Raw genomic sequence first — 47999 nt, forward strand, 5'->3', positions numbered from 1 at the left:
AACACAGAAGTTAAGCTCACTTGTGCCGAAGATAGTTGGCTGGACACGGCCTGTGAAAATAGGTAGATGCCGGCTTCTCTACAAAACCCCTGAGGATAAATCCTCGGGGGTTTTCTCTTGTAATTTTTCCGCACGGAAGAAGCAACGAAAAAGAAATAAAAGGACAAATTCGGGCACAAATCCCGTAGTGCTTGAACATAACACGACTTGAACCACATGAAAAACTTGAAATAAATTCCGAAATACAATTTATATGTTTCACACAGGAAAGAGATTGACTTAAAATTTTTATTCTGCTATCTTGAGATCAGGCCGCCGGCGGCTCCTTATCATGAAATGAAAAGGAGCACTTAAAATGATTCATTTGCAACTACAAGGCAACCATGATCAAACGGGAGAGCAGTGGGGTTCTCTGCTGCGGGAGTCCGGAGTAAAAATTCTGGATCACATCCCGTTTCCGATCACAGGGGAGCGGATGGAATATGCAGAAGCCTGCCTTCCTGTGTATCGCCAATATTATCCCGCTCTTTTGGAAGAACTGCAGGGCCTGGCCGCAGGACAGGACTGCGATGTGCAGCTTTTGCAGGCGGCGTTGTTCAGTATGTACGCCATTCCGCCGGCTTGTCACTGCTCCTGTTTTGCTGTGGCAGAAGGAGATGAAATTCTCTTTGGCAGGAACAGCGATTTTCTGCCGGTGCTGGAAGAGCACAACACCAACGTGATTGTTCATCGAATCGATGGTGCCTGTTCTTTCACAGGAAATACCACATCTTTCCTTCAGATGGAGGATGGCGTCAATCAGAAAGGGCTGGCGGTTGGACTGACCTCGGTGAGCCCGACAAAAATCAAACCGGGCTTTAATGCCGGTTTGCTGGTGCGCTATCTCCTGGAGACCTGCGGGACAGTTTCGGAGGCGTTGGAAAAGCTGAAAACGCTTCCTATTGGTTCCGCCCAGACGCTGACTCTGGCCGATACGAAAGGGGATTTGGCTGTGGTGGAGTGCAATGCGGAGCGGGTCGAAATTGCGAGACCTGCCGATCCGGAAAGTCCCTTTGTCTGTGCCACCAATGCTTTCCACTTACCTTCGATGCGCAGCTATAACCGCACAACCGAGGACGACTGGTTTGCAGAGCGGCGCTATCGGACGATGACAGAGGCGCTGAGAAGAAAGGAACTCAGAAAAGACCTTTCCTTTGCACGGGGCTTGCTCTCGGGCCGGTACGGCTTTCTGTGCCAGTACGACCGCAGCACAGGAAAAGACACCGTGTGGTCGGTGGTGTATGATTTAAAGCGCCATGCAATCTATCGCAGCGAATCCAACCCGTGCCGGAGCGGTTATCAGGAGGATATGCGGTTCACTTTGTAAAGAAAAGCGCAATAGGAGATAAAACAAGAGAGCCCCCTGTACGGCAGAGCGTGCGGAGGGCTCTTTTCTGTTGTTCAGCCCCGCCGCATGATATAGCGGGTACGGCTCACATTCTGGGTGGTGCACTGGATTTGAAAGCCCATCCTTTGATAGAGAGCGATGGCACTGGTGTTCTTTTGAAAGACATACAACATAATAGGCTGACTTGTTTCAGCGCAACACTTTTGAATCACGGCAGTGCCTATGCCGTGGCCCCGGAAGGCAGGGAACAGATACAGGTCGTCCAATTCCATGGTGTTGGAGTCCATGGGAGAAAAATGGTAATAGCCGGCCTTATGGCCTTCCGCAAAGATGCAGGTATATTCCTGGATGTGTTGTTCCAGTTTTTGGCGGACCCAAGCCAGAACCTTTTGGTATGGGATTTGGCTCAGGTCCTCGTACTGGTCGATCAGTTTCTTGTTAAAGGCAAAGAGGGCCTCTAGATCGGATACGTCGGCGGGTTGGTAGGTGAGCAGCATGGGGACCTCCTGTTTATGGGTGGTGACGCTCTTCAGGCCGCAGCGGGGAAGGGGAAAGCCAGCTTTTACCGAGAAGGAAAAGCGGCGCACAAATAGAGCGAAGAGGTGTGTCAGAGGGCGTCGGCCTGATAGACTGGCTGGCCCGCCAGATAGGTGGCCCGGATGGGGATGGCGTGCAGCTCCTGAGGAGCCGCCGCAAACGGATTCTCTCCCAGAATCACAAAGTCCGCCAGATAGCCCGGTGCAATGCGGCCCTTGCAGATTTCTTCAAAGCTGGCCTTTGCACCCGCGATGGTAAAGCTGTCCAGCGCCTCCTGAACGGAAAAACACTGGTCGGGCAGGTAAGGGCCCAGATGATCCCGCAGCGTGGTGCGGGTGACGGCACACTGGATGCCGGCCATCACATCCGGCTGCTCCACCGGACAGTCGGAACCGTTGCTGACCGTCACTCCATGATCCATCAGGGTTTTCCAGTGATAGCTGGAGGCCGCCAGCCGGCGGCCGGCCCGGGCCTCCACGATATGAATGTCATAGTCCAGGAAAATACTCTGGGCATACACATGGAGGTTCAGACGGCGGATTCGCTCCAGCTGGTCGGGGCGGGTGATTTGGCAATGAACGATGCCGTGCCGGTGGTCGGCCCTGGGATGGGCTGTAAGGGCTTTTTCCAGGGCATCCAGCACCCAGTCCAGGCAGGCGTCCCCGATGGCGTGGGTGGCCGTTTGCAGCCCGTGGGCGTGGGCCGGCCCGATCATCTCCTCCAGGGTTTTGCGGTCGTATACGGGCAGGCCGCAGGTGGACGGATCATCCGCATAAGGCTGACTCAAAAGGGCGGTACGGGCCCCCAGAGCGCCGTCTCCGATGATCTTGACCGGACCGGTCCGGAACAGGGCGTCTCCCTTGCCGGTTTGTCCGCCGGCGGCAATGAAGCCCTGCAGGTCCGAAAGGGTGGCGAAATTGCACTGTTCGTTGACCCGCACCGTCAGCTGGCCGGCCGCTTTCAGCTCCTGATAGGCCTGATCCACCTGCTGCCAGGGAATGGCCCGGAAGACGCAGTAGTCGTCGGTCTGGCTGCTGGTGATACCGCGGGCGTTCAGCTCCCGGCAGGCCAGCCGAATCATCTCTTTCAGAGATTCGATGTCAGGCACAGGAATGGCCGCGTAGACCGGCTCCATGGCGTTGTCAAAGAAACGGCCGTCCGGTTCGCCGTCTGCGAGGCCGATTCGGCCGCCGGCCGGCTGGGGTGTCTGGGCGGAAATTCCCAGCAGGTCCAGGGCACGGCTGTTCACCACCAGACAGTGGCCGCAGGCCCGGGTGATGCAGATGGGGACCTCGGTGGACACCTGGTCCAGGTCGTGCCGGTCGGGCATCCGGTGGACGTCGGAGAAGAAATCTTCGTTCCAGCCCCGGCCCATCAGCCAGGCGCCGTTCTGCCGTGGATGCTGCTTCAAAAAGTCCCGCAGGCAATCCAGAAGGTCGGCCAGACGGCCGGTGTGCTGGGCCAGGGGCGCCATTTGGAGGGTGTAGCCCAGCTCCAGCAGGTGCATATGGCTGTCGTTGAAGCCGCTGCACACGAACTGACCCGCCAGGTCTACCAGCCGGTCGCCGTCTTGCTGATGTTCCAAAGCCTGCCGGCTGGTGCCGGCAAAGACAAAGCGGCCGTTCTTCTCGATGAAGGCTTCCGTCAGGGGAAGCGCGCCGGTATAAACGGCGCCATTATAATAAATGGTTTTCATGGCTGTATCCTCGATATGATGTATCTGCTGTGATTATAGTGGGGCCCGGGCCGAAAGTCAATCGCACAGGATGGAACGGTCCACGCAGATTTCACCCGCCCTTCACAAAACGGAAACCTGGGGGAAACATTGTTTTGCTATACTGCATACAATGGAGAATCGTCCACGAAAGGAGCGCAAAGCAATGAAAATCATCTTCAATGCCATTGCCGCCGTGATCGCCCTGGCGGCGGGATTTTTGGTGGTCCGGATGTACAAGGACCGCTGAAAAACCACTCTGGAAAGAAATTTCCCCTTGACAAATGACCTTTGTATCTGTATACTGAACGATGTTCAGATTGAGGTGATGAGATGAACACAGTGGTCACATCCAAAGAAGAAATCCTCCGCACCAGCCGGGAACTGATCCGGCAGCAGGGGATTGCGGCGCTGAATGTGCGCTCGGTGGCAGCCGCCTGCGGCGTGTCGGTGGGGTCGATCTACAACTATTTCAGCTCCAAGTCCGAGCTGGTGGGGTCTGCCGTAGAGAGCATTTGGTGCGAGATTTTCCATCAGCCGGAGGACGACGCCGTTTTTCAGGACACCCAGGCCTGTATTACCTGGATGTATGAGCGGATGGCCTATGGATATCGGGAGTACCCCGGCTTTTTCACCCTCCACTCGCTGGGTTTTATGCAGGAGGAGAAGCCGGACGGAAAGCGGAGAATGCAGCAGACCTGGCAGCACATTCTGGATGGTTTGTGCTTTGTGCTTCGGAGAGATCCCCACATTCGCCCCGATGCCTTTAACGACCATTTTACCCCCGAGATTTTTGCGGATGTCCTCTTTTCGCTGATGCTGTCGGCTCTGCTGCGGCGGGACTACGACCCCTCCGCGGTGCTGGAGATTGTCCGCAGAACCCTCTATTGAAATTCCCGCCCCGGGTGGGAATTTTTTACGGCTCAAACTGAACAATGTTCATTTGAAGGGAAGGATGGTATGAAAGTCAAGCGGGAAACCCTCCTGCTGCTGGCCTGCCTGGTGTGGAGCGCCGCAGGGGTAAATATTCTGCGGATTGGTCTGCAGTCTTACAAAGGATATGCCACCGGCTTGAATCTGCTGCTGTCGGCGGCGGTGTTCGCTGTGTTCCAGGTGTTTGTCTTTGGCCGTCTGGTGGGCAAACACACCAGACGCATCCAGGGCTATGGGGAGGAGCGGCAGTTTTTCCTTAAGTTCTTTGACGCCAAGGCCTTCGCCATGATGGCGGTCATGATGGGCGGCGGCATCGGGATTCGGGTGTCGGGCCTGGCGCCCGAGCGGTTCATTGCGGTGTTCTATTCGGGGCTGGGGGCGTCGCTGCTCCTGGCCGGGCTCTTGTTTGGACGCAACTACGGCCGGGCTATATTGGACCGGGCCGCGGTGCAAAATAGATCTGCAACAACAAAAGGAGAATGAGTTTATGCAGGCAATCATGGAAACGCTTTTTGACGTGGTCTATCTGACCACCGTCATCACGGTAGGTATTTTGATGATCCGGGGCTGCAAGGGCAATGCCCAGTTCCGGCTGTTCGGCTGGATGGCCGTGGTGCTGGGGGCAGGGGACTCCTTCCATCTGGTGCCCCGGGCTGTGGCCCTCTGCACCACCGGCCTGGAGAATTACACCGTCCCCCTGGGCCTGGGCAAAGCCATCACCTCGGTGACCATGACGGTGTTTTATGTCTTGCTCTACTACGTCTGGCGCAAGCGCTATCAGGTCACCGGCCGCAGGGAACTGACGGCCGCCGTGTACCTGCTGGCCGGGGTGCGGGTGCTGCTCTGTCTGATGCCTCAGAACCAGTGGCTGAGTGCCAACGCTCCTCTGTCCTGGGGGATCTACCGCAACATCCCCTTTGCGCTGCTGGGCCTGCTGGTGATTGTTCTGTTCTATCAGAGCGCCAAGAGCCATCAGGACCGGGCCTTCCGCTGGATGTGGCTGACCATCGTTCTGAGCTTCGGGTTCTATATCCCGGTGGTTCTGTGGGCCGATACGGTGCCTCTGGTGGGCATGCTGATGATCCCCAAGACCTGCGCCTATGTCTGGACCATTTTCATCGGCTATTTCGCCATGCGGCGGGAGAATTCGGCAGCCTGAGGCCCCAAATGGGGTCAAAATAAGCTGTAAAGATATTGTACTTTGCAGAAAAACACATCATACTGTCGATCAAAAACAAAAAGGACGCATCTTTCACGCCCGGTGGGCCAAAGATGCGTCCTTTTGCTTTGTCGGAGGGAAGGACTCAGAGAATGTCGATGTATTCGCCGTTCAGGGCCTTGTTCATGCTGCGCACCGCGCAGAATTTGCCGCACATGGAGCAGCTGTCCTCCTGCTCGGGGGCGCGGTCGGCACGGATCTGCTTGGCGGTCTCCGGGTCGATGGAGCACTCCCACTGCTTCTCCCAGTCAAAGGTCCGGCGGGCGTCGGCCATGGCGTCGTCCAGGTCCCGGGCATGGGGGACCTTCTTGGCGATGTCGGCGGCGTGGGCCGCAATGCGGGAGGCGATGATGCCCTGCTTGACGTCCTCCACGTTGGGGAGCGCCAGGTGCTCGGCGGGGGTGACGTAGCACAGGAAAGCCGCCCCGGCGGATGCGGCAATGGCGCCGCCGATGGCCGCGGTAATGTGATCGTAGCCGGGGGCAATATCAGTGACGATGGGGCCCAGAACGTAGAAGGGAGCGCCCATGCAGAGGGTCTGCTGCATCTTCATGTTGGCCTCGATCTGGTCCATGGGCATGTGGCCGGGGCCCTCCACCATCACCTGGACGTCCTTGGCCCAGGCGCGCTTGGTCAGCTCGCCCAGCCGGACCAGCTCCTCAATCTGGCACACGTCGCTGCCGTCGGCCAGACAGCCGGGACGGCAGGCGTCGCCCAGAGAGATGGTGACGTCGTACTCCCGGCAGATATCCAGGATCTCGTCGAAGTACTCGTAGAAGGGGTTCTCCTGGCCGGTCATGCTCATCCAGGCAAAGACCAGAGAGCCGCCCCGGGAGACAATGTTCATCTTCCGCTTGTGCTTCTTGATCTGCTCGATGGTTTTGCGGGTGATGCCGCAGTGGAGGGTGACAAAGTCCACGCCATCCTCTGCGTGGAGCCGGACCACGTCGATGAAGTCCTTGGCGGTCAGGGTGGCCAGGTCGCGCTGGTAGTGGATGACGCTGTCGTACACCGGAACGGTGCCGATCATGGCGGGGCACTCGCTGGTGAGCTTCCGGCGGAAGGGCTGGGTGTTGCCGTGGGAGGACAGGTCCATGATGGCCTCCGCGCCCATGTGGACGGCGGTCATTACTTTCTGCATTTCCACGTCGTAGTCTTTGCAGTCCCGGGAGACGCCCAGGTTGACGTTGATCTTGGTGCGCAGCATCGAGCCCACGCCGTTGGGGTCGATGCAGGTGTGAAGCTTGTTGGCGCAGATGACCACCTGGCCCTTGGCGACCAGATCCCGGATTTCCTCCTCGGTGCGGTATTCCTTGGCGGCGACGGCTTTCATTTCAGGGGTGATGATGCCGCGCCGGGCGGCGTCCATCTGGGTGGTGTAATTTCTCATGGGTTGCCTTCCTTTCAGACATTCAGAGTGTTCTTATTCCATGCTTTCTGCAAACGTTCCCCGCAGGTCAAACCCGTGGTGCAGCGGGCCGCTGCCCTTGCCCAGATCCAGCATGGCGGCCAGCGCGCCGGACAGGTAATCCTTGGCCCGGCGGATGGAATCCTCCAGGGAATAGCCCTTGGCCAGATTGGAGGCGATGGCAGAGGAGAGGGTGCAGCCGGTGCCGTGGGTATTGGGGTTGGCGATGCGCTTGCCCTGGAACCAGACCGCCCCGCTGCCGCTGTACAGCAGATCGTTGGCGTCGTTGATGCTGTGGCCGCCCTTCACCAGGACGGCGCAGCCAAAGGCCTCATACAGGGCTTTGCCGGCCTGCTCCATCCCGGCCTCATCCTGGATGGAAAGGCCCGACAGGGCCTCCGCTTCGGGGATGTTGGGGGTGATGACGGTGGCCATGGGCAGCAGAAGCTTCTTGAGGGTGGCGACGGCGTCGTTTTCCATCAGGGCCGAGCCGCTGGTGGCCACCATCACCGGGTCCACCACCAGGTTTTGGGCCTGGTAATGGCTCAGCCGCTGGGCGATCACCTGGATCAGGGCCGCAGAGGATACCATCCCGATCTTGACGGCGTCCGGCCGGATGTCGTCAAAGACCATGTCGATCTGCTGCTGCAAAAACGCCGGCGTCACCTCTGAGATCCCCGTCACACCGGTGGTGTTCTGGGCGGTCAGGGCGGTGATGGCGCTCATCCCATAGACTCCGTTCATGGTCATGGTTTTGAGATCAGCCTGAATGCCGGCGCCTCCGCTGCAGTCGCTGCCTGCAATGGTCAATGCTGTCTTGAGTTTCATGATGTGGTTCTCCTTTCGGTTTCAGCATTGTTTTCTAAAGCGGCAAAAGGTGGTGCCCCCAATGTGCCGCTGTGAATCCCCCGGCGGGGCCGGGAGCGATTCGTCCAAATGGGCTGGGCCTTATTGTCCGTTCACCATCCGGCGGGACAACTCCACCAGACGGGCGGTGGCCTGACCGGGGTCAGGTGCGCCAAAGATGGCCGAGACCACCGCGACGCCGTCCACCCCGCTGCCGCTCAGCTGCAGGATGTTGGCAGGGGAGATGCCGCCGATGGCCACGGTGGGCACGTCCACCGCATCGCAAATGGCCTTGAGGGTGTCAAAGGACATGGCCCCGGCGTCGGTCTTGGTGGAGGTGGAGAAAACCGCCCCCAGGCCCAGGTAGTCGGCTCCGTTGCGGACGGCCTCCAGCGCTTCATCCACCGTGTGGGCCGACACACCGATCATCATGTCGTTGCCCACACGCTTGCGGACGTCCGAGGCGGCCATGTCATCCTGGCCTACATGGACGCCGTCGGCGTGGCAGGCGATGGCAATATCCACGTTGTCGTTGACGATGAAGGGGACGTGATAGCGATGGCACAGGTCGGCCATCTCCCGGGCCTCCTGCAGAAAGGCGGCCTCATCCAGGTCCTTTTCCCGCAGCTGGATGCAGGTGGCGCCGTTTTGGAGGGCGGCCTCCACCTGTTGGGCCAGGGTCATTTGGCCGACCCAGGCCCGGTCGGTCGCTGCGTAGACCAGCATGGTGTGTTTATCGCATTTCATAGCGTGCTCCTTGTTCCAGTGCTTCCGGCGTCAGGTTGTACATGGCGTCGATGATGTAGGTTCGATAGCTGGCGTTGCCGTCCAGCGGGGACAGACGGGCGTGGGCGATTTCGCCGCACAGGCCCATGGCGCAGACAGCCGCCGCTGCGGCCGTCAGGGGATCGTCGGGGTTGGCGGCCAGATAGGCCGCCGTCACGGCGGACAGCTGACAGCCAGTGCCGGTGACCCGGCTCATGTCGGGGTGTCCGTTGTAGATGCAGAAAACCCGGTCGGGGTCGGCCACCAGATCGATGGCTCCGGTGATGGCCAGAACGGCGCCGCACCGGGCCGAAAATTCCCGGGCAAAGGCGGCCATCTGGTCCAGATTCTCCGGGGTGACCCGGTCGGCCAGGTCGGCGTCAACCCCTTTGGTGCTGCCGCTGCCCAGAGCCAGGGTTTTGATCTCAGAGATGTTGCCCCGGACCACTGTGGGCTTGACCTCCTCCAGCAGCCGGAGGGCGGTGGAGGTCCGCAGAGCGGACGCGCCGGCTCCCACCGGGTCCAGCACCACCGGATGGCCCAGCTCTTTGGCCCGCCGCCCGGCGGCCAGCATGGCGGGGATGGTGCGCTGGTTGAGGGTGCCGATGTTGAGGTTTAACCCGCTGCACAGGGCGGTGATCTCCTCTGCTTCGCCGATGTCATCGGCCATGATGGGGCTGCCGCCGCAGGCCAGCAGAATGTTGGCGCAGTCGTTGACGGTGACATAGTTGGTGATGTTGTGGATTAGGGGCGTTTTGGCCCGCACGTTGGCTGCGATTTCCTGAAACATGAAGGTTTCCTCCTGTTATGCTTTGCCCCGCAGGGTGGCCTGTACCTGAGCCCAGACGCCGGTATCCCGCAGCGCATAGAGGATGATGCCCGAGAGGATGGCGCCGCCGGCGGTGGACACCAGGAAGGGAATGATGTAGGCGTAGAAGGCGATGCTGCCGGCGCTCTGGCCCATCAGCAGGATGGCCACCGGATAGGCGCACAGGCCGCCCAGAACGGCGGTGCCGAACACTTCAGCCAGCAGGGTGGGCAGCAGGGCCTTGGTTTTCCAGTAGACCAGGCCGCACAGCAGTGCGCCGATCATGCTGCCGGGGAAGGCCATCAGGCTGCCCAGGCCCAGCAGATTCCGCAGCAGGCTGGCGACAAAGGCCACCGCGATGCCATACTGGGGCCCCAGAAGCACAGCGCAGAGAATGTTCACCATGTGCTGGACGGGGGCGCATTTGCTGCCAAACACCGGGAAGGAAAACAGGCTGCCCACCACGGCGACGGCGCACAGGATGCTGGCGACAGTGAGCTTGTGAACATTGGTCTTTTTCATGATAGATCCTCCTCTGAGATGCAATGTGAGAAACGGCGGTTCCAGCGACGTTTCCCATGGGTGAAATGGGTAAACTTTGCCCATAAAAGGTCGGTCGAAGCTTGCTGGCTTCCTCTCACGCCGGAACACGGCTTCCCATCGCTGTACTACAAGACCCAAGGCGCTCCCCTTGGTCCGCCGCGGCCGGGCCGCGGATTCCGTCTCTCTCAGCCTCCTCCCGGAAGAAAATAAAAAATCGGAGACGCCTGACTTGGCATCTCCGAAAAAGAAAGCGTTGTTTTCCCTACGTTGGCATTATCCAAATCAGGTTTACGGGTCGAAGGTCACACCTTCCTCTCAGCCTGTTTACAAGCTCCCCAGTATGTAGTTTTTGGACAGGGAAACGCGCTTTTTTGTCTGCGGCTTGATAAAAATGAACGCAGGCAGGATGCTTTTTGCACCAAAGATGGGAGCGGCCCTTGTCGGGTTACAGTATAGCGCGAATCGCGCCCCTTGTCAATACAATGTCAAACGGTACGGGAAGAGGGGAGGCCCGGTCCGTCCGGGAACCGGTAAACCTGTATCCGATCGAAGCGGTTGTTTTCGGTGTAGTAGACCGCCTGTTCCCGAACCGAATAGACAAAGGAAACCCGTGTGGCCCAGATGCCCTCCTGATGGACCTCCTCCAGCAGGGCCAGTCCGTTCCGAACCGAAAAGCCGGCGCTGCTGCTCTTCAGCAGCTGTTCGGCCCGCTGATAGCGGTCGTCCCCCGGCACCGCGAAGGGGGCGGTACTTTCCGGGTCCAGCAGAGAAGCGTTGGCCATCAGGGAATAGGGGGCGTATTCCGCCCGCCAGCCGATGCCTGGTTCAACGATCAGCACCCGCCCCTGGCGGTCGGACAGCATAGCCTGCATGGTGGCGTCGGGGGCGTAGACAATCCGGCGGGTCTGGACCAGGGCCAGAGCCTGGTCAAAGGTGATTTCCGCCCGGATGAACCGTTCGGTCAGGTCGGCGATGGTCAGACAGTCGGGCCCTTCCCGGTAGGCCCCGGCAGGGTTGCCGTGGACGTACAGAAGGGTGCCCGCATTGCCGTTCCGGTGAACGCCGTGGTAGGAGTGGCGGACTCCGTCGGGGCGAAGAATGCCAATGAAAAAGCGGTCTTTTTCCAGGACCACCTGGTGGTCCCAGACGGCCAGATCAATCTCGAAGTTGAAACCGGTGATGATGTCATCCCCGCGGTGAAGAAAACGTGTGCACATAGATGGTGTCCTCCGGTTGTTTGGATGGTCTCAGGATACCGCAAAGGGCGGGGGATTTCCATCCACCGGATGATGCAGAACCGTTTTGTGCACACGAAAAGGGGCCGCTGCGCAGCGGCCCCCGGAAGGTTATTTGCGATAGATGATTTTGCGGATGGCGGAGACCGAAAGACTATAGCGGTCTGCCAGCTGATCCATGGATGTGCCTTCCCGATAGGCCCGGCGGATCTGCCGGTTGCGGCGTTCCAGCTCCTGACGGTAGCCGGACACCTCGCCCCAACGCTTGGGCTGGGCGGCATCGGCGGGAATGTACAGATAGCCGCCCTGAATGTACCGCTGCAGCTCCCGGACAAGGGATTCGGGAAGGAGGTTTTTGGCGTTGATGTATTTCATATGCGGGCTTTCCTCCTTGCAGATGCATCAGGCAGCAAAGCCAGCAAAATTCCACTGCGACAGCCGTTACTCCATGCAAAGGTCGCAGCACACTGGCTTTGCATGGAGCTCGTCTTGGTTGAGTTTGGTCATACCATCCCTTCTTTCCTGAATGACCGGGTGAAGCGGGGCGGACTTCAAAGAATGCCCCGCGGGAAAACGTGAAAAGTCTTATCGGAACACCTGCACCGAAATCCGGGTCAGATAGCCGGAAGGGTCCGCCATGGACACCTCGTCCAGCACCGCCTCCTTGTAGCAGAAGGCTCCGGGGCGAAGGTGATTTTGGGCCAGATATTCCTGCAGCAGCCGGAACGCCGGGGCGGCGTTGTAGTAATCCCCGGCCAGATAGGTCACGGCATATTCGCCTGCCGGCTTTTGGTGGCAGGGATGCCCCTTGGGCTCGTCCACCACTTTGGTGAAAAAGTGGGAGTAGCACCCCCACTGCTCCCGGGCCAGGAATTCGGTGGAAACCATAGCCCCGTAGGGATGGCCGGCGTTCAGACGGTGGCGGCTACAGTAACCAATGTGGCTGCACAGGGCGGCGAAAACCTGGTCGTGGTCGTCGGTGTTGATGGGCGGGCTGACGACCAGATACTCGGCGGGCAGCTGTTCCAGCCCCACACTGCCGATGTGGGCGGTGACCTGGGGCTGACGGCTCAGATCCACCAGCCCCAGCTTGTTGTCGATGACCTGCTCAATCCGGCGGAGCTTTTCCAGCTCTTGCTGGACCTTCAGTTTCTGCTGGCCCAGCAGCTGCTGCAGGGCCTCGGGGCTGCGGTGGTCGATGTAGCTGCGGATCTCCTTGAGAGGCATCCCGATTTCCTGCAAACACCGGATGGTGAAAAACAGGTCGCACTGGTTTTCGCTGTAGTAGCGGTAGCCGTTTTCGTCGGTGAACGCGGGCCGAAACAGCCCGATTTCGTCGTAATAGAGCAAAGTCCGCTTGTTGGTATTGCATAAACGGGCGAACTCGCCTGTATTTATACATGGATTTGGATTTTTCTGCATAAATATACAACTTTCCTCTTGACTGTAACGTTACGTTACACCCTATTATAATGACATCGTGTCGAAAGATCAAGGAGGAAGACCACTATGCCTAAACTGAGTGACCGCGTCGGGACTTTTACGGATTCCGTCATCCGCCGTATGACCCGAATCAGCGATGAATATGGAGCCATCAACCTTTCCCAGGGATTTCCGGATTTTGATCCCCCGAAGGAAATTCTGGACGCCCTGGCCAAGGTGGCCTACGAGGGCCCCCATCAGTATTCGGTGACCTATGGCGCCGAGAATTTCCGCGAGGCCCTGGCCAAAAAGCAGGGCCGCGCCATTGGCCGGACCATCGACCCGGACAAGGAAATCGTGGTGACCTGCGGCGGCACCGAGTCCATGATGTGCGCCGTCATGACCATCTGCAACCCCGGCGACAAGATCATCGTCTTTTCGCCCTTCTACGAGAACTACGGCGCCGACGCCATCCTGTCGGGCGCAGAGCCCATTTATGTGCCTCTGGTGCCGCCGGAGTACAACTTTGACCTGTCCCTGATCGAGGACGGCTTCCGCCAGGGGGCCAAGGGTATCATCGTCTGCAACCCCTCCAACCCCTGCGGCAAGGTGTTCACCCGGGAGGAGCTGATGGGCATTGGCCAGCTGGCTCTGCAGTACGACGCCTTTGTCATCACCGACGAGGTGTATGAGCACATGGTCTATGCCCCCAACCACCATGTCTGCATGGCATCGCTGCCGGGGATGTATGAGCACACCATCACCTGCAATTCTCTGTCCAAGACTTATTCCATCACCGGCTGGCGCCTGGGCTACCTGATCGGACCCGAAGAAGTGGTGGAGGGCGCCAAGAAGGTCCATGACTTCCTGACGGTGGGCGCTCCTGCACCCCTGCAGGAGGCAGCCGTGGTGGGCCTGAACTTCCCCCAGTCCTATTACGATGGCCTGCTGGACCTCTACACCCGCAAGCGCAGCCGTTTCCTGGACGGGCTGGATAAAATCGGCCTCAAGCACAACATCCCCGAGGGAACCTATTTCGTGATGGTGGACATTCAGGACTTTTTGAATCTGCCCCAGTTCGCCGGATACAGCGACCTGGAATTCTGCGAGTGGATGATCCGGGAGATCGGCGTGGCGGCGGTGCCGGGTTCCAGCTTCTTCCGTGAGCCGGTCAACAACCTGATCCGCCTGCACTTTGCCCGCTCGGAGGAGACCATCAATGAGGCCATCCGCCGCCTGAGCCGGATGGCGGAGCTGCTCAAGTAAACGGCAGGGAAGGGGAGGACCTATGTCTGCAACAACCTATTTTGCAAATTATACCATCGGCCCCGACGCCTATGACGCCGTGCCCCAGGTGTGCAAGCTGTACGGCTGCCGCGCCCTGCTGATCGGCGGACCCAAGGCCATGGAGGCGGCGGCCCCTGCTCTGCGGCAGGCCCTGGAGGGCAGCGGCCTGGAAATCGTGGCCCAGGAGGTCTTTGGAACCGACTGCACCGTCAGCCGGATGGAAGCGCTGGCCGCGCTGGCTAAGGAACGGGGCGCAGAAATGGTCTTTGGCATGGGCGGCGGCAAGGCGCTGGACACCGCCAAGGGCGCCGCCTGGCGGGCCGGACTGCCGGTGTTCACGTTCCCCACCATCGCGGCCACCTGCGCCGGCACCACCGCCCTGTCGGTGGTGTACCGGGAGGACGGCAGCTTTGACCACTTCGATTACTTTGACCGCCCGGCCATCCACTGCTTCATCCATACCGGCGTCATCGCGGCGGCGCCCGCCTGCTATCTGCGGGCCGGCATGGGGGATACTCTGGGCAAATATTATGAGTGCCAGTTCTCCTCCCGGGGCGAGTCTCTGCCCCACAGCTCGGCCCTGGCCCGGTCCATCAGCGGAATGTGCTGTTTCCCGCTGCTGGAACACGGCGCGGCCGCCATGGCCGACTGCCAGGCCAACCGGGTCACCCCGGCGCTGGAGGAGGCAGTCCTGGCCAATGTGGTGAGCACCGGCCTGGTGTCCCTGCTGGTGGACGAAAACTACAACGGCGCGGTGGCTCACTCGGTGTATTACGGCCTGGTGCTTCTGCCCGGCTTTGAGGAGGCCTATCTCCACGGGGACGTGGTGGCTTACGGGGTGCTGGTGCAGCTGGCGCTGGACGGCCAGACCGACGAGATGAAGAAGATCCGCCGGTTTATGGACGATCTGGGCATTCCCGCCACCCTGGGCCAGATGAATGTTCCCCTGGACCGCAGCGTGCTGGAACCGGTGCTGACCGAGGCCGTTCACAGCCCCGACATGGAGCACATCCCGTACCCCGTCACCGAAGATATGCTGTTTGAGGCCATGCAGCGGGTGGAAGCGCTGTAACCCCGGCGTCTGGATTGATTTGTGAGGAGTGAGAAAGTTATGACCAAATCCACTGCCGTCAATCCCAAAAACCTGCTCAAGTTTATTCTTGGGTCGGCGTTTGGCGTATTGATGTTTCTGGTGCCGATTCCCCAGGGAGATTCCTTCACCACACTGCTGGACTTCTTCAAGACCGGCCTGAAAAACCTGATGGGCGTCAGCATGAATTACATCATTGTGGGCATCCTGGTGGTGTCGGCGGTGATGGGCGTGATTGATATGGTGTTCAAGCCCGATTTCATCCGCAAAAACACCTACCTGAGCAAGGCGTTCCACACCACCCCCTTCTATCTGGGGTCCAAAATTCTGGGCGCCATCTTTGCCTGCATGATTGTCTTTGGTTTCGGCCCTGAGGCGGTGACCTCGGCGGACACCGGCGTCACCATGCTGGACCTGTGCAACACCCTGCTGTGCATTGTGGTGTCCTTCAGCTTCATTCTGCCGTTTTTGACCGACTGCGGCATCATGGAGTTTCTGGGCGTTCTGCTGCGGCCGGTGGTGCGGCCCCTGTTCCATGTGCCGGGCCGCGCTTCGGTGGACCTGATTGCCTCCTGGTTCGGCGCGTCCAACGCCGCCGTCATCCTGACCCGTGAGCAGTACATGAAGGGCTTCTACACCAAGCGGGAGGCCGGTTACATCATGACCAACTTCTCGCTGGTGTCCATTCCGTTCTGCCTGATGATCGCCAATACAGTGAACGTCAGCCACCTGTTCCCGTCCTTCTATCTGTGCATCTGCCTGGTGGGCATCATACTGGCGGTCATCGGCATCCGCATTCCGCCCATCAGCACCATTCCCGACACCTATCAGGAGAAGACCGGCAAGCAGATCAACGAGGACCTGCCCGAAAACACCAAGCTGCTGCCCTATGCGCTGGAGATGAGCTGCCAGCGGGCTGAAAAGTTCACCCTGAGCAAAATTCTCTCCAGCGGCATGGAAGTCGTGGTGGGCATGTTCTTTGACCTGGTGCCGGTGGTCATGGCCTGGGGCATGGTGGCCCTGATGATCGCCACCTACACCCCGGTGTTCCAGTGGACTTCCTATCCCATCGGGCTGTATCTGCAGCTGTTCGGGGTGGAGGAGGCCTTTGCAGTGGCCCCGGCGGCCCTCATCGGCTTCACCGATATGTTCATTCCCGCCCTGCTGATTACCGGTGTGGAATCGGTCAAGACCCGCTTCATCATCGGCGTGCTGTCCCTGGTGCAGATCATCTACATGACCGAGGTGGGCGCCATCATCATCAAGAGCGAGATCCCCCTCAACTTCTGGAAGCTGCTCATCATCTTCCTGGAGCGCACCCTCATCGCCATTCCGTTGATTGTCCTGTTTGCCAACCTGTTCCTGTAACAGAAAATGCATTCACGCGAAACCGCTCCCGCCTGCCGGGGGCGGTTTTCTGCTTGAAAAGAGCGGTGTTGTGAAACGACACCGGCTCTGCTATAATAACCCCAGGAAGCTCTGCCCCGGGCAAAGCACAGACGAAAAGGAGGCGTTTGCCGCCCGGGACAGGGGAGAGACAACATACAACGCAAAGATAAAAACGCAACGTGCGGCCCCGCCGCACCAGAGCCGGTAGGTAGCCCGGCCGTCCCGCCCGATGGGCGGGGTAAGTAACCTGCCCCTCCGGGTTGTCCGTTCTTTGCTCATCGCAATCGTTTCAGGAGGGATTGTCATGAGCACAGGAATCAGCAGACTGACGGTGTACTTTGAAGAACCGTTCTGGGTGGGCGTCTTTGAGCGCCTGGAGGACGGCAGGTTGTCGGCGGCCAAGGTGACCTTTGGAACGGAACCACGGGACGGGGAAATCTATGAGCTGATTCTCCGGCAGTACCATGCCTTAACCTTTGGACCGGCGGTGCCGGCAGCGGAGAAAGCCGCTTCCAGAAACCCCAAGCGGGTGCAGCGGGAGGTCAAACGGCAGCTGCAGGACCGCGGCGTGGGCACAAAGTCCCAGCAGGCCTTGAAACTACAGCAGGAGCAGAACAAACAGCTCCGGCAGACCCGGCAGCGCGCCCAAAAAGAGGCGGAGGCAGAACGCCGCTTTGCGCTGAAACAGCAAAAGAAAAAGGCCAAACACAGAGGCCGTTGAGGCCCCGGTCTGAGCCCTTGAGAACATGACAAAAACGCCCGGTGTTTCTGGAAAACCAGAGACGCCGGGCGTTTTGTTTAGAACAGCTTGTTTTGTGCGTCGATGTAGGCGCGGAAGGTGCGGTCGTCAAACAGCACCCACTCCACCAAATCCAGCGCGCCGGGATGCTGGGTCAGAAAGTCCCGGACGGTTTGAAGGGCGATGTCTGCCGCTGGTTCCAGCGGGAAGGCATACACCCCGGTGGAAATGGAAGGAAACGCAATCCGCCGGATGCCGTGTTCCACCGCCAGCTGGAGAGAGTGGCGGTAACAGTCCGCCAGCAGCTGAGCTTCTCCGTGACGGCCGCCGGACCAGATGGGCCCCACCGTGTGGATCACATAGGGGCAGGGGAGGCGGTAGCCCCGGGTGATTTTGGCCTGGCCGGTGGGGCAGCCGTGGAGGGTCCGGCATTCGGCCAGCAGCTCGGGCCCTGCGGCCCGGTGGATGGCCCCGTCCACACCGCCGCCTCCCAACAGGCTGTTGTTGGCGGCATTGACGATGGCGTCCACATCCTGCACCCGTGTAATGTCCCCGCGGATCATCCGGATTTGAGGAAGGGGCAGGCCGCCCTCTCCGGTGTCGGGGTGCCGCAGAATGCCGGCAGAAGAACCGTACAGATGCATCATAAAGACTACCTCCCTTGCAAAGCGATCGGAACAACCATGCTTTCAAAGCCAGTCTAACACACTTTGCCCGGCGGCGCAAGCGGAGCCACGGAAGGCAGCTTACACGCTGGCTTTCAGCTTTTCCAGCGCCTGGGCAAAGACGGGATATTCAAACAGCGGACGGTACTTTTCTTCGGTGGTGATGGACTGCAGCAAAAGCCGCCGCAAAGGCTGGGTGGTGGCCTGGAACCCCTCCTGCTTTTTGTAGGTGAGCCCGGGGGAGAACAGTTCCTCGTCCGGGAAGGTGACCGGCCCCAGGGCGATGTCCACATACCGGGCGAAGCAGTCGGCGGCCTGCTGAAATTCGCCTATCTGGAGATAGGCCTCCATCATGGGGGCGTCGCTCATGTCGGCCAGGCCGAAGGCCTGGGAAACAGCCCGATAGGCCTGGCACAGATGCAGCAGCTGTCCGGGCAGGGACAGCAGTTTGGGATTCATCAGGGAGACAAGGCAGGTCTGGGTCTGGTTGACCAGCTTGTAGAGCTGCTTTTGGATCAGCTTAAGGGCTTCTTCCGGCTGGTCTTTTTTCAGGTAGTACAGGGCCCAGATGGAGGTGGGATCGCCTATGTGTTCCGGCAGTTCCTGCAGCAGGGCGGCACACTGTTCCGGGTCCCCGTCCGACAGGGCCAGACTGGCCAGCTGGATGGTGGCGCTCTGCCAGTAGGCCGAGCTGCCCGAGGCGCGCAGCTCCTCCAAAAGGGCTTTTTTGCGGCTTTTCCAGAGGGATGAGACATCGGGGGAGAACATCTGGAAGGTGTCATAGGCTGCCGCTGCGTTGAACTGGAGGGCGGCGCAGTGGGGATAGCGGTGGAGCAGTTCCTGCAGCTTTTCCTCTGCCGACGGGCAGCCCTGCTGCATGGCGGTCTGGACGATGGCATTGATCTGTTCCACCACTTCCTGGTCGGAGAGGGTTTCCTCAAATTGCAGCAGGGTGTCCACGTTGGTGCCCAGGGCCCGGGCCAGAGGGCAGAGCAGGGCAATGTCGGGGCAGGAGACATTGGTCTCCCACTTGCTGACGGCCGGGGCGGAAATCCCCAGCTGTGCGGCCAGCTGTTCCTGGGTCAGACCTTTGGCTTTGCGGAGAGCGGCGATGTTTTCGCCGATTTTCAGTTGATTCAGTTCCATGGTTGGCTCCTCTCGATTGTAGGTGGGCCGCGCGGTTTCTGTCTGTATTGTAACCCATCCGCCCGGCCGCCGCAAGCGAGGCGGCGTTAAGGGAAGGACAGATTTTCTTAACCGCTGGTTAATCCAAAGGGCCGGCAGCCCGGGAACCCAAAGAAAAAAGCCGGCGCGGAATGCGCAGGGCATCCAGCGTCAGCTTTTCTCGTGAGGAATAGGGGGTAATGCAGCGCCAAAGCCGTCCGGCAGACAGGGAAGGGTACCGCCGGCGGTTTCGGGCCGCGGAGATGGTTGGGTTAGCCGATGGCAATCTGTTTCAGCTCGCCGAAGGCGGACAGGTTGTAGTTGCCCGCGCCGGCCTGGGAAGCGTCGCCCACGCAAGCTACCTCAAAGCCGCCTGCATGGCCGGCCTGAGCGCCCGAGATGGCGTCCTCTACCACCAGGCAGTCGCTGGGAGCGAGGCCCAGCATCTCGGCGGCCTTGAGGAAGACCTCGGGATCGGGCTTGGAGCGGGTGATGTTGTTGCCGTCGCTGACGGCGTCAAAGTAGTTGCCCAGACCCAGCTGACCCAGAATGAACGGGGTGTTCTTGCTGGAGGAGCCGATGGCCAGCTTCAGCCCGGCGGCGCGGAGGGCGTCCAGGGTGGTCTTGACTTCCTCCGACAGGTCGGCGGGGGACATCTGATGCAGGCTCTCGCGGTAGAGATCGTTTTTCTGGGTGGCCAGCTCCACCTTGCGCTCCTCGCTCAGCGCGGGGCCGTGGTACTGCTCCAGAATGATTTCCAGGCTCTCCATCCGGGACACGCCCCGCAGACGGTTGTTGATGGTGCGGTCAAAGTAGATGTTCATGCCGTCGGCCATCTTTTTCCAGGCCTGGTAGTGGTACTCGTCGGTGGTGCAGATGACGCCGTCCAGATCGAAAATAACTGCTTTATAGTTCATAGTGGATGTTCCTCCATTTGGTTGATTTAAAGATGAAGCAGGGCGAAGCCCTCCCAGGGACCGAGGGTGATTGCGGTTCCGTGGGGCTGGGGGCCCACACAGGCCAGAATCTGGGCGTCTGCAAACCCGTCGGGCAGGGTGCAGGCAGCCGGACGGCCGGTGAGGTTGCAGACGCAGAGCAGCTTTTGCTGGCCCAGGGTGCGGGTATAGGCATAGATCTGCGGATGGTCGGGCAGAAGCAGATCGTAGCTGCCATAGACGATGATCTCATGGGTATGGCGGAGCCGGATCAGTTCCTGGTAGAAGTGGAACACCGAGTCGGGCCGGGCCAGCTGCTCGGCAGCGTTCAGCTCGGTGTAATTGGGGTTGACCATGATCCAGGGAGTACCCTCGGTGAAGCCGGCGTTGGGAGAGGCGTCCCACTGCATGGGGGTGCGGGCGTTGTCGCGGCTCTTGTACCGCAGACATTCCAGCATCCGGGCCGGCTCCATGACGCCGGTTTCGGTGAGCTCATGGTAGGCGTTGATGCTCTCGATATCCCGGAAGTCGGACAGCTCCCCGAAGGGGGCGTTGGTCATGCCCAGTTCCTCTCCCTGGTAGACGTAGGGGGTGCCCTGCATCATGTGGAGGCAGAGGGCCAGCACCTTGGCGCTCTTTTCCCGCAGGGCGGGGGTGCTGTCGTCTCCCATCCGGGAGACAATCCGGGGCTGGTCGTGGTTGCACCAGTAGAGGCTGTTCCACGCCCGGCCTTCCAGGCCTTTCTGCCACTTGGTCAGCAGGGCTTTCAGCTCCACAATGTCAATCTTGCGGGTATTCCACTTGAAGCTCTCGCCGCCGTCCAGGTCCATGTGTTCAAACTGGAACGCCATGCTCAGCTCGGTGCCGCCCTCGTTGGCGTAATGGCAGGCCTGATCCACCGTCAGGCCGGAACATTCCCCCACCGTCAGCAGGTTGTAGCAGGACAAGACTTCCCGGTTCATCTGCTGCAAGTACTGATGGACGTGGGGACCGTTGACCACATAGGGGGCAAAACTGCCGTAGGTGCTGCCGGGTTTCAGTTCGCCGTCCGGCATGTCAGGGGTCTTGCTGATCATGCTGATGACGTCCATCCGGAAGCCGTCCACCCCCTTGTCGCACCACCAGCGCATCATGCGGAACACTTCCTCCCGCACCGCGGGGTTATCCCAGTTCAGGTCGGGCTGGAAGTCGCCGAAGGTGTGCAGGTAGTACTGGCCGGTGGCCTCGTCCAGGGTCCAGGCGCTGCCCGAGAAATTGGAGCCCCAGTTGTTGGGCGGGCCGCCGTTTTGACCGTCCCGCCAGATGTAGTAGTCCCGCTTGGGACTGCTGCGGTGGGCGCGGCTCTCAATGAACCAGGGGTGCTGGTTGGAGGTGTGGTTCACCACCAGGTCAATGACCACCCGCAGGCCCCGGGCGTGGGCCTCGGCCAGCAGACGGTCGAAGTCCTCCATGGAGCCGAACTCCGCCTGGATGGCCTGATAGTCGCTGATGTCATAGCCGTTGTCCCGGCCGGGGGACTTGTAAAAGGGCGAGATCCACAGTACGTCCACACCCAGCTCTTTCAGATAGTCCAGCCGGCGGATGATGCCCGGCAGGTCGCCGATGCCGTCGCCGTTGGAGTCCTGAAAGCTGCGGGGATAGATCTGGTAGACCACGCTTTCTTTCCACCATACTTTTTTCATAGCGTCTCCTTGTAAAAAGGCATAAAAAGGGGGACCGGCGTTCAGCGGATACACCGTGTCCGTAACCGGTCCCCGTAATTTTACTTTTCGCCGTCCATCCGGAGGCCAACCATAAAGAACTTGTTGAAGATCAGGTACAGGATGATGATGGGCAGCACCGAGATGCAGGCCGCAGCCATCACCTGGTTCCACATGGTGCCGGCGTTCTGGGACTGGAAGCTCTGCAGACCGAGGGTCAGGGTGTACTTGGACGCGGTCTTGATGTAGAGCATGGGGGCCGTGAAGGCATTCCAGAAGCCCATGAAGCCGAAGATGGCGGTGGTGGCGATGGTGGGCCGGGCCAGCGGCATGGCGATGCGGAAGAACACGCCGTACCGGCTCAGGCCGTCGATCTCAGCCGCCTCGCAGACATCCTTGGGGAAGTTCATGAAGAACTGGCGCATCAGGAAGATGTTGCCGATGTTGGCGGCGGAGGGCAGGATCAGGGCGGTGAAGGAGTCCAGCATGCCGAACTCTTTCAGCAGCAGGTAGTTGGGGATCAGCAGCACCTGGCCGGGAATCATCATCAGGAGCAGCAGGCCGTGGTAGATCTTGTCCCGGCCGGGGAAGCTCAGCCGGCTGAGGGAGTAGCCTGCCATCGAGTTGATGTAGACGTTGATGACCGTGCCGACCGTCGCCACAAACAGCGAGTTGAGGAACCAGCGCGGGAACAGGGAGCTGTGGCCGAAGATGGTCTTGTAGTTGTCCAGGGTCATGTTCTCCGAGATCAGAGACATGTTGCCGCCCACAATCTCACGCAGCGGCTTGAAGGAAGCCGCCACCATCCACAGAAAGGGATAGAGAGTGATGAGGGCGTAGATGATCAGGACAACATACAGCATGGCGCGGCCAGCTGTCATTTTAGGTTTCATGGTTCCGCCTCCTTAATACCATCTCTCAGCACTGTTGAGCTTTTCGGCGATCATGGATACGGCCATGATGACCAGAGCCAGGATGATGGCGATGCAGGCTGCATAGCCCATGGCGTTGGTGGTGCCGAAAGCGTAGCGGTAGACCATCAGGGAGACCGTCAGGGTGCTGTTGGCTGGGCCGCCCGAGCCGTTGGAGAAGATGTAGGCCTGGTCGAACATCTGCAGAGTGCCGATGATGCCGGTCAGAAGCACGTAGGTGGTGATGGGTTTCAGATAGGGGACAGTGATGTTGGTGAACTTCTGCAGCGTGTTGGCGCCGTCGATCTCGGCGGCCTCATACAGGGAGACCGGCAGGTCCTGCAGGCTGGCCAGATACATGGTGGTGTACTGGGGCACCGTGGACCAGACGTTCATGACCATGATGACCTTCAGGGCGAAGCTGGGGTCCTCCAGGAAGTTGATGCCGCCGCCCGCAGGCAGGATGCCGGCGCGGATCAGCATCATGTTGATGGGTCCGGTGACGCTGAACATAAACATGAAGATGATGGTCAGCGCCGAGCTGGAGGTCAGGGTGGGCAGGAAGTAGACAGTGCGGAAGAAGTACTTGCCGCGGATCTTGCTGTTCAGGACGCTGGCGATGATCAGCGCGATGATGGTCTGGCAGGGGACCACCACCACCGAGAAGGACAGGGTGTTGGTCAGGGCCTTGCGGGCCGTCTCATCGGTGAACAGGCGGAGATAGTTTTCCAGCCCCACGAAGGTGTAGCTGTCGGTGAAGAGGTTGACTTTGTGAAAAGAGAGGTAGACGACAAAGATGGCTGCGATGCCGATGAAGATGCCCAGGATCACAACCGCAGGCAGCAGGAACAGATAACCTTGGCGCCATTCCTGCAGCTTTCGTTTGCTGGGACGGGTATCAAACTGGATCGCCGCAGTGCCGGGAGCTACTTCTTTGGTTGCTTTTGGCATACACGATTCCTCCGTTCCCTAGGGTGTATCTGAGAAGGCAAAAATACTGGAATATTCGCCAAAAAGCGCCAGATGCAAGGCGCATGAGCGCCGCACTCCTTGGTGGAATGCAAGCGAATGCAACGCAGCAGATGGGGCTTTTTGGTAGAATAGAACAGCGTTGGGGAATTTTCAGATACACCCTAGTTGAGTGGGTGGGACGCCGTGCGGCTTAGCCGGCGTTGGCGATTTCCTGGTTGGCCTGGTATTCGGCGGCCTTCAGGAATTCTGCTGCGGTCATCTCGCCGCTGACAGCCAGGGGGAAGTAGTTCTGGTATGCGGTGTTGATGATGGAGGCGTTGTTGCCCAGCTGCCAGGGCAGAGAGCAGTCGGTCATCTCGGAGTGGACCTTCCAGACGGGATCGCTGTCAATGTCCATGGCCTCGGCGGCGTCGGCACGCGGGGGCAGGCAGCCTGCGCCGGTGCACCAGATGGTCTCGCCGTCCACGCTGGTGACGTACTTGATCCAGGCGGAAGCCATGTCCTTGTTCTGGCTCAGGGTGTAGATGCCGTAGCCCACGGTGTAGCTCATGGAGTACTGGGTGCCGTTGTAGCTGGGCATGGCCTTGACGCCGAAGTTGATGTCGCTGTAGTCGGTCTTGAGGGTGCCGTAGACCCAGTTGCCTTCCTCCATGATGACGGCCTTGCCGGTGCCGAAGGCCTCGCCGTTCCAGCCCAGGCCCAGGGCGCTGGGGGTCTTCCAGACGCCGGCGTCCACAAAGCTGAGGATGTACTCCATGTTCTTGACCACGCTGTCGCTGGTCAGGGTGGCGTTGCCCTCCGCGTCGCACAGGCCGTCGTTGCCGTCCTGCAGGATGCACAGGTTGCGGGACAGGTCCTGGTTGTAGGTCATGGCAGCAATCTGGTTGGGGCCGTAGATCTCGTCCAGCTTGGCCTGCAGGTCCAGCAGGAACGGCATGTAATCGTCGTAGTTGTCGGGGATGTCGTCGGCGGTGTAGCCGCAGGCCTCCAGCAGGTCGATGTTGTAGTAGGTGGCCAGGGTGGAGACGTCCTTGGGAACGCACAGGGTGCCCTCGTCGTTGGTGAAGGCCTCCACCAGGTTGGGATAGAACTGGTCCAGATCGTACTCAGCAGCGTCCAGGGGATCCATCACGCCCAGAGAGCCGTAGAAGGGGAACATGCTGCCGTCCACGTAGAAGGTGTCGGGAGCGGTCTGGCCGATCAGGTCGGCCTGGAACTGGGTGTTGAAGTCGGTGTATACCTTCAGCTCCACGGTGCAGCCGTGGTCGGCCTCAAAGTTGGCCTTCAGCTGGTTGATGGCTGCGGTCTCCTGGTCGTTGCCGCCCCAGATGCCCACGGTCAGGGTGCGGCCGGAGAAGTCACCGGAAGCGGATGCGCTGCCGGAGGCAGCGGTGGAGCCGGCGGTCGAGGTGGACGAGGAGCTGCCGCAGGCGGTCAGCGCGGCGGCAGCCGCAGCGGCGCCGCACACAGCAAGGAACGAACGACGATTGATCTTCTTCATGGAAAAGAGCCTCCTTCAAAGTGCTTTTTGCATGGTTGCAAAAACGTTTTCGACAGTGCCTATTCTATACGAAAACGTTTTCGTATTCAATTCGCTTTTTAAACAAAACCTGACTCCGTATTTTGGACATCTTGTCCGGTTATTTTACAGTTCTACGCAGATCTGGCCCTGCACCTGATAGGCTTTGCCGTAAACGGTCAGCTCCACCGTTTCGGTGCCGGTGAGATTTTCGATGTTCAGGGTGGTGTGGCTCAGGGTGATGTGGAGCTTCTGGCCGTGCCAGTAGATATAGAAGTCCAGACCGGTCCATGCGTCGGGCAGGGCGGGGTCGATGCGCAGCTTGCCGTCCAGCATCCGGACGCCGCCGAAGCCGAACACCACCGACTGCCAGATGCCCGCCAGGGAAGCGGCATGGATGCCGGCGTCACTGGTCTTCATGTTGGGGCCCACGTCGATGGCGGCAGCGCTGGAGAACAGCTGGTAAGCCATATCCCGGTTGCCCATGTCGTTGGCCAGGATACAGTGGGTGGACAGGGACAGGGAAGAGTCGTGGAGGGTGCGGGGCTCATAGTAGCTCCAGTTGGCGCGCTTGACGTCGGCACTGAACTGGTTCTCCAGCAGCAGGAACATAATCAGGATGTCGGCCTGCTTGGAAACCTGCATGTGGGTGATCTGCTCCTGGTTGTAGTCGCGGTAGATGCTGCCCACGTTCTTCTGGTTTTTGTACTTGGTCAGGTCGATGTCCTTCAGGGTCAGATAGGTGCGATCCTGGGGAATGACCAGATCCTCACGGGGCTGGGGCAGGTAGATGCGGTTCAGCTTCTCCTCCCACTGGGGTTCCAGAGCGGCCAGGCCCAGCTTTTTGTCCAGAGCGCTGTACAGCTCGGGACGCTCGGCCTTGAGCTGGCGGCTGTACTCCAGAGCCTTGCGGATGTTCCAGGCAGCCATGTAGTTGGTGAAGGCGTTGTCGTCCACGTGCTCCTTGTACTCGTCGGGACCCACCACGTCGTTGATGTGGAGCAGGCCGTCGGTGCCTTCCTCCAGACGGCTGGCCCAGAACTTGCCGGTGTCAAGGATCAGCTCATAGCCGCAGCGATCCATGAAATCCTGGTCGCCGGTCACCTGATAGTATTCCCATGCGCCGTAGGCCACGTCAGCGGTGATGTGCTGCTCAATGAAACCGGACCAGATCTTGGTGGGCAGACCGGTGACGATGTCGGCAGCGCCCCAAACCGGGGTCACCTCGCCGTCGTCAATCCAGGCCGACTCCCAGGGGAACTGGGCGCCCTCGTACTGGTTGCCGGAGGCCTTCTTGTGGGCGCCGGGCAGGCTCAGCCAGCGGTACTCCTCCAGGCTGCGGGCCACTTCGGGTGCGCTGTAGATGAAGTAGGGCAGGATGAACATTTCGGTGTCCCAGAAGGTGTGGCCCTTGTAGCCCTCGCCGGACAGGCCCTTGGCGCCGATGTTCATGCGGTTGTCGTGCATGGGGGTCATGATGTACAGGTGATACTGTGCAAAGCGGATGGCCAGCTGGTCAAAGGCATTCTCCGACTGGATGGTCACCGGCACGTTGTCCCAGACCTTGGCAGCCCAGGCGCGGGCGCTCTCAGGCAGCAGAGCATCGTAGCCCAGAGCGCAGATCTCCTTCTGACCGGCCAGAGCCTTCTCCTGCAGGGCAGAGAGCTCCAGACCCTCGCTGTCGCGGTCGCGGGAAGTGTACACGGTGGACAGCTTCTGGATGGTCAGGGTCTTGCCGGCGGGGATGGCCACCTTGAACTCCTGCTTGATGATGCGGCGGTCCATCACGATGAAGCCCTTTTCGTCCTGGGGCACGCCGTCCATGGCGAAGGAGAAGGTAGTGTGGAAGACAAAGTGGATCCCCGACTGGCCGGTGGTCTGGTTGTACTGCATATGGCGGCCCTCAAAGAGACGCTTGTCGCCCTCCGAGAAGTGCTGGCTGCCGCCGTTGTTCATCTGGCCGTTGATGCCGCCGGTGATGTCCAGCTCCATGTCGCCGTCCAGGGGAGTGACCTCCACTTTCTGGGCGATGAGGTGCAGCCGGTCCAGAGAGACAAAACGGCTGAACACCAGCTGATACCGCTTGCCGTTGGGAGCGGCCCAGACCACCCGGCGGGTGGTCTCGCCGGTCTTGAGGTTGAGGGCCCGGTCATAGGACTCCACCTTGCCGGTCAGCAGGCTGAACCGCACCCCGTCCAGCCGCAGGTCCAGACGGGAGATGTCGGCTGCGTTAGGCAACTCGGTGACCTCGTTGTCGTCGAATTTGTTGAAGGTGCCCGCCACAAACAGGTCCCGCTGCTCGCCGGGGTTGAATTCGTCGGTGGCGTTGCGCAGGCAGAGATAGCCGTTGCCCTGGCACATGATGGACTCACATTTGCCCAGATATTCCGGGTCAAAGCTGTCCTCTGCCACAATCCAGTCAGCAGCACGCGAATAATCCATAGCCATAAGAAAATCCTCCTTTATTTCACGCTTCGCCGATTGGCGAAAACGTTTTTGGTCCAGGGTGAAAAAATAGCCCGGTTTCCGGGCACTTACGGGGAACCCCGATAAGTCAATGATAGAAATAGTAGTTGGAGATCCATACCAGGATCACCAGTCCGCACAGCTGGGACCCGGCTGAAAACAGCAGGGGAATCCCCAGCGCCCAAAAGACGATGCAGCAGACGGCTGCCAGCGGCAGATACAGGCGAATGCTCCGGGCGATATCGCTGGTGTTGGCGTATTTGCGGGCGCAGTACCAGCCCAGCAGAGCCGCCGCCAGAATGCACCCGCCCAACAGCACCGGGTTGGTGGCAACCAGCGGGTCGGTGGGTTTCAGATGAAAAATTTCGTCCAGATTCATGCTTTTTTCTCCTGTTCGGGGTCGGGCTTGTCCTCCCAGCGGAAGATCACCCGGCTGTTTTCGGCCATGTCGTGGAGGGTGGTGCCCTTGACAAACAGCATCACGGTGCTGACCAGCCCGGCAGCCCATCCCACAATGGGGATCAGGTACATGGCGCGGATCAGTTCCCGCAGGCCGGTGTAGAGAACCGTGGGCTTGCCGCCGGCCCGGTCCACCACCTTCAGGCGTCCGATCATCTTGTCCAGGGTGGCGCCGTTGTTGTACTCAATCATCAGCACTCCATAGACGGCAATGAGAAGACGGAACAGAAAATCAGCCGAAAGCGCGTTCGTTTTGATCCAGAACAGCAGAACAAACTGTACCGGCAGCATCAGAATCAGATAGTCGATCAGCGCACACAGCAGGCGTGTGACACCCCGCAGAACTTTATGACTGCTCATGGACAAAACCCTCCTGTGCTCATAACGAAAACGTTTTTGGCGCCCCTAGAATAGCATAGTCCCCGGCGTTTGTACATCCTCAGAATATACAAACCTGCCGGGGACTTTTTATACAATGTATCTAGTTTCAAAGTTTGCCGCGGGCGCTGTTGCGCACCACCAGTTCATACATCATGTTGTCCACACGGACATCGGTCTTGCCTTCGATTTTTTCATAGATGGCTTTGCCTGCCATGTATCCCATAAGATAGAAGTCCTGGCGGACCGTGGTCAGGCCGCCGTAGAGGTAGCGCGCGCTGGGAATGTCGTCAAAGCCCACCACCGCAATCTGGTCGCCCACCGTCAGGCCGCGCTCCTCGATGGCCTTGCATGCGCCCAGCGCCATCAGGTCGCTGGCGCAGAACAGGGCATCCACGCTGCTGTCCCGCTCCAGAAGATGCCGGACCCGCTGATAGGCGATGTCCTCCTGGAATCCTGCGTCCAGAACCCGGTTGGGCTGGATGGGCAGACCGGCTTCCTCCATGGCCCAGCGATAGCCGCTGCCGCGGAGGATGGCGACGTCGGCCTCGGGGCCGCCGTTCACCAGGGCGATGTTTTTGCGCCCGTTCTTAATCAGGAAGGAGACCGCCTCATAGGCGGCGCGCTCGTTGTCCATGGTGATATCCAGGACATCCGGGTTGTCGATGCGGACGTCGATGAAGGCGCAGGGGATATCAATTTCGTCCAGCTGCTTCAAGTACGGGTCGTGTAATCGGAAACCGGTACAGATCAAACCGGTCAGCTGCTTGCTGAGGCACAGAACCTTTAAGGATCGCTGGGCCTGCTGATGGCCGTCGGTTGTCATCAGAATGAATTCAATATTGTTGTCCTGGCAGGCATGGCATACGCCGCTCAAAATGCCGTACACTGCACCGGAAGGGTCCATGGGGCGCAGGTCGTTGATGAGCAGACCGATCACCTTGTCCACCCGCCCGCCCATGCTGCGCCCGGCCACATTGGGCACATAGTTCATCTGGCGGGCGATTTCCTGAATATGCTTGCGGGTCTCGGGGTTGACGTCGGTATAATCGTTCAGCGCCTTGGAAACCGTTGTGATCGAAACTCCGGCTTTTTTTGCGACATCGCGAATCGTGGTTCTTTCCATCCAATCACCTCAGAAAAAGCATACCACAGTCCAGACTTTTTTCCAAGAGGGAGAGGAGCTTCCAAACAAACATTTTCGAAAAAGTTTCGTGGTGGTTTCGCGCCGGGACCTAAAAGCCCCAGTCCGTCTGTTCGTTCAGGCCAGAGAGCCGGGGCGGATGGGGCGATTCAGGCTCGGCAGAACTTGGTGGCCGTTCTGTGCGTGGCGGCGCCGATCCGGTTCATTGTAGGGGCCCTGGAGAAAAAGTCCCTCGGACCGGGCCCAAAAGGCCGGAATCCTTGCATAAAAGGAACCGCGGCCGGCGGACATCGCAGACTTGCCATAGGGCCTGCGGGTGCATTATAATACAGGAAAAGACCATGCCAAGACGCTGGACAGAGCCTGACCGGAGAGCGCCCACAGCATCCATGGCGGCTGGTGTCCGCCGGCCTGCATTTTGGAGCGCCCGGAAGGCGGCCCGGCGAATCGAAACAGGAGGAACAAGCCAATGGCGATGATTGGGATTGATCTGGGGACCACCAATTCCCTGGTCAGCGTCTATCGAAACGGCCGGGCCGAGCTGCTCCCCAATGAACTGGGACAGTACATGACCCCCAGCTGTGTCAGCCTGCTGGAGGACGGCAGCCTTGCGGTGGGAGCCGTGGCAAAAGAGCGGCTGATAACCCATCCGGAACAGACGGTGTCGGCCTTCAAAACCTGGATGGGCACTGAGAAATCGTTCTCTCTGGGCGACAAGGAGTTTCTGCCCCATGAGCTGTCCGCCATGGTGCTGAAAAAGCTGGCCCAGAGCGCCCGCGCCGCCCTGGGCGAGGAGATCGAAGAAGCGGTCATCAGCGTGCCGGCCTACTTCAACGACAACCAGCGCTGTGCCACCCGGCTGGCGGCCCAGCTGGCAGGTCTGCCGGTGAAACGCCTCATCAATGAGCCGTCGGCTGCGGCGCTGTGCTACAGTGCGGCCCTGGGCCGCCGGGAAGGCAAGCTTTTGGTGGTGGATTTTGGCGGCGGCACCCTGGATGTAAGCGTGGTGGACTGCTTCGAGAATATGGTGGAGATTCTGGCCATTGCAGGGGACAACCACCTGGGCGGCAACGACATCGACCGGGCCATTGCCGACTATTTCTGCCGGGAAACCGGACTGAACTGGGACGCTTTGACCCCTTCGGCCCAGCGCCAGCTGCTGGCTTTGGCAGAGCGCGGAAAAGTGGGCCTGTCCGGCATCCGCCGGGGCCTGCTGGTGTTCCAGGACGGGGACCAGAGCCTGAGTGTCCCGCTGGACGGAAAAATCTTGGCCTCCATCTGTAAGCCGGTGTTTGAACGGGTCCGCGGGGTGATTGTCCGCGCCGTGCGGGACAGCGGCATCCCGGTTTCCGCCATGGACGATGTGGTGCTGGTGGGCGGTTCCTCCCAGATGGAAGTCTTTGTGGACTATCTGGAACAGCTGTTCTCCAAGCGGCCCACCCTGGCCGCCCGGCCGGAACATACGGTGGCCCTGGGGGTTGGGCTGTGCGTGGGCATCAAGCAGCGCAGCGCCGAGCTGCGGGATGTGGTCATGACGGATGTCTGTCCCTTTTCGCTGGGGGTGGCCACCTACAACAGTCAGGGGGACGTGAACCCCCATATGGCGGTTCTGATCCCCCGCAGCAGCATCCTGCCGGCCCGGCGGGCCCAGCAGTTTTATACCCTTTTTCCGGATCAGCGCCGCATCCGGCTGGAAATTTATCAGGGAGAGAACTACTATGCGGCGGATAATCTGCGGCTGGGAGAGCTGACGGTAGCCGTCCCGCCGGACGAGCCGGGCAGCCAGTGGGTGCAGGTGATCTTTGCCTACGATATCAACGGCATTCTGGAAGTGACCGCAGAGAGCAGCAGCGGCGACCGCAAACAGACGGTCATCCTGAACCCCAAATTGACCCTGTCGGAGGAAGAGCTCCAACAGGAACTGGCCCGTCTGAACGCCCTGCCCACCCAGTCGGAGATCGGGGAGGAGGACCAGCTCCTGTTTGCCTGGGCGCAGCGTCTGTTTGCAGAGCTGACCGGCCCCCGACGGCAGGAGGCAGGATATCTGCTGCAGCGGATGCAGGAGGCCGCCCAGTCGGGGGACCTGGTCCGGCAGGCCCGGGAGCGGGAAGATACCCGCCGTCGCCTGGAAGAGTTGGAACGCTGGGCCCAGTGGGACGTGTTTGAAGAACCGGACGATGAGGAGGATGAAGAGGAATGAATCTGTGGGAAATTCTGGGCCTGGAACCCACCCGTGACCTGGGAGCCATCCGGAAAGCCTATGCCGCCAAAGCCGCCCAGTACAGCCCCGAGGATGACCCCGAGGGCTTTTTGCAGATTCGGCGCGCCTATGAGGAGGCCTGCGCCTGGGCCCGCGGACAGGAGCAGCCGGACCAGCCGCCTCTGGAACCCCAGCAATCCTCGGTCAATCAGGGGACAGGGGGCTTCAGCCTGGCCGAAGAGGAAGAACAGGCCCGCCCCTTTGCGCATCCCGCCCTGGATCAGTTTCGGGAATTGTATGGTTCCAAACAGCGGGTGAACCGGAAACTGTGGGATCAGTATTTTACATCCATCGAGTTTCTGTCCGTCTACCGGGACCCTCGGTTCACGGCTGCTTTGCGCCAGACTGTGGAGGAGATGAAAAAGGAATGGCCGCCCATCAGCGTCTTTCAGATTCCGCTGGCGGTGGCTTACCGCTACCGCGCGGTGGAATACAAAGACCGCACCGAATTTAAGCTGGCCGCCGGGGCGGGCTTTGATGGAATTGAGGATATCCTCAAGATCGCGGCCATGGGGCCGCTGGTCCGCAAACTCCAGGGCAACGACAAAGCCCTCTCCGCCGCATATCGAGATTATGAGGCGCTGTGCGGCCTGGCCCGGCAGGAGAAGTGGGACCTGGATGCCGCCCGGCAAATGCACAAGTACGTGAGCCTGTACAGCATGGTCTATTTGAAAGAGCGCTGCGTCAACAGCGATCTGTTCACCGAGCGGAACATTGTGTCGCTCCGGGTGCTGGAGGCCTTTTTCTCCCTGTACACCCTGCCGGAGGAAGCGTATGAGATTCTGTGGAACACATTGGAGCTGAACTCTGCCGTCATGGGCCGGGCCCAGATTCTCTACGGCAAACTGCGCCAGATCGCCCAGGAAAAGGCCCCGCAGGTCTGCGTGCCGCGGGAACAGTTTGTGGAGCTTCGCTCAGCGTTTATTGAGCTGAGCGGGCAGCTCTACCATTTTGACGCTGACATGCCGCAGAACCGGGAATTGACGGACGCCTTTTTGGCGCGGTGGGATTTTCAGCGGGCCGCCCGTACCCGGATGTTTGTCCGGGATGAGATTCTGCATCACTGGTGCGGGCCCTATGACCCCCACACCGCGTATTTTCTCCGTCAGATGATGGCTTTGTACCAGAGGGAGACGTCTTTTCCCTATGCCCGGGAAGTGGTGGAGACCATCCAGGACAGCATCGACCAGTGGGAAAAAGAAGAGGCCCGCAAGAGGGAACAGGAGAACCTGGGCAATCTGGCCCGGGAGGAAATCACCCTGGACTGCTGCAATCCCCGGCATCCGCTGTTCCTGCGCTACTTCCTGCGCAACAGCTTTTACCATGCAGAGACCTCGGACGGGAAATCTCTGGCCGGCCTGCTGGACCAGCAGTTCCCGCAGGACGCCGGATGGGTCCGGCGGCTGGCGGAAAAGAAGCTGAGCCTCCCCGTCGTTCTTCATCAGAAGAATATCGCAGAGGATGGACAGGAACAGGTGGAAACTCTGGAGTTTGAAATCCGCTTTCATCAGTTTTATCTGGAATACCGCTGCGACGGTCAGCCGGTCTGCAACCCTGTGCTGCCCTTCTGGGGCCTGTGCCAGCTGGAGGATGAACTGCGGTTTCTGATGCTGCTCCCGGTCATGGGAGCCTATCAGGAAGATTTGGAACAGGTGAAGGAGATTTTGAAGGAGCGTCTGGCCCGGCTGAATCTTCCGGAAGAGGTTTTGACGGTGGTGTCCGACGCGCTGGCCCGGGAGATCGCCTGTATGGCCCCCATGGGGGATGGGGTTGGAAGTCTTCGCCCGGCCTTCTTTGCCCGAGAAGAGGAGGACATCGCCTGCTTCTGTGAGTGGTACGGCAATGGCCGGCTGTTGACCTTCCGCCGCACCGCGGAGGGAGAGCAGATTCTGCATACAAGCTGCTATGAGGACATCCGATCTCTTCAAGAAGCCGCCCGCAGAGCGAAGAAAATTCTGGATGAAATCTTCCTCCCCGCGCCGGGCCTGCGCAACATCAAGCCCGGCCTTTGCGGCTCGATTCATGCGGACTATAACGGCCAGCCCTCCCGGGACTATCCGCCGGAAGAAATCACCCAGCCCCTGCTGGAACAACTCTTCCATGACTTTGAACAGCAGCGGGTTCATCGCCTGGTGTTTGACGGGCGCCTGGTCCTTCTCTGGGACTTTGAGGGCCAGGGCGGAACCTGCGCTTTGCTGCGGTTCTACGATGGAGACCAGAGATGGGAGGCCCTGCTGGCCAACCGGGATATGTACTGCAGCGTGGACAGCACCATGGTTCCCCAGAGCACCTTCCGGCTGGGGCATCTGCCGGTGTATCTGCTCCATCGCGGCCCGGGCAAACCGCTCCGGGCCCTGACGGCCATTCTGAGCGGCGCGCCGGAGCGCTCGGAACAATGGTCCACCAAGGTCTATCTCTACAGCGCCAAACCCTATTACTATATGGTCAAGCGGACGATTGGGTGCTTTACCCCCGAGGAGTCCAGAGGCCCCATGCTCCGCGCCCGCTATTTCATGCCCAAGACGCCCCGCCGGTTTTTCTATCAGAAGCCGGATGGTGAGCTCTGCACCCTGCCGGTGGAGGGCGCAGCCCGCATGACCCTGCAGAGCCAGCTGGCCGGTTTTGAGGCGGGCAACCAGGACTATCTGGTGATCCGCTGGCAGCTGGAGGAAGAAGGCGTGGTCCACCTGGTCCTTCTCCACGAAAAGGCCGGGACCGAGCACCGCTATCAGGCCATTGTCATTCAGGACAACTGCCAGAGCATTGACTATCTGGTGGCGGACCGGTGGGAGTACATCAACACCGACAAAAAGGTCGTCAAAGCAGAATTCCAGGGGAGAAAGATTCCCCGCTACCTGATTCACTACGATATGAAGATCATCCGGGATTTTCTGGATCTGTTCTTTATCAGCATACCCAAGTTTGACCCTCTGCTGCGCAATCAGTTCGGGGCCTTTGCCAGCGGCCCCGACTACCTGACTCATCTGGGCTTTGCAGAACACCGGCGGAAACTTTTGCCTCCCGTTTATTAAAATACCCCCGGCACGGACTTTCCTGTGCTGGGAATTTTCATGCAGGGTCTGAACGGCGTCAAAGACGGTCGGGAAGCAGCAGCTTGCCAAAACAAAAAGGACTGCATCCAACCGAACGTTGGGTGCAGTCCTGATTTTTGTGTGGAGCTGTCAAGGGAGAGGATACTGTTTTTCAGAAAATCAACTCTCTTGGGGATGGCAGATGTTTTGGGCGATAAGTACCGCGGCGCGTTTTAAAAGGATCACTCGACGCCGGGAAGCTCGCTCTTGTTTACAGAAACCGTCGGATATTGCTGGTATTGAGTCCAGAGGGCGCCAACATCAGCCGATGTAAAATAGTTCAGCTGTTCCGAGGGAATGGACAAACTGCCGGACTTGACAGCCTGAGCATAGTAGATAATCTCGTAGTCGGTGCCGTCCGAGAGATGGAAGCGGAAACTGAGGATTTTCCCGCCGGAGACACGTTTGATTTCTTTGGATTGGACATCCAAATTGGAAAAATAGTTGTAGAGCTCACGGATATCCTCTTTGTCCATCATGGTCCGCTTTTCGGCCGAGTCCGGGTCGCTGTATAGGTACATTTCGACGTTGGTTATGTCGGCCGCATCAAAGGGAAGGTCCAGGGTAAACCTTTTTGTGCAACCGATCAGCGACACGCACAGCATGGCAGTCAACAGTGTAAGGATGAGTTTTCGCATCAAAATGACCTCCTTGTGCTTTGATTTTTGAGCGGGCGCAGCGGCAGCCGCCGTCCGCAGTCCGGCACTCTTTCCACAGTGAAATAACTTTGCATCTATTATGCCATGGAAAACCGCTTTTGACCAGAGAATGCGTTGATTTTTCACCTTTTGAAAGGGAAAACCGAAATGCCGGTCTGAATGTTTGTATTTTTGCTTTTCCTGATACTTTCCTTAGAATCGCCTGTTACCATAGCAGCAGAGAAAGGAGATACACTGCTATGGATGCAATACAACAGCGAACAAAACCCGCAGGCATGACCGAGACAGGGCTGAAATGGATTGCCCTGACCGCGATGGTGCTGGACCATGTCCACTACTTTTTTGGTTTTACGGGGTGGATTCCGGAATGGTTCAGCATGGTGGGCCGGATCGGCGCGCCTTTGTTTCTGTTTTGCCTGGTGGAGGGATTTACCCACACCCACAGCCGGAAGCGCTATTTTGCCAGGGTCTACGTCCTTTCAACAGGAATGTCGGCTCTGCTGTTTTTGATGGCCTTTGGCGGCGTGCTGGTGCGGCCGGACGGCTTTTATCCGCTCAATGGCATGATGACCACCTTTGTGATCCTGATGGTAATGTGGCAGGGTGTGGACTGGCTGGAACAGCGAAAGCTTTTCCCGGGACTGGCGGCGGTGATTTTGCCGCTGGCATGGCCCTTCCTGGCCACCGGACTCTCAGTGATGTTTCCCGCGCTGATGAACCCGCTGGGATTTTTGTGCTATTCCTTTGTGCCCATGTGGGGCATCACGGGGGACAGCAGCTGGCCGGTACTGGTCATGGGAATGGTGCTTTACCTGTTCCGCAAACATCGAAAGACCCAGGTGACGGCTTTTTGCGTCTACTATATCCTCTATGGGGTGGTGTATATGGGCCTGATGGCCTCCCGGCTGCCGGGCTTTTCCTGGGGCCAGCTGTTCACCGAATACTATGAGATTTACGGCATTCTGGCTGCGCCGCTGATGCTGTGGTATAATGGAAAGCGCGGCGGGGGACACAAGATGCTGTTCTATGTCTTTTACCCCGCCCATGTGTATATTTTGTATGCCCTGTCCTGGGGGCTGTATCTTGTGCTGAACTGAGGTGATGGGTGTGGCTCATATTCTGGTGGTGGATGATGACAAGGATCTCTGTACCCTTTTGAAGACCGCTCTGGAACGGGACGGCCACCAGGTATCGGCCCATCAGAGCGGGACCGAAATTGACCAGGCCGCCTGCCGGTGGGCCGACTGCATCCTGCTGGATGTGATGATGCCGGGGGAGGATGGGTTTGCCCTGTGCCGCCGCATCCGGTCCATGGCCGACTGTCCGATTCTGTTTTTGACCGCGAAAACCGAGGAGGCCGATGTCCTGACCGGTCTGGGCATTGGAGGAGACGATTACCTGACCAAACCCTTCCGGGTCGCAGAATTGCGGGCCCGGGTGGCGGCCCATCTGCGGCGGGAACGGCGCACCCCTCACACCCGCCTGCGGCGGGGAGACCTGGACTTTGACCTCAGCGAGCGGATGGTATATCATCAGGGCGTCCCAATCCGGCTGACCCGGAGCGAATATGCCATCTGTGAACATCTGGCCATGCGTCCGGGGCAGATTTTTTCCAAAGAGCAGCTGTACCAGGCCGCCTTTGGCTATGAGGGCACAGCGGATGTTTCGGCAGTTACCGAGCATATCAAGAATATCCGGGCCAAGCTGCGCCCGGCGGGGCAGTCCCCCATTGAAACAGTCTGGGGAGTGGGGTACAAATGGAAAAACGAATGAAACGCCCGGCGGGGCTCACCATGCTGTTCTGGCGGTACCTGCTGACCACCGGTGCGGCGATTCTGGCGCTGGCGGTGCTCTGGTGGATGGGACTGGTCCTCTTGATGCAGATGAAGTTTGTCTACCCGGCCGGCACTGCCGCCGACGGGGTGGATCAGCTGGTGTATGAACTGGGCGCCGGCGCAAAGACGCCGGAGGACATCCCTTATTATTATCGCTGGGCAATTTTTGATGAAGACCGCCAGCTGACCGACCCGGGCAACATGAACCGCTTGCAGCTGTCCTATGCCAAGGCTGTCTTGGCGGGGGATTCGGTGCGGCAGGGGATTTTCTATGCTCAGTACCACCGGGCGGTGCAGCTGCCCACAGGGGAGCTCTGCGTGGTGCAGTACGACTACTCGATGCCCTACGGCCTGGAAAGTTTGCAGAAGCATCTGCCCGAGTTCCAGACCTGTGCGATTCTGGTTTTGCTTGCGGCCTGGCTGCTGACGGGTTTTCTGCTGACCCGGCATTTTGCGGGACTGCTGCGGCGGGACGCCGCCCTGCTGACCGCTGCAACCCAGACCATTGCCAGCCAGCGGCTGGACACCCCGCTGAAGGGACAGGCCCGGGTGCGGGAATTTGGGGAGACGCTGGAGGCCATGGACCAGCTCCGGGCCAGTCTGGCCCAGTCGCTGGAAAGTCAGTGGACCATGGAGCAGCAGCGCCGTCTGGAGATGGCCGCCCTGACCCATGACCTCAAAACCCCGCTGACCCTGATCAGCGGCAACGCGGAATTGCTGCAAGAGGACGCGCTGAATCCGTCCCAGCAGGAAATGGTGGAGACCATCCTGCGCAGTGCGGTCCGGTTGCAGGACTATGTGGCCCAGCTGCAAGCCATGACCCTGCCCGACACAGTTCCCCAGCAGGAAAAAGAGCGGCTATGCCTGAAAAGCCTCGCCGACGGCTGGAAAGGGATGGGGCAGAGCCTCTGCGGGGCGAAACAGATTCAGTTTGCCTGCTCACCGGTTCCGGCTCTTGCGGTGTCGGTGTACCGCGCTGGCCTTGACCGGGCGGTGAGCAACCTTCTGGACAATGCAGTGCGGTATACATCGCCTGGCGGGACGGTTTCTCTTTGCATTACAGCGGGAGAGGGAACTGTCACGATTGCGGTGGAGGATACGGGCCCGGGCTTTTCGGCGGAGGCGTTGACCAAAGGGGAACAGGCCTTCTTTACCAGCGATGCCAGCCGGCCCCGGGAGGGGCATCTGGGGCTGGGGCTTTTCTTTGCCGGACAGATCGCCCGGAAACATGGCGGCAGCCTGCGGCTCTCCAATACCGGCCGCGGCGCCAAAGCGGAACTGATTCTCCCCATCTAAAAACAACAAACAACGGGCAGCCGGCATGTCGACTGCCCGTTTTGCTGTTGTGGAATGGCTATGTATGCGAGGGCTGTAATGTAGAGTCAGATGTTCTTGCCGGTCTCGCAGGCCTGCTTTAGGGCGGGATGATCCTGGATGTCCCCCACAAATGTAGATACGATAAAAATAGCTTAAAAACGACAGCGCTCCATCCGTCCGGGACCCGCTCTGCCGGTCATTTTTTGGGCCCAAAATACTCGATCAAATTTAAAATCCCGGACAGGATCCAGAAAATCGCAATGATGACCAAAATGATTCGCCAGCCGGTGGATACATCGGCGACAAAGAGAAAGGCATATAGAGCAAAAACACTGAAAATAAGGCAGAAAATGGTGGTGATGACTTTTACTTTTGTGCGCTTGTCCAAAAGAAATCCTCCTTTGCCTGGGTTTGATATTTCCATTGTATTTTGCAAGTATGAACAATTCAACGAAGAAGGGGAGATGACGCACAATGAGTTCGGGAAGGTTGGGAAAAGACGGCGCTGCAAGGGAGGGGCCTGTCAGACGCATTTCTTGAAAAGAAAAGCAAGATAAACCCTGTACTATGGGGAGAAAATACGCTCACGGAATGGTCTTTTGGGCTTTATGGAATATGGTTTGGAGAGCAGGAAAACGCCGGCTGCTGTTCTTGACACCAAAACGTTTGCAGTGTTATAATGTGACAAATTCAACGGAAAGGAGGGCGCACAAATGGCTTGGAGATTTTCTAAGATTCAACTGAAAAAAGGTTGTGTTTTGGCTTTCCAGGGGGATAGTGCGCCCTTTTTGAAGGTCAAGACCGCAATTTGATGCGCTTTTTGATCTTAAAAGTCCGTGTACTATCTCCTTTTGCTTGCAGAAACCTGTGAGAAAAGGAGATTTTTATTATGTTGAATCTTAAACGGCAAATACGCCGGCTCTATGCCATTACGGTACTGGGCAGCCTCCAGTTTACAGGAGCTTGCTGGGCAGCTTTGTTGGCTGCGCGTGGATTTTCGCTGACACAAATCGGCTTTGCAGAGACCATCTTTCATTTTACCAGTTTTTTGTTTGAAGTGCCTTCCGGCGTGATGGCCGATGTGTTTGGCCGCAGACGCTGCATGATTGCGAGCCAATGCATATCCGCCATGGCTGCCGCTGCCATGCTGTTTTCCGACTCGATGGGAGATATTTGTGTTGGCATGGCTCTCAGCGCTTTGAGCTATAACTTTGCTTCCGGTTCCCGAGAAGCGCTTGCCTATGAGAGCTTGAAATGCTGCGGCCGGCAGGCCGACTATGAATGGTTTGTCGTCAATGACGCAACACTGTGGAGAATCGGTGCAGCACTGGCGACCCTGTGTACCGGCATAGCCTTGTGGATGGGACCACGGGCGGCCTACGGAGTAGATTTGGTCTTGGCATTGCTGGGTCTGGGGCCGGCGCTGTGTCTGCAGGAACCGGAGAGCCATGAGGTTGCCGCCGACAGCGCCATCCGGCGCATTTATACAGCAATTCAGGAAAGCATGGCCTTTATTGTGCACAATCCGAAGGTGCTGAGGTTGATGTTTGGCAATGCTGCGGTAGGTGCTGTGTCCACCATGTTGCTTTATCTGCTGCAAGCCCGGCTTCCGGCCCTTGGAATGCCATCCGGATGGCTGGGACCAGTGTTGTTTGTGTTGGGACTCAGCAGCACACTGGGGCTTCAGCTCGTACGGTTCACCGATCGGCTGAGCTACCGCATGATGGTTCTTTTGTGTGGGGGCGGCGTTCTGTTTGGGACTCTTCTGGCTGCCACACCCTGGTTGCCTATGGTTTTGGCTGGAGGATTTCTGGCCGGTATGCTGGATGATCTCATGGATGTGCGCAGCGACGTGAAGTTGAACGAAATGGTTCCCTCCTGCCAGCGGGCGACGTTGGTGTCGGTTTCGTCTCTTGTGTTTTCCCTTGTGATGCTGGCAATCGCCCCACTGATGGGAGCGCTGTTCAGTGTGGTTTAAGGCTATGTTGCTCTGCTGGCAGTACAATGAACCTGTAAGCGCTGAACGTTTGAAACCGCGATGCAGGGCGGCGGATTGAAACAAAAACAGATAAAAGGAGATAGACTTCCCGGAAAGGGGAGCTATCTCCTTTTTGCGTGTTTCTTCTGGGAGGTATAGAGGAACTTTCCCTAGTCCCACCAGAAATACCAGACCGTGGACTGCCGCAGCGTGTCCGCCAGAGCGCCGACAGTTGCATCTTGGGGCCCCTGATCAATCACATCGGGGCAGAAGCCGTACTGCTCCACCGCTGTCTCCATGGCTTTTTCCTCTGGAACGGGGGCAGGGAGGACAAACTCCAGCTCATCGTGGCTCATGACGGCGGGCACTGCTCCGTACCGCTCGAACCAGTATTTTGCCGTCGCCATCAGTTCCGGCGTATCGGGGCACTCGTTCCAGTTGCCAAAGGGCAGGTAAGCGAAGACTTCCCAGGGGTGTTCCACCGGGAGCTTTGCCAGGATCAGGGGATAGGTCATCTCACGAGCGCTGTCCCAGTAGCTGGAGAAGCGGTCGTTCTTACAGCCGCCCTCCATCTGGCTCAGGATTTCTTCCTCCCAGTCCATGGCGTCGTCCTCGGCTTCCTCCAGGCGCTGGCCGATCATTTCTTCCAGAACCACCTTGCCGTTCAGGATGGGGGCAGAGCGTGCCTTCTTTCGGTATTCGGCTACCTTGTCCGGGTCGAAGGCATAGTTATCCTCGCCATCGCTGTCCGGGTCAGAATTCATCACCAGGCACTCCCACAGGATTTCATCATCTGCCCGGATGAGCACCGGCACAAAGCCCTCGTGGGCGCTGTCCCGCAGAGCATAGCTGTAAGCTGCCGAGATGGGATCGTCGTCCTTCATGGAGGGGAAATAGGTACACTCGCAGTCCAGATACTCCATCAAAGCCCGGGCCAGATCGGAAGGTTCCAGCGTGTTTTCGTCGAAGCCCTGCCTCTTCCAGCCGGCAAAACGCCGGTCGATGATCTGTGTCATGGCCTGGTAATATTCTTCGTCAAAAGGAAGAAACAGGTAGGCTTCATCCTGGATTTCGTCCGAGTAATTGCGGTTTTGACCAATCACCCCAACGGCGTAGTAGTCGATGTCACTGGGGTAGTGGGGAGGATCATCGGTATAGCCGTAGTAATACGCGGCGAAGGCCCGGCCTGTCCGGTTGAAAATAATGCTCAGGAGCTGACCGTTCAGCTTGTCCCGAAGGAAAACCCGCAGGTCTACACTGCCGGGATTGGTTTTGACCTGTTTTACAATGCTGCCGTAGTCCTCGAGAAAGGCTGCGCCCATCAGGTCGTGTTCCATGCACCAGCGCAGATAGATGGTCATGTGGCTGAAAGCGTTGCGTTCATCCACTGGCAGTTTTTTCTTTCGAAGGGTCGCAAGGTGCCAGATTCCGTTGTCCATTTCCAAAATGTCGTCCGCCGCATCCTCCGCACGGCGGAGGATGCCCCGCGTGATAGCGTCGGGGCGGTCAGGCCGCACCACAAAACCGATGGCGGCCATCTTTTCCAGCAGAGCATCTGTACCGTGTTCCAGACTGTATTTCAACTCATCCCGATAGAGGGGTAAAACCTGATAAAAATGAACTGCCTCACCGCCGGGCAGGGGACAGACTGCGCCGCCCGGCGCCGCGCTGAATGGCTCGGTCAGCAGCGCTGCACAAAGCCAGGTGTTGGCTGCAAAAGGTTTCTGATGGTCGGCGACGTAGCCCCGGTACAGCCATACACCGCCGAGGGACAGGCGAGCCAGGTCCTTCAGCAGATGAACCGGCCAATACCACCGGTCGTCCTTGAAATTCTCAGGTGTTCGCTTCCAGCCTGCTGGCAGGGCGATGGCCAGCTCGGCCCGTTCCAATTTGTGCCCAGTCTGTTCCGGCGGCGCATTCATCCGGTGAGCTCCCAGCCCCATGGTGACCAGAATACAGTAGTCCCGCTCCTTGGTGGGCGGCACCAGGCAGATGTCCATATGAATGTCCGAGGAATCCGGTTCATGGAATAGCGTTTCAAATTTGCCGAAGTACTGCCGGATGTGGTTTTCCACCGCCGCCGTTTCCTCTTTGGAGTAGATCGTCCCGGCCGGCTCCGTGTCGGTTTCCGGGGTGCACTCTGCTTCAGGCAGAGTGGTCAGGGCGTCGACAGTCTTCTGATGCTCGTGGTTCTCATGCCCAATTTGACACTGCTTCATATCCATAGTCGCTGCCTCCTCGTTTTCTTTCCAATATTGGCGCTTCCGGCGGGAGTGGGGCGTCGTCTTTGCCACCCGGGATGTCATAACAGACCATGCGGACTTTCTTGGGCGGTTTCAAGACTTCCGCGGCATAATCTCTTTTTATAATATTCTATCATATTCTGGCGGTAAAGTCGCCTGTTTGTTGCATTTATTTTACGAAACGACATTCAGGAGCGCAGTGAAAAATGCCCGGGACTCAGTACAGCCAGAAAATGGAGGTGATTCTTTAAAGCAATATGAAATTATCGATTTTCGATAAAAACATATTGCAATTCAATGCGACATGTGATATGATGGAGCCACAAACAAAAACAGGAGGTTTTGGATATGAATTGGAGTAGCAAAAACAGCATTCGGCTGTCCCGGCTGTGCGTGGTGTTGTTTGGAGCGGCAGCTTTGGCTATTTTGATATCAGCCCCCTGGCTGGTAAAGACGTTTGTTGCGTTCAGCTGTGTTCCTCTGGAACACCAGGCCGAGAGTCTGCTGCAGGCCACGCTTTATGCTGGCGGAGTGCCTGCCCTTTACATTCTCTGGAAGCTCTGGCGGCTGCTGGAAAACATCCAGGGCGGCAATGTTTTCGTCCCCCACAATGTTCAGCTGCTGCGGCGGATCAGCTGGGGCTGTGCTGTGGGAGCGGTTATCTGCCTGATCAGCGGATTTTATTATCTTCCCTTTTTTGTCATTGCAGTCTGCGCGGCCTTTATGGCGCTGATTGTGCGGGTTGTGAAAAACGTCTTCCAGCAGGCGCTTCTGCTGCAGGAAGACGCAGACTACACCATCTGAAAGGGGGAGAGAGAATGCCCATTGTTGTGAATCTGGACGTTATGATGGCCAAGCGAAAAATCTCCGCCGGGGAGCTTGCCGCGCGGATCGGCATTACTCCTGCCAACCTTTCCATTCTCAAAAACAATAAGGCCCGGGCTGTGCGGTTTTCTACGCTGGAGGCACTTTGTCGGGAGCTGCAGTGCCAGCCTGCCGACCTGTTGGAATATCTGCCCGACGAATGACATTTCCTGCAACGAAAAAGGAGGTTGCACTGATGGATATCCGTAGAGACGACGCCGTTTGTGTTCCGGGATCTTCCGGGGCGATTTTTCCTGCCGGTCCCGGCTGTGCGGTCCCAAAACGCGCTGCAAAAACAGCGTTTCAACTTGAAAAAGGGGAGCGCGCCGCCGCCCTGCTTTGCCTTGGGATGGGGATCCTCTATGCGCGGTGGATGCTGGAACCGCCCGCGGTTCTGTACCAACAGGGACGGTGGGTGCTGGCGGCGGTACTGGGCTGCTTCTTTGTATGCATAGAGGCATCAGCCCGGCTCTGCCGTATAGAATGCCCAAGGGAAAGCTGGTTTTGGGCGGCGATCTTTCTGAGCCAGTCCATTGGCTGTGGCCTGTTTGGAAACCAGGAACTTGCGTTTTTCCCGTTCCTGCTCTCCCACCTGGCGGCTGCCCAGTGGGCATTGGTGCGCTGCGGGGGAGCGGTGGCCCTGCCTGTGGGAGCGCTGCTGCCGCTGGATCTGCTGCGGGGCTGGTTTGGCATTCCTTTTTCCAATTTCCACCGGCTGTTCCAGGCGCTTTTTTACGGCGTGGGGAAAACCCTGCCCAAACCCAAAAGCAGGGGGATCTGGTGGGGTCTGCTGGGAGCCGTCTGTGCCCTGCCGGTGCTGGGATGGGCTTTTACCACGCTGGTAACGGCTGACGCCGCTTTCCAGCAGATGACCGGCAGCCTGGAGAGCTGGCTGGCGCAGTTCAGCCTGCCAGAAATTCTGGCGGATTTCCTTTCGCCGGGCTGGCTTTTTCTCGAACTCTTTTTTGCCTGCTGGTTTTATGGTCTGTTTTATGGTGCCAAGCACCTGAAGGAAAAGCAAAATCGGATCACAGAACGCATGGTCTATGATTCGTTCGACAAACTGCGGCTGGTTCCCCGGCAGACGCCGATGGTGGCCCTGGCCATGCTCTGCGGGCTGTATCTGATCTTCTTTTTGTCGCAGATCAACTATCTTACGGCGGGGTTTGCCGGCGTTCTGCCCCAGGCATACACGGCGGCGGAATACGCCCGCCGGGGATTCTTTGAAATGCTGCAGATCGCCCTGGTTAACTTGTCGGTTCTGGCAGCAGCGGCCAAACTTTGCCGCACGCCCCTGCGCCAAAGCCGGGGACTGCGGGGCCTGGGGATTGTCCTCTGCACAGCAAATCTTTTGTTTGCGGCCATTGCTTTTTCCAAACTGTGGCTGTATATCTCCCGGTTTGGCCTCACCAGTCTGCGTGTGCTGGCTGGGTACGCCATCACGGTGGTGGCGATTTGGTCGGCCTTGTCCATTGCCAGCCTGCTGCGGCCCTTTGGGGCGGTGGTGTGGGGCATCCGCCTGGCGGCGGTGATCTTCTGTCTGCTCAGTATGTGCAACATCGATCATCTGGTTGCGCTGACCCAGCGGCAGGCGGAGCAGGAATATCCCTGGCCGGAAACCTCTGTGGTTTACGATTTCGATGGCTCAGAAACCGCGGCCCTGGAAGATTTTGCCATATAATATTCTAAAAGTTGGGGCAGAAAATGCAGGATAGATTCTGCCCGGGATCATCCATAGATTCAAACGCTGTAGGATTACCAAAAACAGGCCGCTCCTCACTCTGGGGAGCGGTCTGTTTCATTGGGACGCATAACAAAAAGGGCGGCCCAGCCGCCCATACATAAAACGGGAACGAGTTATGGATTTGTCAGGTGCCTTTTGATATAATCAGATCATACAGAAAAGCGTCTCCTTGAGGCACAAAACAGAGGCGCTTCCAGGCTTTGTACAAAGAACCATCTTGCTTGAAGAAGGTGCTCGATGATGCAAGAAAAAATAAAGATCGACCCATATCTTCTGACCGCCATCGTGCGTTATCTCGGCAGGCTGCCCACATCGGTGCAGGATCTGTATCCCATGAAGCGCCTTCTCTGCGGCGAGAGCCGTTCCCCGCTTGGAGGATATCTTGAATCGCAGGGGGTACCGGATTTCCTGACGCTGGAACGGGGCGCATGGGAGCCTGTGCGTCAATGCCCGAAGCTGAAACAGGTATATCTGGATGACGCTCCCTTTGGGGATGAATGTTTTTCGGTGTTCGCGCAGCTTTCCCAGTTGACGACTCTGGCCCTGCTGCGGGGCGGACAGATCAGAGGGCATGGCTTGTCTTTGCTGAAAGACCTCCCGGTCAAAACATTGTTTTTGCAGCGAACGGCGCTGGACGACGAAGGACTCTCGCAGGCTGCCCAGATTTCAAAACTCACAGATATCTACATTGCCGTCTGCCCGCAGGTTACATTTCAAGGGCTGATGGATATTTCCTGGCGGGATAAGCTGGTTGTTCATGATATGGACAACTTTGATGAAAAGGGGCGGGCAGGACTGTTCACCCAGGAGCAAAAGAAAACCTTTGAGGATGCCCGAACTTATAAAAATATGAAAAACAGGCTGTCTCTGGACAGCCCTGAGCTGGTGGGCCCCATCGCAGCACTGCAGGACTTTTTCAAGGAAATGACTCATTGGGAAAACCTTGCTGCTGTAAAAGGTCTTGATAACCCAAACGTCCGGGCCGAGATCGACCAGTTGTTCTCCCGGCGGGTAAGCTGGAAGCCGCGCCCGAGCTGGCGTCCGGTTCCGCTTTCCTTCCAGGCCGGCGGAACCTATCAAGGCTGCTGCCTGACGGTGGGAGAGAAGGCTGCAAAGAACAAATTCTGGCTTTATGCAGAGGAGGATGTTTTCTACTACCGTTTTCTTATGCGGTTGGTAGAGGGTCGGTGGATGATCGACAACGCCCAGTCCTGTTATAATGGCAAGTGGCAGTTTTGCGGGCTTTGATTTGCATTTTCCAAGAAAAGCGGATAGCGGTTGATTTAATAGCCTGGATTTGTGGGCTGCACACCTTGATGATGCGGACGGCTATCTCTGGGTGTATTATTCCAGCAAAGCCCTGGATGAACAGGGCGGAATGATTTCCGAAAGCAAAAACATCCCGTCTCTTTGGCGTGTGGAAAAAGACGAAACAGGCCAGTGGCGGGTGGTAAGCGTTAAAGAGCATCCGTGACCCTAAAAAGTGTAAGTCAAAAGGGAGTGGCAATGGAATGAAACGAATCGTGGATGAGGAAATCCGATTGGTGCCCTATTATCCCAATGAAGAAGTGGCGTTGAAGTGGTATCAGGATCCTCAGCTGTGCAAGCAGGTGGATGATATCGATTGTGTGTACACACTGGATATGATTGTTTCTTATTAGGAACACTGTAAATACAAGGCTTTTCGGGGCCTGCAATCCGAAAAAAAATATTTGATCTATCACATTACGCAGAAAGCCGTCCAGGTGCTATCTTGGGCGGCTTTTTTGCGTGGATAGACCGGAAGGAGGCAGAAAAATAATTACAGAAATTTAATCCTCAAAATTGTGCAACTTTCACGAAAAGGAGGTTAGTGAATGGCAGATGAAAAACTGAACACGGGCCCCGAGGCGCAGAAAACCGAGGAGGCCCCCGCGCCCGCTGTGGCTGATCCGGCCCACGGGGAGGCCGCCGTTCCCGAACACCCGCCGGAACAGGCCGGGCCTGCCGAGCCCGGCGATGTGGTAATCTCTGCGGAGCAGATTGACGCGCTCATGGCAGAAAAGCGGCAGGCGGCCCGAGCCGAGGTGGAAAAGGCAGAGGCATCCCGTGAACCGGAAGCTGGGGCTCCTGCGCCGGATCGTCCTGCCGCTGAAAGCGAGAAAACCGAAAAACCGCGCCGGGGCCGTCCCCCTAAGTCTGATAAGACGGAACGCACCGGGCCGGAGGCTGAAAAGGAGCCTAAAAAATCCGGGCCCCGCAAGGGCCGCCCCTCTAGGGTGTATCTGAAAACTCAAAAACGCCCAAAAAAGTGTTAAAAAGACAAGAAAAAGACATAAAAGGATTCTATCATAGGCAGTGCAAGGAAGTGATAGCATGACGATTCATCGTTA

Annotated in this window: 43 protein-coding genes and 1 riboswitch; of the genes, 19 read left to right on the forward strand and 24 right to left on the reverse strand. The window is 58.5% G+C overall.

The window, feature by feature from the left end; all coding sequences use genetic code 11:
• Positions 1-355 precede the first annotated feature (355 nt).
• Positions 356-1366, forward strand: a complete 1011-nt coding sequence (locus B5E67_RS11050; protein ID WP_087385341.1) for a C45 family peptidase — start codon at positions 356-358, stop codon at positions 1364-1366.
• A gap of 74 nt (positions 1367-1440) precedes the next feature.
• On the opposite strand, the gene B5E67_RS11055 is transcribed toward B5E67_RS11050, so the two are convergent.
• Together B5E67_RS11055 and B5E67_RS11060 are read right to left on the reverse strand one after the other, a co-directional pair.
• Entirely contained in the window at positions 1441-1884 is a 444-nt protein-coding gene (locus B5E67_RS11055; RefSeq protein WP_087385342.1) for a GNAT family N-acetyltransferase, read from the reverse strand.
• Between the two features lie 110 nt (positions 1885-1994).
• On the reverse strand, positions 1995-3620 hold the full coding sequence (locus B5E67_RS11060) for an amidohydrolase (protein WP_087385343.1): 1626 nt from the start codon (positions 3618-3620) through the stop codon (positions 1995-1997).
• Between the two features lie 351 nt (positions 3621-3971).
• Between B5E67_RS11060 and B5E67_RS11065 the strand changes: the two genes are divergently transcribed.
• The 3 genes from B5E67_RS11065 (at position 3972) to B5E67_RS11075 (ending at position 5730) form a co-directional block, all read left to right on the forward strand.
• Positions 3972-4529, forward strand: a complete 558-nt coding sequence (locus tag B5E67_RS11065; RefSeq protein ID WP_087368682.1) for a TetR/AcrR family transcriptional regulator — start codon at positions 3972-3974, stop codon at positions 4527-4529.
• A gap of 69 nt (positions 4530-4598) precedes the next feature.
• Positions 4599-5054: a hypothetical protein gene (locus B5E67_RS11070; RefSeq protein WP_087385344.1), complete on the forward strand. Its 456-nt coding sequence runs from the start codon at positions 4599-4601 to the stop codon at positions 5052-5054.
• 4 nt (positions 5055-5058) lie between these two features.
• Positions 5059-5730 (forward strand): hypothetical protein, encoded by a 672-nt coding sequence (locus B5E67_RS11075; RefSeq protein WP_087385345.1) that lies wholly within the window; start codon positions 5059-5061, stop codon positions 5728-5730.
• A 145-nt stretch (positions 5731-5875) separates the two neighbouring features.
• On the opposite strand, the gene thiC is transcribed toward B5E67_RS11075, so the two are convergent.
• The 8 genes from thiC to B5E67_RS11120 all read right to left on the reverse strand — a co-directional run bounded on the left by thiC (position 5876) and on the right by B5E67_RS11120 (position 12817).
• Positions 5876-7180: a phosphomethylpyrimidine synthase ThiC gene (gene thiC, locus B5E67_RS11080; protein ID WP_087385346.1), complete on the reverse strand. Its 1305-nt coding sequence runs from the start codon at positions 7178-7180 to the stop codon at positions 5876-5878.
• Between the two features lie 33 nt (positions 7181-7213).
• Complete coding sequence (thiD, locus tag B5E67_RS11085; protein WP_087249278.1) at positions 7214-8026, reverse strand: bifunctional hydroxymethylpyrimidine kinase/phosphomethylpyrimidine kinase; 813 nt, start codon at positions 8024-8026, stop codon at positions 7214-7216.
• Positions 8027-8146: 120 nt separating this feature from the next.
• Positions 8147-8791 (reverse strand): thiamine phosphate synthase, encoded by a 645-nt coding sequence (thiE, locus tag B5E67_RS11090; protein ID WP_087385347.1) that lies wholly within the window; start codon positions 8789-8791, stop codon positions 8147-8149.
• Entirely contained in the window at positions 8778-9599 is an 822-nt protein-coding gene (gene thiM, locus B5E67_RS11095) for a hydroxyethylthiazole kinase (protein WP_087385348.1), read from the reverse strand. Before thiM ends, thiE begins: the two co-directional genes overlap by 14 nt.
• A gap of 15 nt (positions 9600-9614) precedes the next feature.
• Complete coding sequence (gene thiW, locus B5E67_RS11100; protein ID WP_087249284.1) at positions 9615-10139, reverse strand: energy coupling factor transporter S component ThiW; 525 nt, start codon at positions 10137-10139, stop codon at positions 9615-9617.
• A gap of 263 nt (positions 10140-10402) precedes the next feature.
• Positions 10403-10508: riboswitch (TPP riboswitch) on the reverse strand.
• Between the two features lie 137 nt (positions 10509-10645).
• A complete protein-coding gene (locus tag B5E67_RS11105) occupies positions 10646-11377 on the reverse strand; it encodes a conjugal transfer protein (RefSeq protein ID WP_087385349.1) in 732 nt (243 codons plus the stop codon).
• 129 nt (positions 11378-11506) lie between these two features.
• Positions 11507-11770, reverse strand: coding sequence for a CD3324 family protein (locus tag B5E67_RS11110; protein WP_087385350.1), 264 nt, complete (start codon positions 11768-11770; stop codon positions 11507-11509).
• 210 nt (positions 11771-11980) lie between these two features.
• On the reverse strand, positions 11981-12817 hold the full coding sequence (locus tag B5E67_RS11120; RefSeq protein WP_087368657.1) for a MerR family transcriptional regulator: 837 nt from the start codon (positions 12815-12817) through the stop codon (positions 11981-11983).
• Between the two features lie 87 nt (positions 12818-12904).
• Between B5E67_RS11120 and B5E67_RS11125 the strand changes: the two genes are divergently transcribed.
• The 4 genes from B5E67_RS11125 to B5E67_RS11140 all read left to right on the forward strand — a co-directional run bounded on the left by B5E67_RS11125 (position 12905) and on the right by B5E67_RS11140 (position 17304).
• Positions 12905-14083, forward strand: coding sequence for a pyridoxal phosphate-dependent aminotransferase (locus B5E67_RS11125; protein ID WP_087385352.1), 1179 nt, complete (start codon positions 12905-12907; stop codon positions 14081-14083).
• Between the two features lie 22 nt (positions 14084-14105).
• A complete protein-coding gene (locus B5E67_RS11130) occupies positions 14106-15176 on the forward strand; it encodes an iron-containing alcohol dehydrogenase family protein (RefSeq protein ID WP_087385353.1) in 1071 nt (356 codons plus the stop codon).
• Between the two features lie 39 nt (positions 15177-15215).
• Complete coding sequence (locus tag B5E67_RS11135; RefSeq protein ID WP_087385354.1) at positions 15216-16562, forward strand: YjiH family protein; 1347 nt, start codon at positions 15216-15218, stop codon at positions 16560-16562.
• A gap of 325 nt (positions 16563-16887) precedes the next feature.
• Positions 16888-17304: a YjdF family protein gene (locus B5E67_RS11140; RefSeq protein WP_087385355.1), complete on the forward strand. Its 417-nt coding sequence runs from the start codon at positions 16888-16890 to the stop codon at positions 17302-17304.
• Positions 17305-17381: 77 nt separating this feature from the next.
• On the opposite strand, the gene B5E67_RS11145 is transcribed toward B5E67_RS11140, so the two are convergent.
• The 11 genes from B5E67_RS11145 to B5E67_RS11195 form a co-directional block, all read right to left on the reverse strand.
• Complete coding sequence (locus B5E67_RS11145; RefSeq protein WP_242956953.1) at positions 17382-17885, reverse strand: O-acetyl-ADP-ribose deacetylase; 504 nt, start codon at positions 17883-17885, stop codon at positions 17382-17384.
• A 183-nt stretch (positions 17886-18068) separates the two neighbouring features.
• Complete coding sequence (locus B5E67_RS11150) at positions 18069-19133, reverse strand: helix-turn-helix transcriptional regulator (RefSeq protein WP_158098883.1); 1065 nt, start codon at positions 19131-19133, stop codon at positions 18069-18071.
• Positions 19134-19423: 290 nt separating this feature from the next.
• Positions 19424-20068, reverse strand: coding sequence for a beta-phosphoglucomutase (pgmB, locus tag B5E67_RS11155; RefSeq protein WP_087385357.1), 645 nt, complete (start codon positions 20066-20068; stop codon positions 19424-19426).
• 26 nt (positions 20069-20094) lie between these two features.
• Positions 20095-21768 carry an alpha-glucosidase gene (locus B5E67_RS11160; RefSeq protein WP_087385358.1) on the reverse strand — a complete coding sequence of 558 codons (1674 nt, stop codon included), beginning with the start codon at positions 21766-21768 and terminating at the stop codon, positions 20095-20097.
• An 80-nt stretch (positions 21769-21848) separates the two neighbouring features.
• Positions 21849-22679, reverse strand: a complete 831-nt coding sequence (locus B5E67_RS11165) for a carbohydrate ABC transporter permease (RefSeq protein ID WP_087385359.1) — start codon at positions 22677-22679, stop codon at positions 21849-21851.
• A 12-nt stretch (positions 22680-22691) separates the two neighbouring features.
• A complete protein-coding gene (locus B5E67_RS11170) occupies positions 22692-23648 on the reverse strand; it encodes a sugar ABC transporter permease (protein WP_087385360.1) in 957 nt (318 codons plus the stop codon).
• 211 nt (positions 23649-23859) lie between these two features.
• Positions 23860-25170, reverse strand: a complete 1311-nt coding sequence (locus B5E67_RS11175) for an extracellular solute-binding protein (protein WP_087385361.1) — start codon at positions 25168-25170, stop codon at positions 23860-23862.
• Positions 25171-25314: 144 nt separating this feature from the next.
• Positions 25315-27636, reverse strand: a complete 2322-nt coding sequence (locus B5E67_RS11180; RefSeq protein ID WP_087385362.1) for a glycosyl hydrolase family 65 protein — start codon at positions 27634-27636, stop codon at positions 25315-25317.
• Between the two features lie 106 nt (positions 27637-27742).
• Positions 27743-28033: a hypothetical protein gene (locus tag B5E67_RS11185; RefSeq protein ID WP_087385363.1), complete on the reverse strand. Its 291-nt coding sequence runs from the start codon at positions 28031-28033 to the stop codon at positions 27743-27745.
• A complete protein-coding gene (locus tag B5E67_RS11190; RefSeq protein WP_087385364.1) occupies positions 28030-28473 on the reverse strand; it encodes an RDD family protein in 444 nt (147 codons plus the stop codon). The genes B5E67_RS11185 and B5E67_RS11190 overlap by 4 nt, the downstream gene beginning before the upstream one ends.
• A gap of 127 nt (positions 28474-28600) precedes the next feature.
• Positions 28601-29617 carry a LacI family DNA-binding transcriptional regulator gene (locus B5E67_RS11195; protein WP_087248170.1) on the reverse strand — a complete coding sequence of 339 codons (1017 nt, stop codon included), beginning with the start codon at positions 29615-29617 and terminating at the stop codon, positions 28601-28603.
• Between the two features lie 487 nt (positions 29618-30104).
• Between B5E67_RS11195 and B5E67_RS11200 the strand changes: the two genes are divergently transcribed.
• Together B5E67_RS11200 and B5E67_RS11205 are read left to right on the forward strand one after the other, a co-directional pair.
• Positions 30105-31835 (forward strand): Hsp70 family protein, encoded by a 1731-nt coding sequence (locus B5E67_RS11200; RefSeq protein ID WP_087385365.1) that lies wholly within the window; start codon positions 30105-30107, stop codon positions 31833-31835.
• Complete coding sequence (locus B5E67_RS11205; protein WP_087385366.1) at positions 31832-34927, forward strand: hypothetical protein; 3096 nt, start codon at positions 31832-31834, stop codon at positions 34925-34927. Before B5E67_RS11200 ends, B5E67_RS11205 begins: the two co-directional genes overlap by 4 nt.
• A 242-nt stretch (positions 34928-35169) precedes the next feature.
• Here the strand turns inward: B5E67_RS11205 and B5E67_RS11210 are convergent, their stop codons facing one another.
• Entirely contained in the window at positions 35170-35625 is a 456-nt protein-coding gene (locus B5E67_RS11210; protein ID WP_087385367.1) for a hypothetical protein, read from the reverse strand.
• Between the two features lie 260 nt (positions 35626-35885).
• Between B5E67_RS11210 and B5E67_RS11215 the strand changes: the two genes are divergently transcribed.
• From B5E67_RS11215 to B5E67_RS11225, 3 genes are read left to right on the forward strand one after another with little or no spacing between them, the layout of a single operon-like run.
• The gene (locus tag B5E67_RS11215; RefSeq protein ID WP_087385368.1) at positions 35886-36743 is read left to right on the forward strand and encodes a TraX family protein; all 858 of its coding nucleotides are present in this window, start codon (positions 35886-35888) and stop codon (positions 36741-36743) included.
• Between the two features lie 10 nt (positions 36744-36753).
• On the forward strand, positions 36754-37419 hold the full coding sequence (locus B5E67_RS11220; RefSeq protein ID WP_087368095.1) for a response regulator transcription factor: 666 nt from the start codon (positions 36754-36756) through the stop codon (positions 37417-37419).
• Positions 37404-38777 carry a HAMP domain-containing sensor histidine kinase gene (locus B5E67_RS11225; RefSeq protein ID WP_242956951.1) on the forward strand — a complete coding sequence of 458 codons (1374 nt, stop codon included), beginning with the start codon at positions 37404-37406 and terminating at the stop codon, positions 38775-38777. The genes B5E67_RS11220 and B5E67_RS11225 overlap by 16 nt, the downstream gene beginning before the upstream one ends.
• A 217-nt stretch (positions 38778-38994) precedes the next feature.
• On the opposite strand, the gene B5E67_RS11230 is transcribed toward B5E67_RS11225, so the two are convergent.
• The gene (locus tag B5E67_RS11230) at positions 38995-39186 is read right to left on the reverse strand and encodes a hypothetical protein (RefSeq protein WP_087385370.1); all 192 of its coding nucleotides are present in this window, start codon (positions 39184-39186) and stop codon (positions 38995-38997) included.
• Positions 39187-39687: 501 nt separating this feature from the next.
• Between B5E67_RS11230 and B5E67_RS11235 the strand changes: the two genes are divergently transcribed.
• Positions 39688-40776, forward strand: coding sequence for an MFS transporter (locus tag B5E67_RS11235; protein WP_087385371.1), 1089 nt, complete (start codon positions 39688-39690; stop codon positions 40774-40776).
• Between the two features lie 170 nt (positions 40777-40946).
• Here B5E67_RS11235 and B5E67_RS11240 read toward each other — a convergent pair whose 3' ends face one another.
• On the reverse strand, positions 40947-43001 hold the full coding sequence (locus tag B5E67_RS11240) for a suppressor of fused domain protein (protein WP_343286522.1): 2055 nt from the start codon (positions 42999-43001) through the stop codon (positions 40947-40949).
• Positions 43002-43367: 366 nt separating this feature from the next.
• On the opposite strand from B5E67_RS11240, the gene B5E67_RS11245 reads away from it, so the two are divergent.
• The 5 genes from B5E67_RS11245 (at position 43368) to B5E67_RS15640 (ending at position 47288) form a co-directional block, all read left to right on the forward strand.
• On the forward strand, positions 43368-43823 hold the full coding sequence (locus tag B5E67_RS11245; protein WP_087385373.1) for a DUF2975 domain-containing protein: 456 nt from the start codon (positions 43368-43370) through the stop codon (positions 43821-43823).
• A gap of 14 nt (positions 43824-43837) precedes the next feature.
• Positions 43838-44047: a helix-turn-helix transcriptional regulator gene (locus B5E67_RS11250; protein ID WP_087248145.1), complete on the forward strand. Its 210-nt coding sequence runs from the start codon at positions 43838-43840 to the stop codon at positions 44045-44047.
• Positions 44048-44256: 209 nt separating this feature from the next.
• Positions 44257-45564, forward strand: a complete 1308-nt coding sequence (locus B5E67_RS11255; protein WP_158098884.1) for a DUF4173 domain-containing protein — start codon at positions 44257-44259, stop codon at positions 45562-45564.
• A 300-nt stretch (positions 45565-45864) separates the two neighbouring features.
• A complete protein-coding gene (locus B5E67_RS11260) occupies positions 45865-46875 on the forward strand; it encodes an NTF2 fold immunity protein (RefSeq protein ID WP_087385375.1) in 1011 nt (336 codons plus the stop codon).
• A 263-nt stretch (positions 46876-47138) separates the two neighbouring features.
• Entirely contained in the window at positions 47139-47288 is a 150-nt protein-coding gene (locus B5E67_RS15640; RefSeq protein WP_158098885.1) for a hypothetical protein, read from the forward strand.
• The last annotated feature ends 711 nt before the right edge of the window (positions 47289-47999 follow it).

This window comes from Faecalibacterium sp. An122 (assembly GCF_002160895.1).
In the GTDB taxonomy this organism is placed as follows: Bacteria; Bacillota; Clostridia; order Oscillospirales; family Ruminococcaceae; genus Faecalibacterium.

What these genes read in the sequence shown, in the direction of transcription:
- B5E67_RS11050 (WP_087385341.1), top strand. Translation starts at nt 356, where the DNA reads ATGATTCATTTGCAACTACAAGGCAACCATGATCAAACGGGAGAGCAG.
- B5E67_RS11055 (WP_087385342.1), bottom strand. Translation starts at nt 1,884, where the DNA reads ATGCTGCTCACCTACCAACCCGCCGACGTATCCGATCTAGAGGCCCTC.
- B5E67_RS11060 (WP_087385343.1), bottom strand. Translation starts at nt 3,620, where the DNA reads ATGAAAACCATTTATTATAATGGCGCCGTTTATACCGGCGCGCTTCCC.
- B5E67_RS11065 (WP_087368682.1), top strand. Translation starts at nt 3,972, where the DNA reads ATGAACACAGTGGTCACATCCAAAGAAGAAATCCTCCGCACCAGCCGG.
- B5E67_RS11070 (WP_087385344.1), top strand. Translation starts at nt 4,599, where the DNA reads ATGAAAGTCAAGCGGGAAACCCTCCTGCTGCTGGCCTGCCTGGTGTGG.
- B5E67_RS11075 (WP_087385345.1), top strand. Translation starts at nt 5,059, where the DNA reads ATGCAGGCAATCATGGAAACGCTTTTTGACGTGGTCTATCTGACCACC.
- thiC (WP_087385346.1), bottom strand. Translation starts at nt 7,180, where the DNA reads ATGAGAAATTACACCACCCAGATGGACGCCGCCCGGCGCGGCATCATC.
- thiD (WP_087249278.1), bottom strand. Translation starts at nt 8,026, where the DNA reads ATGAAACTCAAGACAGCATTGACCATTGCAGGCAGCGACTGCAGCGGA.
- thiE (WP_087385347.1), bottom strand. Translation starts at nt 8,791, where the DNA reads ATGAAATGCGATAAACACACCATGCTGGTCTACGCAGCGACCGACCGG.
- thiM (WP_087385348.1), bottom strand. Translation starts at nt 9,599, where the DNA reads ATGTTTCAGGAAATCGCAGCCAACGTGCGGGCCAAAACGCCCCTAATC.
- thiW (WP_087249284.1), bottom strand. Translation starts at nt 10,139, where the DNA reads ATGAAAAAGACCAATGTTCACAAGCTCACTGTCGCCAGCATCCTGTGC.
- B5E67_RS11105 (WP_087385349.1), bottom strand. Translation starts at nt 11,377, where the DNA reads ATGTGCACACGTTTTCTTCACCGCGGGGATGACATCATCACCGGTTTC.
- B5E67_RS11110 (WP_087385350.1), bottom strand. Translation starts at nt 11,770, where the DNA reads ATGAAATACATCAACGCCAAAAACCTCCTTCCCGAATCCCTTGTCCGG.
- B5E67_RS11120 (WP_087368657.1), bottom strand. Translation starts at nt 12,817, where the DNA reads ATGCAGAAAAATCCAAATCCATGTATAAATACAGGCGAGTTCGCCCGT.
- B5E67_RS11125 (WP_087385352.1), top strand. Translation starts at nt 12,905, where the DNA reads ATGCCTAAACTGAGTGACCGCGTCGGGACTTTTACGGATTCCGTCATC.
- B5E67_RS11130 (WP_087385353.1), top strand. Translation starts at nt 14,106, where the DNA reads ATGTCTGCAACAACCTATTTTGCAAATTATACCATCGGCCCCGACGCC.
- B5E67_RS11135 (WP_087385354.1), top strand. Translation starts at nt 15,216, where the DNA reads ATGACCAAATCCACTGCCGTCAATCCCAAAAACCTGCTCAAGTTTATT.
- B5E67_RS11140 (WP_087385355.1), top strand. Translation starts at nt 16,888, where the DNA reads ATGAGCACAGGAATCAGCAGACTGACGGTGTACTTTGAAGAACCGTTC.
- B5E67_RS11145 (WP_242956953.1), bottom strand. Translation starts at nt 17,885, where the DNA reads ATGATCCGCGGGGACATTACACGGGTGCAGGATGTGGACGCCATCGTC.
- B5E67_RS11150 (WP_158098883.1), bottom strand. Translation starts at nt 19,133, where the DNA reads ATGGAACTGAATCAACTGAAAATCGGCGAAAACATCGCCGCTCTCCGC.
- pgmB (WP_087385357.1), bottom strand. Translation starts at nt 20,068, where the DNA reads ATGAACTATAAAGCAGTTATTTTCGATCTGGACGGCGTCATCTGCACC.
- B5E67_RS11160 (WP_087385358.1), bottom strand. Translation starts at nt 21,768, where the DNA reads ATGAAAAAAGTATGGTGGAAAGAAAGCGTGGTCTACCAGATCTATCCC.
- B5E67_RS11165 (WP_087385359.1), bottom strand. Translation starts at nt 22,679, where the DNA reads ATGAAACCTAAAATGACAGCTGGCCGCGCCATGCTGTATGTTGTCCTG.
- B5E67_RS11170 (WP_087385360.1), bottom strand. Translation starts at nt 23,648, where the DNA reads ATGCCAAAAGCAACCAAAGAAGTAGCTCCCGGCACTGCGGCGATCCAG.
- B5E67_RS11175 (WP_087385361.1), bottom strand. Translation starts at nt 25,170, where the DNA reads ATGAAGAAGATCAATCGTCGTTCGTTCCTTGCTGTGTGCGGCGCCGCT.
- B5E67_RS11180 (WP_087385362.1), bottom strand. Translation starts at nt 27,636, where the DNA reads ATGGCTATGGATTATTCGCGTGCTGCTGACTGGATTGTGGCAGAGGAC.
- B5E67_RS11185 (WP_087385363.1), bottom strand. Translation starts at nt 28,033, where the DNA reads ATGAATCTGGACGAAATTTTTCATCTGAAACCCACCGACCCGCTGGTT.
- B5E67_RS11190 (WP_087385364.1), bottom strand. Translation starts at nt 28,473, where the DNA reads ATGAGCAGTCATAAAGTTCTGCGGGGTGTCACACGCCTGCTGTGTGCG.
- B5E67_RS11195 (WP_087248170.1), bottom strand. Translation starts at nt 29,617, where the DNA reads ATGGAAAGAACCACGATTCGCGATGTCGCAAAAAAAGCCGGAGTTTCG.
- B5E67_RS11200 (WP_087385365.1), top strand. Translation starts at nt 30,105, where the DNA reads ATGGCGATGATTGGGATTGATCTGGGGACCACCAATTCCCTGGTCAGC.
- B5E67_RS11205 (WP_087385366.1), top strand. Translation starts at nt 31,832, where the DNA reads ATGAATCTGTGGGAAATTCTGGGCCTGGAACCCACCCGTGACCTGGGA.
- B5E67_RS11210 (WP_087385367.1), bottom strand. Translation starts at nt 35,625, where the DNA reads ATGCGAAAACTCATCCTTACACTGTTGACTGCCATGCTGTGCGTGTCG.
- B5E67_RS11215 (WP_087385368.1), top strand. Translation starts at nt 35,886, where the DNA reads ATGGATGCAATACAACAGCGAACAAAACCCGCAGGCATGACCGAGACA.
- B5E67_RS11225 (WP_242956951.1), top strand. Translation starts at nt 37,404, where the DNA reads ATGGAAAAACGAATGAAACGCCCGGCGGGGCTCACCATGCTGTTCTGG.
- B5E67_RS11235 (WP_087385371.1), top strand. Translation starts at nt 39,688, where the DNA reads ATGTTGAATCTTAAACGGCAAATACGCCGGCTCTATGCCATTACGGTA.
- B5E67_RS11240 (WP_343286522.1), bottom strand. Translation starts at nt 43,001, where the DNA reads ATGGATATGAAGCAGTGTCAAATTGGGCATGAGAACCACGAGCATCAG.
- B5E67_RS11245 (WP_087385373.1), top strand. Translation starts at nt 43,368, where the DNA reads ATGAATTGGAGTAGCAAAAACAGCATTCGGCTGTCCCGGCTGTGCGTG.
- B5E67_RS11250 (WP_087248145.1), top strand. Translation starts at nt 43,838, where the DNA reads ATGCCCATTGTTGTGAATCTGGACGTTATGATGGCCAAGCGAAAAATC.
- B5E67_RS11255 (WP_158098884.1), top strand. Translation starts at nt 44,257, where the DNA reads ATGCTGGAACCGCCCGCGGTTCTGTACCAACAGGGACGGTGGGTGCTG.
- B5E67_RS11260 (WP_087385375.1), top strand. Translation starts at nt 45,865, where the DNA reads ATGATGCAAGAAAAAATAAAGATCGACCCATATCTTCTGACCGCCATC.
- B5E67_RS15640 (WP_158098885.1), top strand. Translation starts at nt 47,139, where the DNA reads ATGAAACGAATCGTGGATGAGGAAATCCGATTGGTGCCCTATTATCCC.